Annotated in this window: 55 protein-coding genes and 2 tRNA genes (1 of these 57 only partly in view); 23 read left to right on the forward strand and 34 right to left on the reverse strand. The window is 36.6% G+C overall.

The features are described 5' to 3' along the window. The first annotated feature begins 102 nt into the window (after positions 1 to 102). From BUE24_RS15045 to BUE24_RS15060, 4 genes are all read left to right on the forward strand, one after another. Positions 103 to 507, forward strand: coding sequence for a curli production assembly/transport component CsgF (locus BUE24_RS15045; protein ID WP_073317235.1), 405 nt, complete (start codon positions 103 to 105; stop codon positions 505 to 507). A gap of 6 nt (positions 508 to 513) precedes the next feature. Next, entirely contained in the window at positions 514 to 1,986 is a 1,473-nt protein-coding gene (locus BUE24_RS15050) for a CsgG/HfaB family protein (protein ID WP_073317238.1), read from the forward strand. Between the two features lie 52 nt (positions 1,987 to 2,038). Continuing rightward, positions 2,039 to 3,529 (forward strand): carboxypeptidase regulatory-like domain-containing protein, encoded by a 1,491-nt coding sequence (locus BUE24_RS15055; RefSeq protein WP_073317241.1) that lies wholly within the window; start codon positions 2,039 to 2,041, stop codon positions 3,527 to 3,529. Between the two features lie 121 nt (positions 3,530 to 3,650). Then, positions 3,651 to 4,832, forward strand: coding sequence for an AIR synthase related protein (locus BUE24_RS15060; protein ID WP_073317244.1), 1,182 nt, complete (start codon positions 3,651 to 3,653; stop codon positions 4,830 to 4,832). On the opposite strand, the gene BUE24_RS15065 is transcribed toward BUE24_RS15060, so the two are convergent. The 3 genes from BUE24_RS15065 to BUE24_RS15070 form a co-directional block, all read right to left on the reverse strand. Further along, entirely contained in the window at positions 4,829 to 5,320 is a 492-nt protein-coding gene (locus tag BUE24_RS15065) for a peptide-methionine (S)-S-oxide reductase (protein WP_073317247.1), read from the reverse strand. The genes BUE24_RS15060 and BUE24_RS15065 overlap by 4 nt on opposite strands. Positions 5,321 to 5,408: 88 nt before the next feature. After that, complete coding sequence (locus tag BUE24_RS23730) at positions 5,409 to 5,612, reverse strand: hypothetical protein (protein ID WP_139242010.1); 204 nt, start codon at positions 5,610 to 5,612, stop codon at positions 5,409 to 5,411. A 96-nt stretch (positions 5,613 to 5,708) separates the two neighbouring features. Further along, positions 5,709 to 6,095 (reverse strand): hypothetical protein, encoded by a 387-nt coding sequence (locus BUE24_RS15070; protein WP_073317250.1) that lies wholly within the window; start codon positions 6,093 to 6,095, stop codon positions 5,709 to 5,711. 115 nt (positions 6,096 to 6,210) lie between these two features. Between BUE24_RS15070 and prfA the strand changes: the two genes are divergently transcribed. After that, positions 6,211 to 7,287 (forward strand): peptide chain release factor 1, encoded by a 1,077-nt coding sequence (prfA, locus tag BUE24_RS15075; RefSeq protein WP_073317649.1) that lies wholly within the window; start codon positions 6,211 to 6,213, stop codon positions 7,285 to 7,287. Positions 7,288 to 7,347: 60 nt separating this feature from the next. Here prfA and BUE24_RS15080 read toward each other — a convergent pair whose 3' ends face one another. Beyond that, positions 7,348 to 7,776, reverse strand: coding sequence for an Lrp/AsnC family transcriptional regulator (locus BUE24_RS15080; protein WP_073317253.1), 429 nt, complete (start codon positions 7,774 to 7,776; stop codon positions 7,348 to 7,350). A gap of 105 nt (positions 7,777 to 7,881) precedes the next feature. Here BUE24_RS15080 and BUE24_RS15085 point away from each other — a divergent pair, with 105 nt between their 5' ends. Then, positions 7,882 to 8,598, forward strand: a complete 717-nt coding sequence (locus BUE24_RS15085; protein ID WP_073317256.1) for a sulfite exporter TauE/SafE family protein — start codon at positions 7,882 to 7,884, stop codon at positions 8,596 to 8,598. 17 nt (positions 8,599 to 8,615) lie between these two features. Here BUE24_RS15085 and BUE24_RS15090 read toward each other — a convergent pair whose 3' ends face one another. The 5 genes from BUE24_RS15090 to folE form a co-directional block, all read right to left on the reverse strand. Further along, on the reverse strand, positions 8,616 to 9,653 hold the full coding sequence (locus BUE24_RS15090; protein WP_073317259.1) for a glycoside hydrolase family 5 protein: 1,038 nt from the start codon (positions 9,651 to 9,653) through the stop codon (positions 8,616 to 8,618). Between the two features lie 106 nt (positions 9,654 to 9,759). Next, positions 9,760 to 10,701, reverse strand: a complete 942-nt coding sequence (gene lgt / locus BUE24_RS15095; protein WP_073317262.1) for a prolipoprotein diacylglyceryl transferase — start codon at positions 10,699 to 10,701, stop codon at positions 9,760 to 9,762. Between the two features lie 124 nt (positions 10,702 to 10,825). Further along, positions 10,826 to 11,077 carry a membrane protein insertion efficiency factor YidD gene (gene yidD / locus BUE24_RS15100; RefSeq protein WP_139242017.1) on the reverse strand — a complete coding sequence of 84 codons (252 nt, stop codon included), beginning with the start codon at positions 11,075 to 11,077 and terminating at the stop codon, positions 10,826 to 10,828. Between the two features lie 20 nt (positions 11,078 to 11,097). After that, the gene (gene cysS, locus BUE24_RS15105) at positions 11,098 to 12,594 is read right to left on the reverse strand and encodes a cysteine--tRNA ligase (RefSeq protein ID WP_073317265.1); all 1,497 of its coding nucleotides are present in this window, start codon (positions 12,592 to 12,594) and stop codon (positions 11,098 to 11,100) included. A gap of 31 nt (positions 12,595 to 12,625) precedes the next feature. Further along, positions 12,626 to 13,303, reverse strand: coding sequence for a GTP cyclohydrolase I FolE (gene folE, locus BUE24_RS15110; RefSeq protein ID WP_073317267.1), 678 nt, complete (start codon positions 13,301 to 13,303; stop codon positions 12,626 to 12,628). A gap of 262 nt (positions 13,304 to 13,565) precedes the next feature. Between folE and BUE24_RS15115 the strand changes: the two genes are divergently transcribed. Further along, positions 13,566 to 15,071, forward strand: a complete 1,506-nt coding sequence (locus BUE24_RS15115) for a T9SS type B sorting domain-containing protein (RefSeq protein ID WP_170864607.1) — start codon at positions 13,566 to 13,568, stop codon at positions 15,069 to 15,071. A gap of 60 nt (positions 15,072 to 15,131) precedes the next feature. Here BUE24_RS15115 and BUE24_RS15120 read toward each other — a convergent pair whose 3' ends face one another. After that, positions 15,132 to 16,643 (reverse strand): OmpP1/FadL family transporter, encoded by a 1,512-nt coding sequence (locus tag BUE24_RS15120; RefSeq protein WP_073317273.1) that lies wholly within the window; start codon positions 16,641 to 16,643, stop codon positions 15,132 to 15,134. 79 nt (positions 16,644 to 16,722) lie between these two features. Beyond that, entirely contained in the window at positions 16,723 to 17,826 is a 1,104-nt protein-coding gene (locus BUE24_RS15125) for a hypothetical protein (protein ID WP_073317276.1), read from the reverse strand. A 99-nt stretch (positions 17,827 to 17,925) separates the two neighbouring features. Here BUE24_RS15125 and proS point away from each other — a divergent pair, with 99 nt between their 5' ends. The 4 genes from proS (at position 17,926) to rpsT (ending at position 19,986) form a co-directional block, all read left to right on the forward strand. Then, positions 17,926 to 19,404: a proline--tRNA ligase gene (gene proS, locus BUE24_RS15130; protein WP_073317278.1), complete on the forward strand. Its 1,479-nt coding sequence runs from the start codon at positions 17,926 to 17,928 to the stop codon at positions 19,402 to 19,404. An 80-nt stretch (positions 19,405 to 19,484) separates the two neighbouring features. Then, a tRNA-Glu gene (locus tag BUE24_RS15135) sits at positions 19,485 to 19,556 on the forward strand. 70 nt (positions 19,557 to 19,626) lie between these two features. Beyond that, positions 19,627 to 19,698, forward strand: a tRNA-Glu gene (locus tag BUE24_RS15140). 39 nt (positions 19,699 to 19,737) lie between these two features. Beyond that, the gene (gene rpsT / locus BUE24_RS15145; RefSeq protein WP_073317281.1) at positions 19,738 to 19,986 is read left to right on the forward strand and encodes a 30S ribosomal protein S20; all 249 of its coding nucleotides are present in this window, start codon (positions 19,738 to 19,740) and stop codon (positions 19,984 to 19,986) included. Between the two features lie 162 nt (positions 19,987 to 20,148). On the opposite strand, the gene BUE24_RS15150 is transcribed toward rpsT, so the two are convergent. The 3 genes from BUE24_RS15150 to BUE24_RS15160 form a co-directional block, all read right to left on the reverse strand. Next, positions 20,149 to 21,387 (reverse strand): glycosyltransferase, encoded by a 1,239-nt coding sequence (locus BUE24_RS15150; protein WP_073317284.1) that lies wholly within the window; start codon positions 21,385 to 21,387, stop codon positions 20,149 to 20,151. A 63-nt stretch (positions 21,388 to 21,450) separates the two neighbouring features. Next, entirely contained in the window at positions 21,451 to 22,227 is a 777-nt protein-coding gene (locus BUE24_RS15155) for a zinc ribbon domain-containing protein (protein WP_073317287.1), read from the reverse strand. A 3-nt stretch (positions 22,228 to 22,230) separates the two neighbouring features. Further along, a complete protein-coding gene (locus tag BUE24_RS15160) occupies positions 22,231 to 23,325 on the reverse strand; it encodes a Nif3-like dinuclear metal center hexameric protein (protein WP_073317290.1) in 1,095 nt (364 codons plus the stop codon). 169 nt (positions 23,326 to 23,494) lie between these two features. Here BUE24_RS15160 and lpxK point away from each other — a divergent pair, with 169 nt between their 5' ends. Next, on the forward strand, positions 23,495 to 24,505 hold the full coding sequence (gene lpxK, locus BUE24_RS15165; RefSeq protein WP_073317655.1) for a tetraacyldisaccharide 4'-kinase: 1,011 nt from the start codon (positions 23,495 to 23,497) through the stop codon (positions 24,503 to 24,505). Positions 24,506 to 24,598: 93 nt separating this feature from the next. Here lpxK and BUE24_RS15170 read toward each other — a convergent pair whose 3' ends face one another. Genes BUE24_RS15170 through lipA form a run of 3 tightly spaced genes read right to left on the reverse strand, consistent with a single transcriptional unit; the run spans position 24,599 to position 28,756 of the window. Next, positions 24,599 to 26,821 carry a response regulator gene (locus tag BUE24_RS15170; protein ID WP_073317292.1) on the reverse strand — a complete coding sequence of 741 codons (2,223 nt, stop codon included), beginning with the start codon at positions 26,819 to 26,821 and terminating at the stop codon, positions 24,599 to 24,601. 30 nt (positions 26,822 to 26,851) lie between these two features. Next, on the reverse strand, positions 26,852 to 27,856 hold the full coding sequence (gap, locus tag BUE24_RS15175) for a type I glyceraldehyde-3-phosphate dehydrogenase (RefSeq protein WP_073317295.1): 1,005 nt from the start codon (positions 27,854 to 27,856) through the stop codon (positions 26,852 to 26,854). Between the two features lie 27 nt (positions 27,857 to 27,883). Beyond that, positions 27,884 to 28,756: a lipoyl synthase gene (gene lipA / locus BUE24_RS15180; RefSeq protein WP_073317298.1), complete on the reverse strand. Its 873-nt coding sequence runs from the start codon at positions 28,754 to 28,756 to the stop codon at positions 27,884 to 27,886. 269 nt (positions 28,757 to 29,025) lie between these two features. Between lipA and BUE24_RS15185 the strand changes: the two genes are divergently transcribed. Continuing rightward, a complete protein-coding gene (locus tag BUE24_RS15185; protein WP_073317301.1) occupies positions 29,026 to 29,673 on the forward strand; it encodes a hypothetical protein in 648 nt (215 codons plus the stop codon). 150 nt (positions 29,674 to 29,823) lie between these two features. Further along, entirely contained in the window at positions 29,824 to 30,057 is a 234-nt protein-coding gene (locus BUE24_RS15190; RefSeq protein ID WP_073317304.1) for a hypothetical protein, read from the forward strand. A gap of 26 nt (positions 30,058 to 30,083) precedes the next feature. Here BUE24_RS15190 and BUE24_RS15195 read toward each other — a convergent pair whose 3' ends face one another. The 4 genes from BUE24_RS15195 to BUE24_RS15210 form a co-directional block, all read right to left on the reverse strand. Continuing rightward, positions 30,084 to 30,656, reverse strand: coding sequence for an RNA polymerase sigma factor (locus BUE24_RS15195; RefSeq protein WP_244548161.1), 573 nt, complete (start codon positions 30,654 to 30,656; stop codon positions 30,084 to 30,086). Positions 30,657 to 30,701: 45 nt separating this feature from the next. After that, complete coding sequence (locus tag BUE24_RS15200) at positions 30,702 to 30,908, reverse strand: membrane or secreted protein (protein ID WP_073317309.1); 207 nt, start codon at positions 30,906 to 30,908, stop codon at positions 30,702 to 30,704. 65 nt (positions 30,909 to 30,973) lie between these two features. Beyond that, the gene (gene murB / locus BUE24_RS15205) at positions 30,974 to 31,987 is read right to left on the reverse strand and encodes a UDP-N-acetylmuramate dehydrogenase (protein ID WP_073317311.1); all 1,014 of its coding nucleotides are present in this window, start codon (positions 31,985 to 31,987) and stop codon (positions 30,974 to 30,976) included. Then, complete coding sequence (locus BUE24_RS15210; RefSeq protein ID WP_073317314.1) at positions 31,987 to 33,177, reverse strand: pyridoxal phosphate-dependent aminotransferase; 1,191 nt, start codon at positions 33,175 to 33,177, stop codon at positions 31,987 to 31,989. Before BUE24_RS15210 ends, murB begins: the two co-directional genes overlap by 1 nt. A 104-nt stretch (positions 33,178 to 33,281) precedes the next feature. Here BUE24_RS15210 and BUE24_RS15215 point away from each other — a divergent pair, with 104 nt between their 5' ends. Then, the gene (locus BUE24_RS15215; RefSeq protein WP_073317317.1) at positions 33,282 to 34,631 is read left to right on the forward strand and encodes an aspartyl protease family protein; all 1,350 of its coding nucleotides are present in this window, start codon (positions 33,282 to 33,284) and stop codon (positions 34,629 to 34,631) included. Between the two features lie 53 nt (positions 34,632 to 34,684). Here BUE24_RS15215 and BUE24_RS15220 read toward each other — a convergent pair whose 3' ends face one another. Next, a complete protein-coding gene (locus BUE24_RS15220; protein ID WP_073317319.1) occupies positions 34,685 to 35,080 on the reverse strand; it encodes a DUF1573 domain-containing protein in 396 nt (131 codons plus the stop codon). 233 nt (positions 35,081 to 35,313) lie between these two features. Between BUE24_RS15220 and BUE24_RS15225 the strand changes: the two genes are divergently transcribed. Continuing rightward, positions 35,314 to 37,947, forward strand: coding sequence for a valine--tRNA ligase (locus BUE24_RS15225; RefSeq protein WP_073317322.1), 2,634 nt, complete (start codon positions 35,314 to 35,316; stop codon positions 37,945 to 37,947). A gap of 57 nt (positions 37,948 to 38,004) precedes the next feature. On the opposite strand, the gene BUE24_RS15230 is transcribed toward BUE24_RS15225, so the two are convergent. The 6 genes from BUE24_RS15230 to rsfS form a co-directional block, all read right to left on the reverse strand. After that, a complete protein-coding gene (locus BUE24_RS15230) occupies positions 38,005 to 38,271 on the reverse strand; it encodes an acyl-CoA-binding protein (RefSeq protein WP_073317325.1) in 267 nt (88 codons plus the stop codon). A 2-nt stretch (positions 38,272 to 38,273) separates the two neighbouring features. Then, positions 38,274 to 38,921, reverse strand: a complete 648-nt coding sequence (locus BUE24_RS15235) for a phosphatidylserine decarboxylase family protein (RefSeq protein WP_073317328.1) — start codon at positions 38,919 to 38,921, stop codon at positions 38,274 to 38,276. Then, positions 38,911 to 39,714: a phosphatidate cytidylyltransferase gene (locus tag BUE24_RS15240; protein WP_073317331.1), complete on the reverse strand. Its 804-nt coding sequence runs from the start codon at positions 39,712 to 39,714 to the stop codon at positions 38,911 to 38,913. The genes BUE24_RS15235 and BUE24_RS15240 overlap by 11 nt, the downstream gene beginning before the upstream one ends. 89 nt (positions 39,715 to 39,803) lie before the next feature. Continuing rightward, entirely contained in the window at positions 39,804 to 40,415 is a 612-nt protein-coding gene (locus BUE24_RS15245; protein WP_073317333.1) for an LUD domain-containing protein, read from the reverse strand. Between the two features lie 114 nt (positions 40,416 to 40,529). After that, on the reverse strand, positions 40,530 to 42,488 hold the full coding sequence (gene ftsH, locus BUE24_RS15250; RefSeq protein ID WP_073317336.1) for an ATP-dependent zinc metalloprotease FtsH: 1,959 nt from the start codon (positions 42,486 to 42,488) through the stop codon (positions 40,530 to 40,532). Positions 42,489 to 42,503: 15 nt separating this feature from the next. Further along, positions 42,504 to 42,875, reverse strand: a complete 372-nt coding sequence (gene rsfS / locus BUE24_RS15255) for a ribosome silencing factor (RefSeq protein WP_073317339.1) — start codon at positions 42,873 to 42,875, stop codon at positions 42,504 to 42,506. Positions 42,876 to 42,964: 89 nt separating this feature from the next. Here rsfS and BUE24_RS15260 point away from each other — a divergent pair, with 89 nt between their 5' ends. Continuing rightward, positions 42,965 to 43,696 carry a biotin--[acetyl-CoA-carboxylase] ligase gene (locus BUE24_RS15260; protein WP_073317342.1) on the forward strand — a complete coding sequence of 244 codons (732 nt, stop codon included), beginning with the start codon at positions 42,965 to 42,967 and terminating at the stop codon, positions 43,694 to 43,696. 10 nt (positions 43,697 to 43,706) lie between these two features. Here the strand turns inward: BUE24_RS15260 and BUE24_RS15265 are convergent, their stop codons facing one another. Beyond that, positions 43,707 to 44,099 carry an SRPBCC family protein gene (locus BUE24_RS15265; protein ID WP_073317344.1) on the reverse strand — a complete coding sequence of 131 codons (393 nt, stop codon included), beginning with the start codon at positions 44,097 to 44,099 and terminating at the stop codon, positions 43,707 to 43,709. Between the two features lie 14 nt (positions 44,100 to 44,113). Next, the gene (gene pyrE / locus BUE24_RS15270; RefSeq protein WP_073317347.1) at positions 44,114 to 44,755 is read right to left on the reverse strand and encodes an orotate phosphoribosyltransferase; all 642 of its coding nucleotides are present in this window, start codon (positions 44,753 to 44,755) and stop codon (positions 44,114 to 44,116) included. Positions 44,756 to 44,763: 8 nt separating this feature from the next. Between pyrE and BUE24_RS15275 the strand changes: the two genes are divergently transcribed. Next, the gene (locus tag BUE24_RS15275; protein ID WP_073317350.1) at positions 44,764 to 45,372 is read left to right on the forward strand and encodes an NUDIX hydrolase; all 609 of its coding nucleotides are present in this window, start codon (positions 44,764 to 44,766) and stop codon (positions 45,370 to 45,372) included. Here BUE24_RS15275 and BUE24_RS15280 read toward each other — a convergent pair. After that, positions 45,364 to 47,109, reverse strand: coding sequence for a M14 family metallopeptidase (locus tag BUE24_RS15280; protein ID WP_073317353.1), 1,746 nt, complete (start codon positions 47,107 to 47,109; stop codon positions 45,364 to 45,366). The two genes, BUE24_RS15275 and BUE24_RS15280, sit on opposite strands and share 9 nt — an antisense overlap. A gap of 149 nt (positions 47,110 to 47,258) precedes the next feature. On the opposite strand from BUE24_RS15280, the gene BUE24_RS15285 reads away from it, so the two are divergent. The 4 genes from BUE24_RS15285 to BUE24_RS15300 are packed head-to-tail and all read left to right on the forward strand — an operon-like array spanning position 47,259 to position 51,238. Continuing rightward, positions 47,259 to 48,857 (forward strand): SulP family inorganic anion transporter, encoded by a 1,599-nt coding sequence (locus BUE24_RS15285; RefSeq protein WP_073317357.1) that lies wholly within the window; start codon positions 47,259 to 47,261, stop codon positions 48,855 to 48,857. Between the two features lie 38 nt (positions 48,858 to 48,895). Next, positions 48,896 to 49,657, forward strand: coding sequence for a prolipoprotein diacylglyceryl transferase (locus BUE24_RS15290; RefSeq protein ID WP_073317360.1), 762 nt, complete (start codon positions 48,896 to 48,898; stop codon positions 49,655 to 49,657). Then, the gene (locus BUE24_RS15295; protein WP_073317363.1) at positions 49,629 to 51,023 is read left to right on the forward strand and encodes a radical SAM protein; all 1,395 of its coding nucleotides are present in this window, start codon (positions 49,629 to 49,631) and stop codon (positions 51,021 to 51,023) included. Before BUE24_RS15290 ends, BUE24_RS15295 begins: the two co-directional genes overlap by 29 nt. Beyond that, positions 51,020 to 51,238, forward strand: a complete 219-nt coding sequence (locus tag BUE24_RS15300; protein ID WP_244548162.1) for a hypothetical protein — start codon at positions 51,020 to 51,022, stop codon at positions 51,236 to 51,238. Before BUE24_RS15295 ends, BUE24_RS15300 begins: the two co-directional genes overlap by 4 nt. Here the strand turns inward: BUE24_RS15300 and BUE24_RS15305 are convergent. After that, positions 51,235 to 52,056: a class I SAM-dependent methyltransferase gene (locus tag BUE24_RS15305; RefSeq protein ID WP_073317367.1), complete on the reverse strand. Its 822-nt coding sequence runs from the start codon at positions 52,054 to 52,056 to the stop codon at positions 51,235 to 51,237. The two genes, BUE24_RS15300 and BUE24_RS15305, sit on opposite strands and share 4 nt — an antisense overlap. 334 nt (positions 52,057 to 52,390) lie before the next feature. On the opposite strand from BUE24_RS15305, the gene BUE24_RS15310 reads away from it, so the two are divergent. Next, a complete protein-coding gene (locus BUE24_RS15310; RefSeq protein WP_084549579.1) occupies positions 52,391 to 55,975 on the forward strand; it encodes an RICIN domain-containing protein in 3,585 nt (1,194 codons plus the stop codon). Positions 55,976 to 56,030: 55 nt separating this feature from the next. On the opposite strand, the gene BUE24_RS15315 is transcribed toward BUE24_RS15310, so the two are convergent. Together BUE24_RS15315 and BUE24_RS15320 are read right to left on the reverse strand one after the other, a co-directional pair. Then, positions 56,031 to 56,489, reverse strand: coding sequence for a GyrI-like domain-containing protein (locus BUE24_RS15315; RefSeq protein ID WP_073317375.1), 459 nt, complete (start codon positions 56,487 to 56,489; stop codon positions 56,031 to 56,033). An 88-nt stretch (positions 56,490 to 56,577) separates the two neighbouring features. After that, positions 56,578 to 57,671, reverse strand: the 3' portion of a protein-coding gene (locus BUE24_RS15320; protein ID WP_073317378.1) for a DUF1501 domain-containing protein. Its footprint extends 100 nt past the window's final position; only the last 1,094 of its 1,194 coding nucleotides appear in the window; its start codon lies off the right edge, out of view; its stop codon occupies positions 56,578 to 56,580.

A 57,671-nucleotide genomic window follows, 5' to 3' on the forward strand; every position in this document is an offset into this window, starting at 1 on the left:
AAATTGAATAAATTGTAGTGTCAAATACAATAGGTAATTAGTTTATACCTATTTTAGCAGTCAGAAGTTTTAGGGTAGCTGAAAAAATTACAAAACAAACACATGAAATCATTTACAATAACCCTGGTTCTTATATTTTCGGCCTGTAGTTTTTCTTTTGGTCAGGAATTAGTATATCGTCCAATAAATCCTGCTTTTGGAGGCGATACCTTTAATTACCAATGGTTACTCAGTTCTGCAGAAGCTCAGAATACCTTTACAGACGATGAAGCTTCGGGAGATGATAGATCAGACTTAGAACGATTTACCGAGAACCTAAATAGTCAATTACTCAATCAGATTTCTAGAACCCTGTTTAACCAACAGTTTGGTCAAGACGGGCTTACCGAAGGTACTTTTAGCTTTGGGACACTCTTTATAGAAATTTTTCCTTCGGCTGAAGGGTTGGTCATCAATATATTAGATACCAGTACAGGAGACCAATCCCAAGTTATAATTCCTAATTAATAATTAATGTACATTAGATTTAATAGAATACTCGCAATCGTTGCTTGCGTACTTTTACTATCGGGATGCGGAACTTATTTTAATCAGCCTATTACCGTAGAAAATGCCAGAATTGGAGAAGATTCGGATGTAAGTAAAACGCTAAGAGCACTTCCGTCTCCAAAAGAACCAGTAGTAGTTGGGGTGTATAAGTTTAGAGATCAAACAGGGCAGTACAAACCTACAGAAGCTGGGAGTACGTTTAGTACAGCAGTTACTCAAGGGGCAACTACAATTTTGATAAAAGCATTAGAAGATTCTAAGTGGTTTGTGCCTATCGAGCGCGAAAACCTTAGTAATCTACTCAACGAACGAAATATCATTCGTTCTACAAGAAAAGAATACCGAAAATCAAAAAATCCTAACGAGCCACAGTTACCTCCTTTGCTATATGCAGGAATTATTCTAGAAGGTGGAATTGTCTCTTACGATACCAATATCATTACAGGAGGTTTGGGAGCTAGATATTTCGGGGTGGGTGCATCTACCCAATATCGACAAGATCGAATCACTGTGTATCTTAGAGCCGTTTCTACTTCTAGCGGGAAGATTTTAAAAACAGTGTATGTATCCAAAACAATTTTATCTCAGGCCTTAGACGCCAATTTTTTCAGGTATGTGCGCTTTAGAAGATTGCTAGAAGCCGAAACCGGATTTACCAAAAATGAACCTGCACAGTTGGCGGTTTCTGAAGCCATAGAAAAAGCAGTTGAAGCCCTAATTATAGAAGGAATTGAAGATAAACTCTGGGCGGTAAATGCTAATCAAGAAACAGTTAATAATCTGGTTCAAGAGTATGAAGCAGAAAAAGATGAAGCTCAAAATACAGGGTTATACGACCGATACTTTAAAGAACGAAGAGGTAAGAAATCTGTGTATCTACAAGGAGGTGGAGCATTAATCCGTGGTGATTATAATAACGCAGAATTATCCTACTCTGTAAAAGCCGGAGGGCGATGGTATTTTAATCCCTATCTTAATATCCATGCCAATATCAGTAAGTTTGAGTTGAACAATCAAAATGCATTTTCAGAAGGATTTAATGCAGTTGATTTGAATACAGAGCTAACTTTACTACCCTTTGAAAAGCTATCACCATTTTTCTTCGGAGGGATAGGAAGTGTAAATAGCGATAGTTTTGATAGAACATTTTTCAAATTCCAATATGGAGGTGGGATCGAATATTTGGTTTCGGATAATATAGGACTCTTGGCTAATGCTACTCATAACATATTGTTAGGAGATGAATTAGATAATATAGCTCAAGGAAAAAGAGACGATCAATACTTTAATTTCTCTTTAGGATTAAACTGGTATTTCGATAATCCAATTAAAATGAATAAGGATGCACGAAGAGCCAAAAAAATCGAAGAAAAAGAGCTGTATAATTTAAGACAAAGAAATAGAAAAGTTAGAAAAGAACGATCTTCTACCAACTAGTGGATGTGTTTTATCAGTTATGCTGATTGCTTAGAATTAAAAAAAGAACAAAGTGAAAGGATTTATCTATAAAGTAATAGTAATCGTATTGGTTTTTTCTGCAGTTTCCTGTAGCGAAGATACTATTGATGTAGCAGGTTTAGGAACGGTAAGAGGAAGAGTAGTACGATCAGGTTCTAACGAACCTCTGGAAAATGTAAAAATCTCTACGAATCCAGGAACCAGTACTGTATTCACCAATGCAGAAGGGTTCTATGTTTTAGAAAATGTTCCGGCTGGTGATTACTCTCTAACAGCAGAACGAGAGGGCTTGTTAGCATCTTTTGAGGGGATTACTGTGATTGCGGATGCAGCCCTGGAAGTTGTTTTCGAAATGGATGCTGAAACGGCAGGAAATCGACCTCCTAATGCTCCAGTACTACTCACACCAACTGATAATGCTGAAGATGTGCCTGTAGAAATAGAATTGGTTTGGAGTATTAGTGATCCTGATGATGATGAACTTACCTTTAGTGTAACTCTGCGTAACGAAGATGATTCTAATGTAGAAGTGTTCGAAAATATTACAGATACTACCTTCACCCTTTCTAATTTGTCTTTCAGTACAAAATATTTTTGGCAAGTAACGGCAAGTGATGATATTAATGACCCTGTAAATAGCCCTACTTTCGCTTTTGAGACAGCAGGTCCTCCAAATAATAGAATTGTATATACCCGATTAGTCAATGGGAACAGTGTGATCTATTCTGCGGATGAGAATGGTGAAACCGAAATTGCGCTTACAACTACTTCAAAAAATAGTTTTAGACCAAGAAGAAATGTGGCCACAGGCAAAATTGCATTTTTACAGTCTGTAGGTTCGCAAACTCATTTGTTCATTATGAATGAAGATGGTTCAGATGTACAGCAGGTTACTTCGCAAATAGGAGTAGCAGGATTCAACCTCGAAGAAATAGATTTCTCTTGGGATGCTAATGGTTCTAAATTGTTGTTCCCGAATCAGGATAAGTTGTATTCTATTAATACTACAGGAAGTGGGTTGGTACTGGTGTATCAAACCACCAATGGTAATTTGATTACAGAAGTAGACAAAAACGAAAACACTGGGATCATAGCCTTGAAGACAAATAATCTTGATGGGTACGAAGTAGAAATCTTCACGATCAACACCGCTGGAGTAGTACAAGCAACGGTTCTAACTGGTGTAACGGGCGCTGCTGGTGGAATCAATTTGTCTGTTGATGGGTCTAGGTTGTTATATACTAGAGACGTTTCTGGTGTAGAAAACACCAATTATAGAAGACTTGATTCTAATATGTTTATTCATAGTTTTGGTGGAGATCCATTGATAAATCTCTCTACAGATAAACCTTCCGGAACCAATGATTTGGATGCAAGGTTCTCGCCAAATGAAGCTTCAGTAATATATGTGAATACTTCTAATGATGGTATTTCTGCTAATAATATTCAGACTTTATTGATTTCTGATCTGGATAATAGAAATACACTTATCGAGAATGCTGCTATGCCCGATTGGGAATAGTGAGTTGTCCTTGAATAAATAGAGGTTTGAAAGAAGCAGTTTTTCGTTTACAATAAATCACTACTTCCTATTCGTTATTAGTGATTAATTCAATTATCTTTGCGCTTTAATTTTAATGACTATGAGCCAAGAAGTAAGTAAGCGATATGCTCAACGAGGTGTTTCTGCAGCAAAAGAAGATGTACACAGCGCTATCAAAAATATAGACAAGGGACTTTTTCCTAAAGCGTTCTGTAAAATTGTACCTGATTATCTTACAAATGATGAGGAGTACTGCTTGATTATGCATGCCGACGGAGCTGGTACCAAATCTTCTTTGGCTTATATGTACTGGAAAGAAACAGGAGATCTTTCTGTTTGGAAAGGTATTGCGCAAGATGCACTAATCATGAATATCGACGACTTGCTATGTGTTGGTGCTACAGACAATATCATGTTGTCCTCTACCATCGGAAGAAATAAAAATTTGATCCCCGGAGAGGTGATTTCTGCAATTATTAATGGTACCGAAGAGTTGCTTGAAGAACTCAAGTCCTTTGGAGTGCAAATTCACTCTACTGGAGGTGAAACTGCCGATGTTGGAGATTTGGTAAGAACGATTATTGTGGATTCCACCGTTACTGCTCGAATGAAACGTAAAGATGTAATCGACAATGCTAACATTCAAGAAGGAGATGTTATTGTTGGTTTAGCTTCTTTTGGACAAGCTACTTACGAAAAAGAGTATAACGGAGGGATGGGAAGTAATGGTTTAACCTCCGCCAGACACGATGTGTTTTCGAAAATTCTGGCAGAAACATATCCAGAAAGTTTTGATCCATCAGTACCTTCAGACCTGGTATATTCTGGTAAGACCAAACTTACTGATTCGGTCGAAGGTTCTCCAATCGATGCAGGTAAATTAGTGCTCTCACCAACAAGAACTTATGCACCAATTATCAAAAAGATTTTAGAGAAATTTGATAGCACAAACATTCATGGTATGGTACATTGTAGTGGAGGTGCACAAACCAAAATCTTACATTTCGTAGATCATCTTCATATCATCAAAGACAATCTGTTCGATACACCACCCTTGTTTCGATTAATTCAGGAAAACTCGGGAACAGACTGGAAAGAAATGTACCAGGTGTTCAACATGGGGCATAGAATGGAATTATACGTATCTCCAGATATAGCCGAAGAAATTATTGCCATCTCAAAAAGCTTTAATGTAGATGCCCAAATTGTAGGTAGAGTAGAAGCATCGGAAGAGAAAAGACTTACGATCCAAAGCGAATATGGTACCTATAATTATAACTAATCCGATATCATCGAATTAGTATATTTTTTCCTTAACAATTCGAGTTTAGGATGAATATATCTTTTACAAAAGGGTTTTTCGGGATTCTTACTGTAGTATTGAACAAATTCTTCAGAAGAAGAAACAAAATTGTTAAATGGTAATACCAAGGTAATAATAGGTAGCTCGAAATCACTTTGCAGATCTTTTATAATATTCTGTATTTCTTCTTTTTTAGAGGCTTCAAAATAATAAACAGCACTTCTGTACTTTTTTCTAAAACTATGATTTGAAGTGCTTTTGTGCGTATGTAAATGAATTTCTATTAGATCTTGTAACCGTATGATTTCTGGATCATAATGGACAATAACAGCTTCAGAATATACTACGAATTCATCAAAACTACTGATGTAGCCTTGTTCTACAGTTGTAACACCACGCAGCGCATCAAAAACGGCTTCGGTACACCAATGGCATCCGCCACCTAGTCCTATCTTTTCTAATTTCATAGCATATAAAATTAATGCTTTTGTCGAAAATGTATAAAAACAGTTTTGATCAGATACGTTACGTGGTTGAGTGAGTTCAAATTTCAGATTAGGATTTCAATTCCTGATCCAGTTTTTTGGTTTGTTCCTCTTCTGAATCGTCCTGCTGCTTTTGTTCAACTAGTTCTATGATATCATCACTATTGAACTTTCCTTGTTTCTTTTGGAAGAAAATAGGTGCAGGAACCATTGCAGCCATTATGATTAATATAATTAATAGTATTCTTCTGAGTATTCTTTTTAATCTGCTCATTTTATGAATAGGTAATGACCCTTCGAAAACACAAAGGGTACTGGGTTTTAAAAAAATAAATGAATGTTCTAGGCTATGAGTGCTAGGGATACAATACTAGGCCGTGATACAATGAGCAGAATCTTCGTCAGGAAATACTTGTGGTGTACTAAAATTAATTTTCTTTCTAAGCGATAATGCTAGATGAGGTGTGTGCTTTTTAAGAAATTTGCGAGTAACAGATGCATGCATATCAGACAAATCAAGAAGTAATTGCTGTATATGAATTGTAGAACGCTGGATTTCTTTGGATTGTACAACCTTTTCAAAACGAATAGTTCTTTTCGTATCTGTTGCTGTAACAGTGAGTAATTCAATTTCTACCCTTTTGGTTTGAGGAGGAGTGTACTGCGAATACCCACCAAAACTAAAAATAGCAGCAAATAGAAAAAACCACTTGATTATCGGAAAGTTTTGATATGTACTTGTTCCGTTTTGTTTCATGACACCTTAAAAATACAACTTTTAGAAGAAAACCATGGTTAGAATGAAAGTAGAGTATAGGCTTTTCTTCAAAAAAGCTTACTTTTGTATATTCTACAGATTAGGACAATTTACGATGATTGATAAATTAAATATAGTTAAGCAGCGATTTGATGAAGTGAGTGATTTGATCATTCAGCCGGATATCATTGCGGATCAAAAGAGATATATTAAGTTAAACAAAGAATATAAGGATCTAAAAGCCTTGATGGATGAGAGAGATCGTTATATCGAATTAACAAATAACTTGAAGGAAGCCGAAGAAATTATTTCAGACGGTAGCGATGCCGAAATGGTAGAAATGGCCAAAATGCAGTTAGAAGAAGCAAAAGAAGAGCTTCCGTCTCTTGAGGAGAAAATTAGATTTATGTTGGTGCCCAAGGATCCCGAAGATGCCAAAAACTGTGTGGTTGAAATTCGCGCAGGAACAGGTGGAGACGAAGCAAGTATTTTTGCAGGAGATTTGTTTAGAATGTATACCAAGTATTGTGAAGGTAAAGGCTGGAGTACTAGTGTGGTAGATCTTAATGAAGGAACCAGTGGAGGATATAAAGAAATCATTTTTGAAGTAAATGGCGAAGATGCCTACGGTACCATGAAGTTTGAAGCTGGAGTACATCGTGTGCAACGTGTGCCTCAAACTGAAACTCAAGGACGTGTTCATACCAGTGCTGCTACGGTTATGGTGCTTCCTGAAGCTGAAGAGTTCGATGTAGAATTAGATATGACCGAAGTGCGAATCGAAAGAACCACTTCTACAGGCCCTGGAGGACAGTCGGTAAATACGACTTACTCTGCGATCAAACTACATCACGAACCTACAGGAATGATTGTAAGCTGTCAGGATCAAAAGTCCTCTCACAAAAACCTGGAAAAAGCATTGAAAGTATTACGTTCTCGATTATATGAGTTAGAGTTGGCTAAGAAACAAGCTGCAGACTCGGAGAAACGTAAGAGTATGGTGTCGTCTGGAGATCGATCTGCAAAGATTAGAACTTATAACTATCCACAAGGTAGAGTGACCGATCACCGAATCGGGCTTACTCTGTATGATCTAGGGAATATTATAGATGGAGATATCCAAAAAATTATAGACGAGTTACAGTTGGTAGAAAATACTGAAAAACTGAAGGAATCAAACGAAGTTTTCTAACTAGAGTTTCTTTTCTTATAACAATATAGGTGTTTCAAGTTTGAAGCACCTTTTTTATGCTTATTTATCAATAGTATTGGTAAGATCCGAAAGGATCAAATGTGTGGTTGGTTCTCCGTATGAAATCAATTGATCGATAAATTTCTGCAAATGAATTTGATCTACAAGTATGGCCTTTAGAAAAATGTTGTAATTACCTGTAACTCGATATATTTCCTTGATTTCGGATAAAGAATTCCATTCTTTGGTAAATGGATCCAGTTTACCACTATGCAGTTTTAGCATGATAAAAACTTCTAATCCGTATCCTAGTTTGGCATAGTCAAGGGTTATCCCATATTTTTTGATAATCGCTTCGTCCTCCATTTTTTTAATACGCTCTCGGACAGAAGAAGGTGATAACCCTATTGTATTCCCTAACTCTACGTAGCTAGCTTTGGAGTTTTTAATTAATGCATTGATTATTTTTAAATCTAATTGATCCGCCATTGAATTTTTGGTTTTTTGTAAAATTATAACTTTTTAAATGGTTAATATGTTTTAATTCAATTGATTCTTTTTCTTGGTGTCTGCCTCAAGAAGTACTTTTGATCCATGGATATTTTTGTACTTATTTTGGCTGTGGGCATCTTTGTAGGTTTTTTTGTTCAGACTATTCTTGGGTTTGGAGGAGCATTGGTCGCTTTGCCAATATTACTATTCGCAATGCCAGTGCCTGAGGCTATAGCGTATATATCAATTTTTTATGTGTTCTCAAGTTTATATTTAATGAGGAAAGAATGGGAGTATATAGATAAAAACCTGCTAAAGAAAATGACAGTGTCTTCATTGATAGGGGTCGCTATTGGTGTTATCCTGTTGAGTTTTGCGAAACCGTTACTATTAAAAAAAGCACTAGGGCTATTTATTATTCTTTATGTTGTTTATAAATTAAAGGCTAATACCTCATTTAGACTGTCTAATAGTTTCCAATTTGTGTTCAGCTTATTAGGTGGTTTTTTCTCTGGGCTGTTTTCTACAGGAGGGCCTTTGTACGTAGTCGTGGTAAATGCTTCTACACCTAGTGTTCATACTTTTAGAGCAACGATGTTTGGTATTTTGGCATTAGTAACCTTTGCAAGAATCCCTTTGCTGATAGCTGGAGGGATATTGCATATAGAGCAATTTAAATATACCTTAATGACACTTCCTTTCTTTGCGATGTCGCTATTTTTAGGAAAATGGGTATATAAGGTGATCAACAAGGAGTTTTTGAGCAAAATGATTATGCTCATTCTTTTGTTATCCGGTATTGTGTTGTTGATTAAATGAAAATCCTAGTTGGAATATTACGGATTTTTGTTTTTGATTTCACTTCTCACCAGCTTACCAGAAGCGGTTAATTCGTTTTCTGACCATCCTCCCGTTCCACTAGCTCCTGGTGTTAACGCAGCAGATGCTTCTTGTTTGTCGGCGATTGACCAATTACACCAGGATATCTTGTTTTGATCCAAAAAATCCCACCACGCCTGTGCTTCGGTTGTATCTATAAAGCCATCTCCAGAGGCCTCGGTAACTCCGTATTCGGTTACAAATAATGCAATCCCTGCGTCCAGTGCTTTCTGAGCTTTATCTCTTAAAAATTGTTTGTGAGTTGCTGCATAGTAATGCAAGGTGTAGGCCACGTTATTATCGTTTATGGTATTTCCGATAACTTCGTCTACATCTTGAGACCAGGAACGTGTCCCGCAAATGATCAAATTATCAGCATCGTGTTTTCTTATTTCTGCGATAACCTGTTCGTGATAAGGTTTTAGAATATCATTCCACGAAGCTCCAGGAAGGGGTTCATTGTAGATTTCATAAATCACATTAGGTTGATCTCCGTATTTTTGAGCAACTTCGGCAAAGAATGTTTTAGCTGCTTCTACATGATCTTCGGCGTGATGACTGTGCCAATCTACGATTACATAAATACCTTGTTCTATGGCGGCATCGATCACTGTAAAAATCTTTTGTTTTTCAATATCAGGTTTGCTTAAATACCCATCCGCATCTTCTACACCCATAGCAGCTCTTACGATTGTAGAATTCCAGTCTTCTTTTAACCATTGTACGGCTTCCTTTGTGTAGTATTGTCCCATCCACTGACTCCAAAATAAAGACATACCTCTCAACTGGACAGCTTCGTTTTGTTTTCCAACAATTTGATTTCCGGAAACTTTGAGTAATCCATGCTTTTCTACAATCGAAGAAGAATCATCTGGCTCTTCGGTACCATCCCCTCCAGTTGAATCGGTTTCTGGCATAGCATCTGAGCCTGATTCGCAAGCGATCATAAAAGAAGTGGCAAATATAAATAGGAGTAAGGTCTTCAGGATTCTCATAGTGTGAAAGTTCTATTTGGTTATGTTTGAAATAACGAATAGAAGTCTCTTTTAGTGTGAGATTTTGAAGTTAACTATTAATATTTATACAGAATTTATCTGTTATTTAATTTTGAGTTGCTTCCTCTTTCTTCTTGAATGAAACAATCACAAAATAAATTCCTGCGACAATAAAAGGAATACTAAGCCATTGACCAGTAGATAGTGAATCCCCAAGGGCTTCTTCGAAACCACCCTGACTCTTTTTTACGTATTCTACTACAAATCGTACAGTCCATAGAAGTATTAGGAATACCCCAAAGATAAACCCTTTGTAGTTGCGTTTGTCTGTTTTCCAATAGATCAACCAAAGGATGATGGCCACAAAAACATAACCAAAGGCTTCGTATAATTGAGCTGGATGTCTGTAAGGTACGCTGTCCAAAAGCGCCGAAAATTTCGGATTATCCACAATGGCAGCATAAGCTTTATTAACATCTTTGATGCCTGTTTCTTTTACGACTTCGAACTTGCTAATTCCATCCCGAATAAATTTTACGCCAAAAGGGGAGTCCCCGGATTCTTTTCCGATGATTTCGGAATTGAAAAAATTACCCAATCTCACAAAAATTCCTCCAAATGCTACAGGAATAACGATTCTGTCTAATACCCATAGGATATGTTTTTGTACTACTTTTTTAGAGTAGTAATACATGGCGGTAATGATCCCGATGGCAGCTCCATGGCTAGCTAAGCCTTGAAAACCAATAAATTCAAATTTCGGAGAGAATCTAAAAGGTAATATAATTTCTAGCAAATGATTCCTATAATAATCCCAATCGTAGAAAAATACATGACCCAATCTCGCTCCAATTAATGTGGCCACTACGGCATAAATAAAAATAGAATCGAGTTTTTCCATAGAGATGTTTTCTCTGATGTAGATTTTCTTCATCAAATACCAACCCAGCGAAAAGGCCACAACAAACATCAGGCTATAAAAACGAATGACAAAAAAACCAAGGTCGATGCCTTCTACGGGATTCCAGACAATTTTTGATAATATCATGGGTGGATTTATTTTTCGTGAGTAAATATAGGTATTTCTATCAGAAACTACTTAGCGGATTTTTATGGAAATAATGAATAGATAATGAAGATAAGTTCATGGTGTAAACAATAGATTTAGCTATTTATTCTGTATTCGACTTTTTCTTTACCTCAGGAACAGGGTCATACCCGCTTCCTCCCCATGGGTGGCAACTGAAAATTCGTTTTATAGCTAGTACACTTCCTTTGAATAATCCATGTTTCTGCAGCGCTTCAATAGTATAATGAGAGCATGTGGGGTGGTATCTGCAGGTAGCAGGAGTTAATGGTGAGATCAAATTTTGATACAATTTCACCAACACCACAAAAGGAAATATGAGTGCCTTTTTTATGATTTCCTTTGTCTTCAAAACATTTAATTCAAAGTGAATGTAGTTCCTTCTCGACTATCTTTAAGTTGAATTCCTATTTCTGCTAACTCATCTCTAATTTTGTCACTAGTTGCAAAATCCTTGTTAGCCCTAGCTTCTGCTCTTAGTTTAATCAGTAGTTCTACCGCTCCAGAAAGCTTGTCAGTAGCATCAGATGATACCTCGTTTGCATTTATCAGACCAAGAACATCAAAAACGAAATCATGCATGGTTTGATTCAGTAGCATTAGATCTTCTACAGAAATACTTGCCTTTTGTTCTTTAAGTGTATTGATAAATTTTACAGCATCAAATAGTTTAGCAATAAGTATTGGGCTATTGAAATCATCATTCATAGCTTCATAACATTCATTTCTCCAAGTAGCAACATCAAAACCTTGGGTTGCTTGAGTTGCTTCTAGATTAGATAGTGTTTGTAAAGCATCCATAAGTCTATGGAATCCTTTTTCGGAAGCCTCTAACGCGTCATTTGAAAAATCTAAGATGCTTCTGTAATGAGCTTGCATCATAAAAAAGCGCACAATAGAAGGGTCAAAAGCTTTGCTTAGGATGCTATTTTCTCCGGTAAACAATTCTGCGGGAGATATTGTATTTCCTGTCGATTTTGACATTTTTTTACCATTTAAGGTAAGCATATTAGCGTGCATCCAGTAATTAACAGGTGTCTGTCCACAGGCAGCTTCTCCCTGTGCAATTTCACATTCATGATGAGGGAATTTCAGATCCATTCCGCCTCCGTGAATATCAAACTGTTCGCCTAGGTACTTGGTACTCATTACAGTACACTCCAAATGCCATCCCGGAAAACCATCGCTCCAAGGAGCGGGCCATCTCATAATGTGTTCAGGTTCTGCTTTTTTCCAAAGTGCAAAATCCTGAGGGTTCTTTTTGTCTGTTTGTGCTGCCAATTCTCTGGTGTTCGCAATCATGTCTTCAAGATTACGCCCGCTTAGCTTACCGTATTGACTAGTTTCATTGAACTTTTGTACATCAAAATATACAGAACCATTAGATTCATAAGCAAAACCATTATCAATGATGGTTTTGATGATTTCTATTTGCTCTACAATATGCCCTGTGGCTGTTGGTTCAATACTAGGCGGGATAGTGTTGAATTTGGCCATGACATTATGGAAATCCAATGTGTATTGTTGTACAATTTCCATGGGTTCCAATTGCTCGATGCGAGCTTTTTTAGCTATTTTGTCTTCTCCTTCTTCAGCATCATTTTCCAAATGTCCAGCATCTGTAATATTACGTACATAACGCACTTTGTAGTCAAGATGTCTTAAATATCTAAAAACAAGATCAAAAGAAATAAAAGTTCTACAATTTCCCAGATGTACATTACTATATACTGTTGGACCACATACATACATACCAATGTTACCTTCAGTAATAGGGGTGAAGGTTTCTTTTTCGCTGGTTAAGGAGTTGTAAATTTTTAATTCTTGAGTTTTGTACAAAGGAGCTGTCGCCATAATTTGTTAAGTGCCGAAATTAATATTAAGATTAGAATGTTGTGTCTAGTTGAATGTAATCCAAAAATTCTCTTTTTGTAGCAGGATCTTTAAACTTTCCACCAAATTCACTGGTAACCGTACTACTTTCAATATCGCGTATTCCTCTGGAGTTTACGCACAAATGTTTTGCATCTATCACACAAGCTACATCTTCAGTTCCTAATACGACCTGTAGATCTTGAACAATTTGCATCGTTAAACGTTCTTGAACCTGTGGTCTTTTTGCATAGTAATCTACAATACGATTCATTTTGGATAGTCCTACTACAGTACCGTTGGAGATGTAGGCAACATGTGCTCGACCAACAATAGGTAATAAGTGATGTTCGCAAGTAGAATATACAGTAATGTTCTTTTCTACCAACATCTCACCGTATTTATAATGATTCTGAAACGTAGAGGCATCGGGTTTTCTTTGTGGATGTAATCCAGAAAAAATTTCATTCACAAACATTTTTGCAACGCGTTGTGGAGTACCTTGAAGGCTGTCGTCGGTAAGATCCAAGCCTAAGGTTTCCATAATATGCTTTACATCTTCTTTAATCAGAGCAATTTTTTCTTTATCACTAAGTTTAAAGGCATCTTCTCTAAGAGGGGTGGTTGCGCTAGTAGCTACATGATTATCACCTAGCGCTTCAATAGCTTCAAGGGCCTTGTCAATTTTCACACTTCAAATATTTAATATTCATAAAATCCTAGTAAGAATCACACTTCAAAATATATATTTGCACATAAACTTTTACAACAGTATGGTTTCCGTTTAGGATACTTTCATAACATAGTTTGCAAAGATACGATTTTGTTGATTTACTTAGTAAAAGCAATGTTAAACAATTACGTATTGTAGTTTTATTGTAGAAGTTCAGTATATTTAAATCCCAAATTTAACCGAAACACAAGAAAACTGTAGTTTCTAACGTTATATGACAATGGCAAAAAAAATATCTTTACCTCAAATTGCGTTGATCCTCTTTTTTATTGGAGTAACTCCTTTTTCTGGAGTTGCCCAGGTGGATTTTGATGTAGCGTGTCGATTTGCTCAACCGTTTTGTTCTGATGCTGCTCAGGAGCTGACTTTTCCTAATATAACAGGAGAGGATATTAGTTTTCAGGGATTAGGTTGTTTGGATAGTACACGTAATTCTTCTTGGTATTTTCTTAGAATAGATGAAGCAGGAGAGTTGATTTTTGATATTCAACAATGGGTTGATGGTAATGATAATAGCAGATTGGACCGTGGAGAACAGCAATTGGATGTGGATTTTATAGCTTGGGGACCATTTAATACTTCTTTTATCAATTGTGAAGATGATCTGGCTCGAGGTTGTGATACAGCTGGAGATGATACGCCAAGACCTGCAGAGTGTGTAAATAATGTAGACGATCCGGATTTTTATACCACAGGCCCATTGGGACTAGACAATACTAATATTGTAGATTGTAGTTTTGCCAGAAACCCCGAGGAAGGGATCTTTACGGAGACCTTTACTATTCCAAATGCACAAACAGGAGAATATTATTTCATTTTGATCACTAATTTCTCTGATGAGGCGGGGGTGATTCAATTACAACAAACCAATCTTGATGAAGATAATGCTGGTACTACAGATTGTACAATACTAGAACCAGGAGTAGGTCCTGATATTGCTACCTGTGGGGAGTTTCCTATTTCTATTGAAGGACGTTTTCCTGGAGCAATTGTATATCAATGGCAGTCTGCACCATTAGGATCTACAGCATTTACAAATGTGGGCGGATTAACAGATACTCCAGTGCTAAGTGTTACTGCTGAAGGAGCCTATCAATTAATTGGATATTCTGATACAGCGGGAACAACCGAGGTTGGACGTGATGATTTATCAGTAGTAGACGTGTCTACCAAAGAAATTACGGTAACGGGGAATATTGCTGAAGAATCTTTTGCGGGGAGTTATACAATAACGGCAGAGGTTACCACAGCTCCAATAGATATACAAGCATTAGGATTTACTGATTTTGAGTACCGATTAGATCGAGATATAGGTCAGGGGTTCCGCGAGTATCGCGAGTATCAGTCTTCTCCGGTGTTTGAGGATGTTCCTCCAGGGGATTATCGAATTTTGGCTCGATATGCAAATTGTCCTGCTACCGAGAGAGAGTCAGATATTATTATGATCTTGGGGTATCCTAAATATTTTACACCTAACGGAGATAGTTTTCATGATACCTGGCATATCATTAATATAGAAGATCAGCCTAATGCGCAGATTTATATTTTTGATCGCTACGGAAAGTTATTAAAACAATTACGACCAGGAGGTCTGGGGTGGGATGGAACCTATAACGGAAGAATCATGCCGTCCTCTGAATATTGGTTTAGAGTAGAGTTCAATGAACCACGAGATCCGAATATGCGAAGAAGAGTATTTGCTGGGAGTTTTTCCCTAATACGATAAAAGACAAAAAGAGCTTCCAAATAGGAAGCTCTTTTTGTTTATACTATTTATTTCAGTCTCTTAAAAATTCATTCCAAGAGTAAATGTGTAATTGTCCTTAAAGGTGTCTACCACTGCAAAATTGGTAAAGCCTGACCCTGGGAAAAATTGTTCTTGTCTTTGTTGATCGGTATAATCATAAGCGAAATCAAATTTGAATTGGCCAAAATTGTAACCGAAACCAACAGAATAACCGTTTTTATCACTTAGGATGCGATCATCTTTGTACGGACTTTCCTCGTAGCTGTATCCTGCTCTGATACTCCAGTTTCCATTTCTCCATTCAGTTCCTAAGCGAATAATGGCAACATCTTGTAATGCAGTGTCAATATCGCTATTCACTCCGGTAAAATTTACACCGTTGTCAGAACTTAATTCTATTGAAGTATAATCCTTATAAGAGTAATCCAAACTTATTAATCCTTGCTTGCCAAAAATTAAGGCGGCACTACCGGTATAGGTTTCGGGTGTTCTTAGTTTGTACTCTGGAAAAAGATTAATGATGTTGGGATTTACCACAGCGGTTCCATCCGTATCACTAAAAGTTTCCAAACGTTGAACAGTTTCCTCTTCAATATAATACCAAGTAGGGGATTCGTATGAGGCACCCAGACGTAATATATCAGATACCTTTGCAATCGCTCCGAACTGTGCTGAAAATCCAGCACCATTGGTGGATAATCTATTCGTAAAAATCACCTCATTTATATTGCTACCTGCATTGTTGTTTCCTTCAAAAAAATCAGTGACTCTATCGTAATTTATAAAATGAGTATTCAAGTTAACTCCTACATACAAATCGTCATTAATTTGCGCTCCTCCATTGATGGTAAATTTACCGTTAAGACCTGTGCTTTCTACAATGTATTCTTGATCAAAAACACCTGATGCGATATTAGAAACATATGCTGTATTATCTGGATCATCAGGATCTACGGCATCTATTACAAAAGCTTCATGTCCCAAAAAGGCCTGTTGTACACCAAAACCTTCGGTTTCTCCTAAAAAGGCGTATAGATCATTTACAGATTCGCCGGTTCTACGTGTGATTAAATCCAACGGTAATCCTTGGGCTTCTGCAAGAAAAAAGCTGTCAATAGAATTTGTACTGCGACCAAAGCTTACAAATTCATCCGCATTATCTGCCGTTTGCTCATATGCAAGACCAAGAGAAAAGCGTTTGATATTGGAAGAGGAGTGACTGTTGTCGTAAACCAATACTGTTCCTAATTGATTAAAATTGATATTAGTGTCACTTTCGCTGGCAAATCCATCAAAATAGCGAGCCTCATTTATGGTTCTGGTAGATCCAAGCGTTATAGATCCGTATGAGTTTAAGAAAACTGCCGATCCTGCCGGGTTAATCTGAATAGATGACAAATCTCCTCCCAAGGCTCCGAAGGCTCCACTCATTCCTCTAAATCGAGCCGTACCCAATACATTTTGTTGCGAGTATCGCAGTGCATCTGTAATATCCTGAGCGTTCAGAAAAGACATAGATAGGACACCTATGAACAAAAATAGTTTTTTCATTTTGTACAAATTTAGACTTACAGAATGTCTGTGTTATGATGACATTCTACAAATAGAATTGGTAAAGATCAAGGTGTTTTTATCCTCTTCCTCTACTTCTGCTACCACTACTTCTTGAAGAGGATCTGCTACCTCCTCCGCGGTAACCACTACTTCTTGAGCTTCCTCCTCTAGAATAACTACCACGACTTCTTGAAGATCCTGAAGAAGGAGTATATGATCTGCTTCTGTTAGAAGAACTACTGCTTCTTGCTCTAGATCCAGAACTAGAGTATGTTCTAGAGCCGTTTCTGTTTACGGATGATCTAGAACGTGTTCCGTAGCCGGATCCATTAGAGTAGCTAGAGCTACGCGATCTACTTGATGCATCTGCAGATATTCTTCTGCGATTCGTATATCCTTGTCGAGTTCGGCTATAATTAGCGCTTCGAGAACGATTTGCATAGGTTCTTGATCCTCTGTAACGACTTCTAGAGGTGTTGTATCTGCTATTGTATCTACTCCCATTATACGCAATATATCCGTTTCTTCTTCCTCGATTATATGCAATATATCTTCCTCCACGATAAAAAGGAGCTCCATAGAATCCTCTACCATAAAATCCTGGTCCATAGAATCCGGCTCCATAAGGAGGACACCAAAATCCTCCGCCAAACCCAAATCCAAATCCACCGTATCCAAATCCAAATCCCCAAGGGTCATAGAAACCGTTCCATCCCCATCCAGGGCCATAGAAACCGTTCCATCCCCATCCAAGACCCCATCTAGGACCCCAGCCATTCCATCCGGTATTGATTAGATTTACATTAACTTCTGTTGGGTTGCTTCCCCAAGAAGGATTTCCTACTTCATAATTTAGTGCAGTCGCTGTAGTGTCGGCCGCATCATATCCTTCGCTCGAGTAGGAGTCGATATCAGTAAAAACTTCATTCTGTTCGACAACATCATCAATTTGCGCCGACTTTTCAGAAAAGTAACTAGAATAATAATTGGATTGATTATTAGGTTGATTAGCTGTGTTATTTCTTGGGGTTTCTACATTTCTCTGGCTTCTGGCTTCTCCATATATTCCATCATCGTAAGGTACATATTCATATGAGCCACAAGACGTCAACAAAAATGCGCTAGCCAAAAGTAACACTCCAATGGCTCCATTTTTCTGAAAATAATTTTTAGGTCGCATATCTTCTTATTTTATTGTTGAACATTACAAATTTAGTTAGTTTTGCGCTAACAAAATTTTATTTAACAATGTCACAACATTTGTGCCAAATAATAGTTTATGGGTAAGAATTTAACAAAGCGTAGCGAAGATTATTCAAAATGGTATAACGAATTGGTCGTGAAGGCCGACTTAGCCGAGAATTCGGCGGTAAGAGGTTGTATGGTAATCAAGCCCTATGGATATGCTATTTGGGAAAAAATGCAAGCTGAGTTAGATAGAAAATTTAAAGAAACGGGCCATCAAAATGCGTATTTTCCATTATTTGTGCCTAAAAGTTTGTTTGAAGCTGAAGAGAAAAATGCAGAAGGATTTGCTAAAGAATGTGCAGTGGTAACTCACTATCGATTGAAAACAGATCCGGACGATGCTTCAAAATTGATTGTTGATCCAAAAGCTAAATTAGAGGAAGAGCTGATTGTTCGACCTACTTCAGAAGCAATCATCTGGAATACTTATAAAGGCTGGATACAATCTTATCGTGATTTGCCAATTTTAGTGAATCAATGGGCGAATGTAGTGCGATGGGAGATGAGAACGCGTTTGTTTTTGCGTACAGCAGAGTTTTTGTGGCAAGAAGGTCATACTGCGCATGAGACTAGAGAAGAGGCGATAGCAGAAACCGAACAGATGAATAACGTATATGCAGATTTTGTAGAGAGTTTTATGGCGATACCTGTAGTCAAAGGTAGAAAAACGGAAAGTGAGCGTTTTGCTGGAGCAGAAGATACCTATTGTATTGAAGCATTGATGCAGGATGGGAAAGCACTTCAGGCTGGAACTTCTCACTTTTTAGGACAAAATTTTGCAAAAGCCTTTGATGTGAAGTTTACTTCTAAAGAAGGAAAGCTGGATTACGTTTGGGCAACATCATGGGGTGTTTCTACCAGGCTTATGGGGGCTTTAATTATGACACATAGTGATGATAATGGACTTGTACTGCCTCCAAATCTAGCGCCAATACAAGTGGTAATCGTACCTATATATAAGGGGCAGGAGCAATTGGATCAAATTTCAGAAGTAGCTAATGAGTTGGTTGCGGATCTTAGATCAAAAGGAATCACTGTAAAATTTGATAATAGAGATACGCATAGACCAGGAGCTAAGTTTGCACAATACGAGTTGCAGGGTGTGCCATTAAGGATCGCAATTGGCCCTAAAGATCTGGAGAAAGGTACTGTAGAATTGGCAAGAAGAGATACATTGTCCAAGGAGTTTGTAAATAAAGATGAAGTTGTGGATAAGGTAGATGCTTTGCTTAAAGAGATTCAGGAGAGTTTACATCAAAAGGCTACTCAATATAGAGATGAACATATTACAGAAGTTAATTCTTTTGAAGAATTTAAAGAGGTTTTAGAGAATAAGGGAGGATTTATTTCTGCGCACTGGGATGGTACTGCAGAAACCGAACAAAAGATAAAAGAGCTTACAAAGGCTACAATTCGATGTATTCCTTTTGATGCTAAAGAAGAAAATGGTGCTTGTGTGTATACCGGTAAACTGTCTAAAGTGAGGGTTTTATTCGCAAAGGCATATTAAGTTTTAGAAAAAAATAAAATAACACTTGCGCCATTAAAAAATAGTTGTATTTTTGCATCCGCAATTAGGCAAACAACTATGGCCCGTTCGTCTATCGGCTAGGACGCCAGGTTTTCATCCTGGTAAGAGGGGTTCGATTCCCCTACGGGCTACGAAGATTAAAATTAATTGCAGATTAATAGTGAAAGCTGTAAATTTGCAATCTTTGAAAAAAGAAAAAATGGCCCGTTCGTCTATCGGCTAGGACGCCAGGTTTTCATCCTGGTAAGAGGGGTTCGATTCCCCTACGGGCTACAAATTTTTAGTAGTAAGAAATTTAATTAGCAAAAGAAGATGGCAAATCATAAGTCAGCGTTAAAAAGAATTAGAAATAGCGAGACAAAGCGTCTTAGAAATAGATATCAGCACAAAACTACACGTAATGCTATTAAGAAGTTACGTGAGGCTGATAAGAAGGAGGCAGAGACATTGTTCCCTACAGTTGTTTCTATGCTTGATAAATTAGCGAAGAACAACGTTATTCATAAGAATAAAGCCGCTAATTTAAAGTCTAAGCTTGCAAAGCACGTAGCTGCTCTTTAATCAAGAGTAAGCATTGTAAAAGTATATAAGCTCTTCCTGCAAAGGAAGGGCTTTTTTTGTTATAATCTCTCTATCCGTTTGTTGTTATTATACAATAGGGGTAACGTAAACATTGTAGAAAAGAGTAACTTCTTACATATATTTGTTTTTAGGTGGTAATCTCTATTTCTTATTTTTCTCTTCAATCCATCTAGACATATACTCTGTACTACGTAGGGTATGATGTTGTAGCATAGATCCAATAAAATTCTTCGAACGGTGCTTGGGTAGATTAGCAATTAGATCATCGATAGTGTTGTAAAAAGAATTTGCGAATTTTTCCTTTTGAAAGCGAGTATTAATAATTTCGATTCCATTTTGCTGAGACTGTCGCCATAAATTTTGATTGGTATATAAGTGTATAGCGGCTTTGGTAAAAGCGTATGGGTCTTCTTTTATAAAACCATTCCAGTCCTGATCGTCATCGAGCATACCTTCGCTACCTATTGATGTAGTTACGCTTGGAGTTCCACAACGCATAGCATCTGCTAATTTACCTTTTATTCCGGCACCAAAACGTAGAGGAGCCAGACAAACTCTAGCATTTTTGATCACTTCTTGTGCATTTTCAACCCATCCTTTAATCAAAAAGCCGTCCTTTGGATGGTGCAATTGCATGGCTTTTGGAGGAGGGTAGGCTCCGTAAATATGTAACTCAGCTTTTGGAAGTTCTTTTCGAATCAAAGGCCATATATCCTCTTTGAGATATAAAATACTATTCCAATTGGGTGCATGTCGAAAATTACCAATAGTTACAAAATGTGTCCTTTCTTCATATAAAGGCCATTTCTCTATAGTGGTAGAGGTGATACTTGGTAATAGAAAAGGGAGATAGTGCAATAGCTCATCATTAATATTGAATGAGCTTCTTAAAAGCTCCATCTCATAGTCTGAAATGATCAGTGAAAGATCCGACCGATAAATGCTAGCTATTTCTCTTTTGGTAATCTCTCCGTCCAAAAGATCTTGATGTTCGAACTTTTTACCTGTTTTCAAAAGAGCTTCCCTGGTTTTTCTAAGGGAATGTAGATCTTCTGTATTTAGAATTTTTAGAGCGTTAGGGCAAGTATTAGCTACTCTCCATCCAAATTGTTCTTCGATCATGAATCGATCAAATATAACGATGCTAGGATCTAAATTTTTTAGAATAGTATCAAAACTGGAGTTGTTGACTTCTATATTTATTTTTTGAATTCCGATACTTGCCAGATCATGCATATTTTCGGTAGGGTTTGCTGTGCTTGCAAAAGTAATTTTAAACCCTTTTTCTAGTAGTAGTTGTATGAGTTGAAGCATTCTGCTGCCCGCAGCAGACGATTTAGGCTCTGGCCAAACGGATCCTATGATAAGTACATGCTTCATGATTACTAGTATCAAAAAAGCCTCAGATAACTGAGGCTTACTTATATTTTTAAAATAATTTCTTTATAGCTTAGAGAAAAGTGCTTCCATTTTTTCCTTTTCTTCTTTGGCAAGCTCTTGATCTACCAAAATTCGACCACTGTGCTCGTCAGTGATGATTTTTTTGCGAGAAGCAATCTCCATTTGAACTTGGGGAGGAATAGTAAAGAAAGAACCTCCAGAAGCTCCACGTTCGATAGGAACTACTGCTAATCCATTTTTTACGTTACTTCTGATTCTTTTGTAAGCAACGATCAAGCGATCTTCGATTTCTTTCTGGAAATCTTCAGATTTTGCGATCAACGCTTGCTCTTCTTTCTCGGTTTCAGCTAGGATGGCATCAAGCTCACCTTTTTTGTGAGATAAGTGCTCATTACGTTCACCAAGTTTGTCTTTGGTTTGTGTGATGATTTCGTTTTTCTGAACGATTTGCGCTTTGTGCTCTTTGATGTGCTTTTCTGCTAATTGAATTTCTAACTCTTGAAATTCAATTTCCTTGCTTAGTGAGTTATATTCGCGGTTGTTTCGAACATTTTTTTGTTGCTCTCCGTATTTTTTAATCAAAGCTTTAGCTTCTTCGATCAAATTTTTCTTGTTCTTGATACTATCATCGATAGTTTCCAGATCGGTAGTAAGCTTTTCTAATCTTTTATTTAATCCGGCTACTTCATCTTCAAGATCTTCAACTTCTAAAGGTAGCTCTCCGCGTACGTTTCTGATCTCATCAACTCTAGAGTCAATTAATTGCAAGTCATATAATGCTCTTAATTTTTGCTCAACAGTAACTTCTTTCTTTGCCATATTTTACAGGTATTGAATTGGATTGGTGTTTTTATCCGATAAAATGATTGCAAAATTACTGATTTTTTTTCTAAGATAGCTAACAATTAGATTTTTTGTGTACTGTTCGCTTTCATAATGCCCAATATCGGCTAATATTAGCTTTTTTTCGGCCTCGTAAAATTGGTGATATTTAAGATCTGCCGTAATAAAAATATCAGCACCTGCTTTTTGCGCATTTTTTATAGCAAAGCTACCGCTTCCTCCTAGTACAGCTACTTTTTTAATGGGTTTTCCTAATAATTGAGAGTGTCTCACACATCCACTCTTAAAGGTTTTCTTGATATGCTTCAAGAAATCTAATTCATCCATGGTATCGGGAAGTTCGCCAATCATTCCCATCCCTATATTTTGATTGGTATTTTCAAGGGTGGTTACTTCATAGGCTACCTCTTCGTAAGAATGATTATTAAAAAGAGTTTTCAAAATGGTGCTTTCCAAATGTTTTGGAAAGGTAACCTCAATTTGACTTTCTTTTTCAGTGTGTGTTTTTCCAATTTCTCCGATAGAAGGATTTGCGGTTTCAGAAGCTTTAAATGTTCCCAAGCCTTCACTGGAGAAACTACAATTGGAATACTTGCCAATAGTTCCTGCACCAGCTTCAAATAGTTTAGACTTCAATTGATCGGCTTCGGCCACAGGAGCGTAAGTAACTAACTTCTTAATGGTTTTTTGCTGTGGAATTAATATTTGTCGGTTGATTAATCCTAACTGTTCACAGATCATGTCGTTTACTCCGTGTATGGCGTTGTCCAAAGCAGTGTGAATTGCAAATATGGCTATATCGTGTTTGATCGCTTTGGTCACTACACGATCAACATAAGTGTTACCATTGAACTTTTTAATTCCTTTAAAGACAATAGGGTGGAAGCTAACAATCAAATTACAGTTGTTCTCAATAGCTTCGTCAATTATAACTTCTAATGTGTCAAGAGTCACTAAAATACCCGTAACCTTTGTATCTGGTGTTCCTACCAATAATCCAACATTATCAAAATCCTCTGCATAAGATGTTGGTGCCAAAGCTTCTAAATGTTGAATGACCTCTTTAATTAACATTATGAATTGTTTTTATTAAAAAATGGAATGTAAAAAAACTTTTAGCAATAATCAAAGTTTCATCTGTTTATAATATTGTTTTAGAAGTCATATGGAACTCTCCAAATAATCATCTAGATGTGTGTCAAAATTTTTGTTATGGCTCGTTTCGTTTTATACTTTTGTGCGTATGAATGTGCTTCGAAAATTACTTTTGCCCATAGTTCCTATTTACTACTTGATTACATGGTTTAGAAATAAAATGTATGATCTTGGTATAAAAAAATCTACCAGCTATGAGTTCCCGGTTATTGTCGTGGGGAATCTAAGTGTTGGAGGGACAGGAAAAAGTCCGATGGTGGAGTATTTGATTCGATTGTTAAAAGATCATACTAGCATTGCGACTTTAAGTAGAGGATATAAGAGAAAAACAAAGGGATTTCAAATCGTGAAAACGTCTTCTGAAGCTATAGATGTTGGGGATGAGCCGCTGCAATTTAAAACTAAGTTTGAAGATGTTTTGGTAGGAGTAGATGCTGATCGACGAAATGGAATCCTTCAATTGCGATCTCAAGACCCACAACCCGAATTGCTAATTCTTGATGATGCGTATCAACACCGAAAGGTGAAAGCTGGATTTTATATTTTGCTGACTCCTTACTATGATTTATATAGCAAAGACATAGTTTTGCCAACTGGAAACCTGAGAGAGCCACGTAGTGGTGCCCAACGAGCAAACATTATTGTGGTAACCAAATGCCCATCTTCAATAACAGCGCAGGAGAGGGAAAGGATAAAGGAGAAACTCAATGTTTTGCCCAATCAATCCTTATTTTTCACTTCTATAGCTTATGAAAATACACTAGTGGGTACGCAAGGAGTGCAATCGATAGAAAAATTTCAACAATTACCTTTTACATTGGTAACAGGAATTGCTAACCCTGGGCCGTTAGTTAATTATTACCACGAATTGGGACTAAAGTTTGAGCACTTAAATTTTCCAGATCATCATAATTTTACTGATAAGGATCTGGAAAAATTAAAAAGATGTGAGCGTATTATTACCACAGAGAAAGACTATGTACGTTTATCCAAGCAGCTTGATGATACCACCGAGTTATGGTACCAGCCCATCTCAGTGAGTTTTATTGTAGCGCAAGAATTGTTTGATCAAAAGATATTGGAATGCATAAAAAAATGAGGTCAAAAAGACCTCATTCTAATTTTATCTAGGCTAATTCAAAAGCTTATTTTACTAAGCTTAATTAGTACTTATCAATTCTTATGCCATTTATTATGTGGTGGTTTGCTTTTCTTTTAGTGCCTTATGTAATTTCGTGAAAAATTCCTCAGTTTTATAGGGTTTTGGAATGATATCATTGAACCCATTATCATAAAATTCATCGAGATTATCATCTAGTGTTACTGCAGTTAGGGCGATAATCGGAATTTCGGTATTAAATTCTCTAATTTGCCTAGTGGCTTCTATACCACTAATTCCAGGCATGTGGATATCCATGAGAATAAGATCATAAGTATTTTCTTTTACTTTGTGTACTGCAATATCTCCATTGTCGGCTACGTCGCAAATGATCTTGTTCTTTTCAAGAATTTTTCTTGTAATCAGCTGATTGATCTTATTGTCTTCTACAATCAGAATGTTTTTATCGATCATTACTTTATAATCGATTTTCTTAGCTTCTTCAGAGTAATTCGTGCTTTTGTCTTCCACGACCTCAAATTTTAAATCAAAAAGAAACTTAGAGCCTTTGCCGAGTTCACTTTCTAATTTAATCTCGCTATCCATTAGATTAAGAAGATTCTTTACAATAGAAAGTCCTAATCCGGTACCTCCAAATTTTCTATTGATTTGAACCGAACCTTGGGTGAAGTTTTCGAATATGCTTTGTTGTTTCTTTTCAGAAATTCCCACACCATTATCCTCAATACTAAAGTTGAGGAAAACTTTGTTTTCAATCATGCTAATTAGCTTAACTCTTATCCAGATATCGCCGTTTTGCGTGAATTTTATAGAATTTCCGATTAAATTAATCAAGACCTGAGAAACCTTTAATGGGTCTCCTTTTAGTTTAGCAGGTACATTGTCATCGAATTCGTAGTGTAGTTTGTTATTTCTGTCTTTTGCAGATTTACCCAAAGCGATAAGTACATCGTTAATTCTTTTCTTGAGATTGAAAGAAGTATTTTCGATTTCTACTTTGTTGGCTTCTAATTTGTTTAGATCTAAAATGTTGTTGATAAGAGATAAAAGGTATTCTCCCGAGAACTTAAGGGAATTTAGATGTTCTTTTTGATTAGGTGTTGGGCTTTCTTCTAGTAGTAAATGGGTTAGTCCCGTTACCGCATACAAAGGTGTACGTAATTCGTGAGTAATGGTCGACAAGAACTGTACTTTTGCTTCACTTGCTCTTTCTGCATTTTCTTTTGCCAAGATGAGTTCTGTGTTTTTGTTTTGAAGCAGTTCGTTGGCTTTGGCTCGCAAATTATTGTTTTTATACAAAGAAAGTGTAAGTAAAGAGAGTATAGTAATGAGTGCGATACTCAAAATGGTAGTAAGTCTACCTAACTTTAAAGATTTTTGTTGTTGAATATTTTCTTCTGTCAACTCTTCGATCAATACATTGTTTTCGTTCAAATTCAATTTAGCTCCTGCTTCCTGAGCAATAATCTCTTTATTGATATTAAATAGAGAATCTTTTATTTTCTGATGGGTTTTTAAATGATCAAGAGAGGTAAGAAAGTTTTGTTGCTTTTCAAAAATCCTACTGTATAACTTGTAGCACTCTGATCGAATTTCGGGATATTTTTTTTCTTTACCGATTTGAAGGGCAAGTTCATTGGTTTGTTGAGCCTCATCCGGCATATCCAGCATCAATTGAGCTTTTGCTTTATTTACATAAAGTTTAGCCTTAAAATAATGCATGTCAAACGAATCAATCATGGGGAGCCCACTATTGAAATGTTGGATGGCCAGTTCTGGTTTTTTTTGAGCCAATGCCAATATACCAAGGTTGGTTTTGATAGGACCTTGATACCCTGAAATATCATTTTCTTGCGTTAGCGTAAGAGCAGAGTTTAAAGCTTCTTCAGCAACTTCATACTTTTCAAGTTTTGTGGCAATTGCTCCATAAATCATATAGGAATGTGCCAACATCTCCTCATTCTCTTCCTCTTCCTGAATTTTTATAGCATCCAGGATCTGATCTTCAGCTTGATTTAAATCACCGAGTTCTCTGTACAACTTGGCCAAGACCATATTCGTTTTAGAGGTATAGATACGATCCTGATTTTGTAAAGCAATTTCTTTTGCTTGAATAATGTTGGAAAGGGCAAGTTCTAGTTGAGCTTGATCAATCGAATTTGAAGCTCTTACTAAATAACTTTCAATAGAATCCTTGACCTGATTGTTTTTTGCAATTTCTGGAATTTGAGCAGACGCATAAAAACAACAGATACATAAAAATTTGAATATAAAAAATCTGATTTGGGTTGGCATTTTTCCTTTGAAATATGTCAACTAATATAGTTATTTCTTACAAATGTTAATAATTAAATCTATTATTCTATGACTATAGCCTATCTCATTGTCATACCATCCGATAATTTTTACCATTTTTCCGATAACAGATGTCATCAAGGAATCAAAAACACAGGAGTGCGGATTTCCAATAATATCGATAGAAACAATTGGATCTTCAGTATAGGCTAATATTCCGCTTAGATTGTTTTCTGCCGCTTGCTTAAAGGCATTATTTATCTCTTCTATAGTAGTCTCTTTTTTTACGTTAAAAGTAACATCGGTCAAAGATCCATCGGGTACAGGTACTCTTATTCCGCAACCTCCTATGACCGAACTTAGCTCAGGAAAAATTTTGGTCAGTGCCTTGGCAGCTCCTGTAGTGGTGGGAACAATAGATTGCCCAGCAGCCCTTGCTCTTCTCAAGTCACGATGAGGTTGGTCATGTAAACTTTGATCTGTGGTGTAACTATGCACCGTGGTAATATAAGCCTGTTCGATTCCGCAAAGATCATTAACCACCTTAATCATATGCGCTGCATTGTTTGTAGTACATGAAGCGTTGGATATGATAGTTTCTGATCCATCCAAAATATCATCGTTTACTCCCAAAACCACAGTTTTAATCTGGTCGTCCTGAGGTGGTACAGAGAGGATTACTCTTTTGGCTCCAGCATTCAGGTGTTTTTCTAATAATGCTCTGGTCTTAAATTTTCCGGTAGCTTCTACAACAATATCCACTTCATAAGAACTCCAATCACAATGTTCTGGATCCTTTTGGTTAAGAAGAGGAATCTTTTTTTCGTTAATAATGATATGGTCCTCATCGTAAGTTACCTCTAATGGTAAAACGCCATGGATACTATCATACTTGAGTAAATGACTAAGAGTTCTTGCATCTGCAAGATCGTTTATGGCTACAACTTCAATTTCAGAATGATCGATAAGTAATCTAAAAAGACTTCGTCCAATTCTTCCAAAACCGTTGATGGCAATTCTAATAGGGGTATTCATTACTTCCTAACTGATGCTTTTTTTATTTTAGGTCAAATGTTTTTGTGCTTTGTATGAAGATCTCACCAATGCCCCACTCTCAACATGTCTGAACCCCATTTCTAAACCTATTTTTTCGTATTTCTGAAATTGATCTGGTGTAATGAACTCTTTGACAGGTAGGTGTTTTTTACTGGGTTGAAGGTATTGGCCAATAGTCACGATATCCAAGTTCACTGCCCTAAGATCCTTAAGGGTTTGTATTACTTCTTCTTCGGTTTCGCCCAATCCAAGCATAATTCCACTTTTGGTACGATTAATACCATTGTCCTTAAGGTATTTTAAAACCTGAAGACTTTGTTCATACTTTGCCTGAATTCGCACTTCTCGGGTAAGTCGTTTTACCGTTTCCATGTTGTGTGAGACCACTTCTGGTTTTACTGCTATTATACGGTCAATGTTTTTGGTTTTTCCTTGAAAATCTGGAATTAAGGTTTCTAGCGTAGTTTCTGGGTTCATTCGGCGTATAGCCTGAATGGTTTCTGCCCAGATGATGGAACCTCCATCTGCCAAGTCGTCTCGATCCACTGAGGTAACTACAGCATGTTTGATGTTCATTATTTTGATAGAACGCGCGACTTTTTCGGGTTCTTCCCAATCTACAGTTTCTGGTCTACCGGTTTTTACCCCGCAAAAACCACAGGAACGGGTACAGATATTACCTAGGATCATGAAGGTAGCTGTTCCCTCACTCCAGCATTCTCCCATATTAGGACAACTACCAGAAGTACAGATAGTGTGTAAGTTGTATTTATCTACAAGTCCTCGTAGTTCGGTATATTTTTTCCCGGTTGGGAGTTTTACTCGTAACCACTTTGGTTTTGTCTTTGGAGGAGCTACGCTACTTACGTCATTGTTCATACAAGCAATATTTTTAGCAAAAATACGAAGAAAGGTTTGATTAGTATGTAGTTCTTATAAAAGTTATGTTTTCTATAAGAGTCTATCCTATTTCTGGTTTTTATCCAAAGGTTTTAGTCCCATTTTTGATCAGGTTTTTTCCTGTTTAGATTCAGTTGTATGATCCTAATATACTGTTAGTCATGTTGTTACATTTGTTTTAAATTTTTTAACAAAGGTGGTGTCCGAAAAACCTAAATAGAGTAGGAGAACTCTTAAAACCATTAATTATGAAAAAACTAACAGTAATGATCATGGGCGTAATGCTTTTGCTATCAGGAGCATGCGAGAAAGAAACAGATTACGAACCACAAAATTCGATTACCGATAGCCAAGTCGTAGTTGAAGAGGCTGTAGAAGGTAAATATGGCGGGCGATACTGCGTATATTTTATTGAATATGGTCGATGGGTTGCAAGTCCTTTCGGGTTTTATTGTAACAAAAACTTACCGGGAATTTGTAGTATCCAAAGATTTTGTTTCCCAGAGATTATTTTTGATCCATGTTGGTTAATTCCATGTTGGATAGAAATTTTTGACCCTTGGGACATTTATGAAAAAATTGACCCAAGAGAATTTGAATCCATTCGTGATAAATTGGAGCTAGAAATTGATCCAAGAATTGGGTCTGCTCCATTTGCGCTCAATGAACAAATTGCAGGATTACAGTTTTATGAGCAAAATGAGCTTATGGAAATTCGAGACAAAGAATCTGGTGTTTTTTATCTAGAAAACGATCTTAAACTAGATGCAGAAACAAGCAGATCATTAGGGTTGTACGGGAATACCGTTAAGGCTGGGAAGTATCCGGTGTTGGTGAATCCTGAAAATGAAACCTTTAATGTAATTTTATCTGTTGAAAAAGGATTCGAAAGGTAGTTTTTATCAAACAAGACGAAAAGCCGGTGTAGAATTGCTATACCGGTTTTTTTATTTATAATTCATAAAATTATTTTAACATGAGGTTAAAATTAAGTTAACATAAAATTTTTTTCGGATTTAAAAGTTATCAAAGCAAAACGAGGAAAAATGATGCAAGAGGAATTAGTCAGTCCTAAAAAAAGACAAAACGATCGTAAGCGTGTAGAAAAATGGTTGTTAAATAACCACAGATATATCAATATTACTGCGATAGAAAAAGAGATTTCGGCACCAAAAGGCTTAGTGCAAAAATTTGTGAAATACGATAAAAAGATTAACGACAAATGGATAGATCCACTATTCGTTGTCATTAAAAGGTTTACTACTTTTAATTTAAGGTAATTAGCATAACACCTTTATACCAAAAATTAAGTGTTGGGATTAGTAATAATCTCGGATAATAATTTTTTGGCTCTCAATAATTTTACTTTTACATTATTAATAGGCTCATCTAGAGACTCGGCGATTTCTTTATAACTTAATTCCTGAAAATACCTGAGATTAATTACCTGCTGGTAATTTGGTTTTAGTTGTTTTATGTATAGTAACAACTGTGCCAGGTTTTGTTCGGTAATTAATTTATCCTCTGGTGTAGGGGTGTCATCGATTATTTTATATACTCTATCATCTACCTGAGTTGTGGTTTGGGATTGTATAGAAGCATTCTTCTTTCTCAATAAATCAATATGAATATTTTTAGAGATCTGTATCAACCAGGTTTTAAAGGTGTATTCTTCTTTAAAAGTGCCTATTTTATCAAAAGCTCTTGAAAAACTCTGAATGGTAATGTCTTCTGCATCATATTCGTTTTGAGTTCTTTTCAGTTGAAAATTATATACGTCATTCCAAAAAGTATCTAGCAAATAATTAAATGACATTTGCTTACCTTCTTTAGCATTTTCGATATGCTCTTGTAATGAAATAGAGTCTTCTTTTTTCAACGATTTATCTTTGAATAGAATAGTTGCTGCCTAAGCCTAACTTATTTATTTGGCATGCTCAGTTTCGTTACAACTAGAGTATTGATCCGGAGTTTTACCACAAAGCGAACAAGATTCTCCTTCTTTATTAAGAAAAGGGCTTTGACTAGCACAGGTTCCAGCAAATTTACCATCCTTTTTTGCCCATAATTTTATGGCAATCCCTGCAAAAGCCAAAAGAAGTAAACCTACGGTAAGTAATAGAAGTTTCATAACAATTAAAAATGTACTTAAATAGGAGGCAAAGATACAAAGAAAGTGTGGTAATACAGAAAATGTTAAATGATATTAACTTCGGTCTCCAGGTTAATGTTAAACTTCTCTGTAATTTCCTTTTGTATCTCACGAGAAACATTTAGAATTTCTTGTCCTGTAGCATTGCCATAATTCACCAAAACCAAAGCTTGTTTATTGTGTACTCCCGCATCACCCCATCTTTTACCTTTAAAACCAGCTTGTTCAATTAACCATCCTGCAGGTATCTTTATATGGTCCTCATCTATGGTATATGATGGAATTTCCGGAAACCTATCCAATAAGTTGAGGTATTGACTTTTGGAGACTACAGGGTTTTTGAAGAAACTACCACTATTACCGATCTCTGATGGGTCTGGGAGTTTACTTTTTCGTATCTGGATAACGGCATCAGCAACATCTTTGATGGTCGGGTCCTGAATGTTTTGAGCAGAAAGTGCAGCTTCTATTGCTCCATAGCTAGTGTTTAAGACATGATTCTTTTTACGTAGTCTGAAAGAGACCTTTGAAATAACGTACTTGCCTTTGACCACATTTTTAAAAATAGAGTCTCGGTATCCAAATTTACAATCTTCATTAGAGAACGTATATTTCTCTCCAGTTGCTATTTCAAATGCCTCGCAGTTGATCATAGTGTCTTTTAATTCAACACCATAAGCTCCTATGTTTTGAATGGGAGCACTGCCTACGTTGCCAGGGATAAGCGATAGGTTTTCCAATCCACTGTATCCTTGTTGTATACAATATTGAACAAACTCATGCCAGTTTTCACCTGCATTAGCGGTTACGCATACATATTCATCCGATAATTCTTCAGTTTCAATTCCTTTCAGAGTAAGATGTAAAATAGTAGCTTCGATATCTTTGGTAAGTAGCATATTGCTACCCCCGCTAAGTATAAAAAGCGTTTTGTCTTTATAAACTTGAAGTGCTTCTTTAAGAATGGATTCAGAACTGATTTCAATATATTCACGGGCAAACACCTCAATGCCAAAAGTGTTGTATTTTTTTAAGGATTTGCGCTGCTCAATTTTCATTAACTGTTGTATTTTTCCAAGGCTACTCTTAATATTTCAATGGCTTTTTTTAAATCTCTTCGATTAAGTACATAAGCTATTCTTACCTGATTTAATCCCTCATTTGGGCTGGAGTAAAAACCAGATGCTGGCGCTAACATAACGGTTTCTTTGTTCAATTCAAATTTATCGAGTAACCATTGTGCAAAATGATCTGCATTATCGATAGGTAATTCGGCAATACAATAAAAAGCGCCCATAGGTTCGGCTACTTTTACCCCAGGAATTTCTCTTAGGCCTGCAACCAAAGTATCCCTACGATTTTTATATTTCGAAACGGTTTCCTGATAATAAGATTCTGGGGCTTCGAGAGCGGCTTCACTGGCAATTTGTGCAAAAGTAGGAGGGCTTAACCTAGCCTGAGCAAATTTCATAGCCGTTTCCATAACACTTTTGTTTTTGCTAACGATACATCCAATTCGTGCGCCGCACATGCTGTATCTTTTGGATACAGAATCTACTACAATAGCATGTTCATCCAGCTCTTTTTCCTGTAGCACCGAATAGTGTTCGATATCGTCGTATACGAATTCGCGATATACCTCGTCCGAAATCAAAAACAAATCATACTTGATCGCTAGCTTGGCCAATTGTTGTATTTCGTGTTTACTGTATAGATATCCTGTAGGATTACCAGGGTTACAGATCAATATGGCTTTGGTCTTTTTTGTAATCAGCTTTTCAAACTCTTCGATTGCGGGTAGTGCAAATCCCGTTTCGAGTTTTGATATCACAGGAACTACGGTAACTGTAGATTGCGTAGAAAAACTATAGTAATTAGCGTAGAAAGGTTCTGGTACTATGATTTCATCCCCTGGATCAGTAATGCTACCCATAGTAAAAATCAAAGCCTCACTACCTCCAGTAGTCACTAAAATATCATCAGAAGTTATTGTGATATCATGTTTGGCATAATACCCTGCCAATTTTTTTCGAAAACTTTCAAAACCCGCAGAATGACTATAGGCTAGTACATCCAACGAATGGTTTTTTACCGCTTCCATAGCTTCAATAGGCGTCTTAATATCCGGCTGACCAATGTTAAGGTGATAAATGCGCTTGCCTTCCTTTGCAGCTTTCTCTGCAAAAGGTACCAATTTTCGAATTGGTGATTCTGGCATTGCTTTACCTTTTTGAGATACAATAGGCATCTGATCTGATTTTAAAAATAAAATAGCGGTAAATTTCTTAAATTATTTAAGAATTAAATACATATTAACGACTATTTTTCAACTATTTTTCTATATTTAGAGGAATGAAGATTTTATCACAGAAATTTTATCATTTTCTTAAAAGCAAGACCCTTGTTTTCCTTCTGTTTTTTAATGTTGTAGCGTTTTCTCAATCTCACTTCAGTTTACCGGCCGGATCGTCTAGTGACAAAATAAAATTCGAATTTGCCAATAACTTAATGATTATTCCTGTGTATGTCAATGGAGTAGAGCTTTCTTTTATTTTGGACACTGGTGTAGGGTCTACAATTATCTTTAGCGTGGACAACAAAAACTCTTTAGAACTTAAAAATGCCACGAAAATATATCTTAGAGGGTTAGGAGATGAAGCTCCTGTAGAAGCTATTAAATCTGTTAGTAATGAAGTGAGAATAGGTAAAGCGCTTAGTGCATCACATACAATTTATTTGGTTTTGGACGAGTCGATTAATTTCTCTCCAAGAATGGGGTTTCCTATTCATGGAATCATAGGGTATGATTTTTTTAGAGACTTTATTATGGATATTAATTATTCTAATAACTATATAAAAATTAATAGACCAAGTACCTATAAGTACAAAAAATGTAAAAAGTGCTATCGAACAGATTTAGGGTTCCAAGATCAGCATAAAAGACCTTTCTTGACCGCAAAATACAAATCTAAGAAGGGATTGATAGATGTGAATTTGTTATTGGATTCAGGCTCTGGGTCTTCTCTTTGGTTGTTTGAAAATAAAGAAAAGGGGATAGAAGTTTCAGAAAATTCATTCAGAGATTTTTTGGGTAAAGGTTTTAACGGAGATATCTATGGTGAGCGCACCAAAATTGATGAATTGCATATTGGTGATTTTATGCTTAAAGATGTTACTACTTCATTTCCAGATTCTGTATACATCAAAGGAATTTCGGTGAATAATAGGCAAGGTTCCCTGGGAGGTGGAGTATTGCGAAGATTTAATGTGATCATGGATTATCCAAATAAAAGAATATCACTTAGGAAAAATAATTATTTCGAAAAACCTTTTCACTATAATATGAGTGGATTAACGATCCAGCATGTTGGTTTTGCATTTGCAAAAGATTATAACGAAAAAGACCGATTTTATATAGGATTGAATAAAATTATTAATCAAAAAACGGTACAGTTTACCAATGATTTTGTGCTAAAACCTAAATACGAAATTTCGGATGTTCGACCAGGTTCTCCCGCAGAGGAAGCAGGGCTTAAAAAAGGAGATATTTTGATCGAAATTAATGGGCGAAAAGCCTATACCTATAAATTGTCAGAACTTAATGATTTGTTTTATCTGGAAGAAGGAAAGAAAATAAGGCTTAAGATAAATCGATTAGGCGTTGAGATGCGTTTTGATTTTAATCTTAGAAAAGTAATATAAATGAAAAAGGATTGTCATCAGACAATCCTTTTTTATAGTAAGTATTAAAACTTTTAATTTTCTAGAACGCTTTTGCTAAGGACAGTTCCTTTAATTTTTATAGCCATTGTAGGGCTACTTGCTGCGTTAGAAGTAACGGTAATTGTTTTACGAATTGGTCCAACTCTTTTGGTATCGTACTTTACCTCGATTACACCGGTTTCTCCCGGTCCGATAGGAGCCTCAGGCTTTTTTGGAATGGTACATCCACAGCTTGAATATACTCTAGAAATCACTAAAGGAGCATCTCCAGTGTTCTTGAATTCAAATTGACGAACGCCATCACTTCCTTTGGCAATCTCACCATAATCGATAACTTCAGTTTTAAATTCTATTTCGGCTTTACCATCCTGCGCTTTCACAGCAAAACTGACAAGACCTATAAATAAAATCATCATCACTTTTTTCATAATGTAGGTTTTTGTTACGTGTAAAAGTAATCACTTTTTAATCAACATCAAAATTGATGTTGCCTAGTACTAACGTTAAAGTGAGGATAATATTCTGTCTTTTTTTACCATGTTATGCGTTTTGGGTAACAAATTTTTCGCAGCAATGGCCATAATTTCTGATATCACACTTTATACTTCGTACTATAATAATTACTTTTGCACTTCAAAATTTCCAAAAATCGGACCAAAGTATGGCATTAGCAGCAAAATATGATGCAAAATCGGTAGAAGAGAAGTGGTATAACTACTGGATGAAAAACAACTATTTTCATTCTGAAGTAGATGAAAGAGAGGCGTATACTATAGTAATTCCCCCTCCAAATGTGACAGGGGTCTTGCACATGGGGCATATGCTTAATAATACCATTCAGGATGTGCTGATAAGAAGAGCTAGACTGAAGGGATACAACGCCTGCTGGGTTCCCGGGACGGATCATGCCTCTATTGCTACTGAAGCCAAAGTAGTAGCAAAATTAAGGGAAGAAGGTATTAGCAAGAACGATCTTACACGAGAAGAGTTTTTGAAGCATGCATGGGATTGGACTCATAAGCATGGTGGGATCATTTTGGAACAGCTTAAAAAATTAGGAGCATCTTGTGATTGGGAACGCACGGCGTTTACCATGGATGACAACCTGTCAGCTTCGGTAATCAAAGTTTTTGTGGATTTATACAACAAAGGCTTGATTTATCGTGGATATCGTATGGTAAATTGGGATCCAGAAGCCAAAACTACCCTTTCTGATGAAGAGGTGATATATGAAGAAAAGCAAGGGAATCTATACTACCTAAATTATAAGATTGAAGGAAGCGATGATTTCTTAACTATAGCTACTACAAGACCCGAAACCATCTTAGGTGATACTGCTATTTGTATCAATCCTAATGATGAGCGTTTTACGCACCTTAAAGGTAAAAAAGCTATTGTTCCTATTGCTGATCGTGCAATTCCGATCATTGAGGATGACTACGTGGATATGGAGTTTGGAACAGGATGTCTAAAAGTTACTCCGGCGCATGATCAGAATGATAAGGAGCTTGGTGATAGACATGGGTTAGAAGTACTAGATATTTTTAATGATGATGCGACTTTAAACGCGCTTGGTTTACACTATGAAGGCAAAGATCGTTTTGTAGTTCGCAAAGAAATCGTAAAAGAGCTGGAGAGTATTGGTGCTTTGAATAAAATCGAAACACACCTCAATAAGGTAGGAACCAGTGAGCGTACAAAGGCAGTTATCGAGCCTAAACTAAGTGATCAGTGGTTCTTAAAAATGGAAGATTTGGCAAAACCTGCTCTAGATGCGGTTTTGAATAAAGAGGTAAATCTTGTTCCCGAAAAGTTCATAAACACCTACCGTCATTGGATGGAAAACGTACGAGATTGGAATATTTCTCGACAGTTGTGGTGGGGACATCAAATACCTGCCTACTATTATGGTAAAGGGAAAGAAGATTTTGTAGTAGCGGAGAGTAGAGAACAAGCTTTGGCTTTGGCACAGGAAAAAACAAATAACTCTGCACTTACCGACGCGGATTTGACTCAAGATCCTGATGCCCTGGATACCTGGTTTTCTTCATGGTTATGGCCAATGAGTGTGTTTAATGGTATTTTGGAACCAGAGAATGAAGAGATCAATTATTATTATCCGACTCGAGACCTGGTTACGGCACCCGAGATTTTGTTCTTTTGGGTGGCAAGGATGATTATTGCTGGATACGAATACAAAGGAGAGAAACCATTTACCAATGTCTATCTAACAGGTATTGTAAGAGATAAACAAAGGCGAAAGATGTCAAAATCTTTGGGGAATTCTCCGGATCCTTTGGATTTGATCGATAAATACGGTGCAGATGGAATAAGAGTAGGGATGTTGTTGAGCTCTCCTGCTGGTAATGATCTGATGTTTGATGAAGATTTATGTAAGCAGGGTAGTGCATTTGTGAACAAGATATTCAATGCGTCTAGATTAATCTTAGGTTGGGAAGTTGATCACAATATTGAACAGCCTGAAGCTTCTGCTATTGCTGTGAATTGGTACAAATCAAGGTTTCAGAAAGCCTTGTCAGAACTAGAAGATAGCTACTCAAAATATAGAATTAGTGATGCGTTAATGACAACCTATAAATTGGTTTGGGATGATTTCTGTAGTTGGTTACTAGAAATGATCAAACCTGCATATGGTAGCCCAATAGATGGTAAAACGTATAATGAGGTTATTGCAATGCTTGAAGAAAATTTAAAAATACTACATCCTTTTGTGCCATTTATATCCGAGGAGATTTGGCAACAGCTTGCAGAACGAAATGATGATGAGGCTTTGATTATTGCCAGCTGGCCAGAGGTGAATGAAGTTGATGAGAACTTGATTCAAGGATTTGAAATGGCTTCGGAGGTGATTTCTGGGATACGCACCATCCGAAAAGAAAAGAATATAGCGTTCAAAGAATCTATCGAGATGATGGTGTTGAATGTCCAAAATAATAGCGCTGAGTTTGATTCGGTAATTGCTAAAATGGGTAATCTATCCACATTAGCTTATGTAGACGAGAAAGTAGATGGTGCGCTTTCGTTCCGGGTAAAATCGAATGAATATTTTATTCCTATTTCCGGAGCTATTAATGTAGAAGAAGAAATTAAAAAGTTAACTGAGGAGTTGACTTACACCGAAGGTTTCTTGAAATCAGTACAGAAAAAATTGCAGAATGAGCGTTTTGTAAATAATGCGCCAGAGCAAGTTATTGCCAACGAGCGAAAGAAAGAAGCAGATGCTGAAGCAAAAATTCAAACGCTAAAATCAAGCCTTGAGAGTTTGCAAAACTAAACAAAAGAGCTATAAATAATAAAAAAAGCACCTTGAAGAAATTCAAGGTGCTTTTTTTTAATCCTTTATATACTTATTTACGTATTCTATATACTTTAGTTTGGCCTCTTCTGGTGTTAAGTCTTTAACCTGAAACAAGGCATTTAACTTAAAAGCATTCCTGAGTTGGCTATTCCCAGAAGGAGTGTAGAACCCATCAGCATGTGTAGCCTGCTTATAATAGGCATAGAAATGAAGCATAACGTCCGGCGGAAATTGCATTTTTGTGTTGCAAGCCTTCTCATATGCTTTTTCAAAAGCAATATTTAATTCCTCATTGGTCATGACTAAAGATTAGCTATAACACTTTCTCCTCCTCTTACTTTTTGATTTAAAGTAACATTAAGTTCGGTACCTATTGGTAAATAAACATCTACTCTCGATCCAAATTTGATAAAACCGCTATCCGATCCCTGAGTAACTTTTTCACCTTCTTTTGCGTAGTTCACAATTCTTTTGGCCAAAGCACCTGCAATTTGCCTGTAAAGTACTTCAACAAGATTATTTTTTACCACTACGGTAGTTCTTTCATTTTCTTCTGATGCCTTTGGATGCCAGGCAACCAAATATTTCCCCGGATGATATTTGCTAAAGATTACTTCTCCATTTATGGGATGGCGGGTGACATGCACATTTATTGGAGACATAAAAATAGAAACCTGTAACCTTTTGTCATCAAAGTGTTCTTTTTCATGTACCTCTTCGATAACAACCACTTTACCGTCTACCGGTGCCACTACTGTGTTGTCACTTACTGAGGTTTTTCTTTTAGGGTTTCTAAAAAACTGTAGTATTAAAAATAGTAGGACTAGACTCAAAGCCAATATGGCAAATTGCCATTCGTCATTCTGGATGGCTACATATGAAGCAACATTGATACCTATAAATAATACCAAAGTTATCGAGATGATTTTGTATCCTTCTTTATGAAACATATTTCAAAATTTGTAAAAATGCATATAGAAATGGGCTTGCAAAAATAACACTATCCAATCGATCATAAATACCACCATGTCCAGGCATTATAGATCCACTATCTTTTACTCCAGCTTGTCTTTTGAACTTCGATTGTATTAGATCTCCCAATGTCCCAAAAATACTCATAATTATGCTTATAATCAACCAAATTGTAAGTGTAAGTGTATGAGATATGGTGGCTATAAGGTATCCGGCAAGGATGGAAAAAACAAATCCACCTACGAATCCTTCGATTGTTTTTTTAGGAGATATGCGCTCAAGTAACTTATGTTTTCCAAAATTCTTACCTACCAAATACGCAAAACTATCGTTGGTCCATGTGATTAAAAAGGCTCCTGCAATGATTAGCGGTTGATAGTCGCCAGAGTAATTAGGAGTTAACGTTAAAAAGGTAATCGAAGTGATGAGATAGAAAATACTCGTCCCATATTTTCTTTTTTCGAACATCGGTATGATCCTGATGGTAAGAAGATCTTTGATCAAAAATAACTCTGTAATTAAGGTAAGCACCAAAATAGGAATGATGAGGTATAACTGATGCTGAAAAAAATTCATCAGGGCAAAAAAGAAAATGAAAAGGATGTACAGTCTTTTATTTTGTAAATTAATTAGTTTTTGAAACTCGTATACGGATATCATACCGAAAATAAAAAATACACCTATGAATGTATATTTGGATACGAATATGCATACCAGTAGGATTACGACGTATAAAAAACCTGATAAAGACCTAGTGAGCAGTTCTTTCATCTACTTGTAATTGTTGTTTTGTTGATGTGGAAGTGTACGTCAAGGATCATGTTGGTTAGTGCCAAATTAATGATTCGGCTGATTTTGAATCATAAATCTTCCAGCAGGAGCAAATATAAATTTTTTGAACTACTTCCATAGCTTAAGAAATCCTTTTCTTTTTGTGGTTCAAAATCTTTAATGGTAGTAATGTTTGAAGGAATGGCGTTTTTGTTTTTGTCTTTAATTCCTTTTAATCCTTCTCCGATGCTCTTAACTAATTGACTTGTAGAGGCTAAAATCACAAAATTATCCGGTAGTTCAGTGAGTTTTTTTTCTCGTAATTGATTTGAAGAAACTAATATGGCACCGCTATCTGCGATTAAATATTCGCAGGTAGCGAAAAAGAAAGAAGCATTCGAATTTTTGACGTAATTTAAATTGTATCCAGAAAATTTGTGTTCCAGACCAATGTCAAAACAGCAAACATCTTTTTCGTACCAATCATTTTCCAATAGGATCTTGTCAAAAGAATCCAGGACCTCTTCATCTTTGTCACAGTATAAAAACTTACCACCGTTTCTTTTGAAATTCATCATGAAACTTTCATCGACAGGTAGGTCGATTTCTGGCATGTATTTACTGCGATCATCAATGTGACGCTCCTTACTCTTTTGGTCTGATTTAGATTTTGATGAAAATAATCTTCTAAATAGACTCATCTTTGGATTATGATTCGGGAATTACAATTTTAACCTATCTTCAAAGATAAAAAAAATCTTAACCAAAATTCTGTTCGGTTAAGATTTTTCATTTTACAAGTAAAAATATCTTTATTAAGAAGGCTCAGGAATGATTTCTTCTTCTTTTTTACCAAATGGGCGCTCCCCGAATATCTTCTCAAGATTGTCTTTGAAAATCACTTCTTTTTCTAGTAATACTTCGGCGAGCTCAGTTAATTTATCTTTATGTTTCTCTAATAAATCAATTGCTCTTTGGTATTGTGTCTCAATAATATTTGAAATCTCTTTGTCGATTAACTCACTAGTTTGTTCACTATATGGTTTTGCAAAACTGTACTCACTTTGTCCAGACGAATCATAGTAAGTAAGATTACCAATTTTATCGTTAAGCCCATAAATGGTAACCATAGCTCTGGCTTGTTTAGTTACTTTTTCAAGGTCGCTTAGTGCACCGGTAGAGATTTCATTAAAAATTACTTGCTCTGCAGCACGGCCTCCCAACGCTGCACACATTTCGTCCAACATTTGATTTGGGCGAACGATTAATCGTTCTTCAGGAAGATACCACGCAGCTCCCAAGGATTGTCCTCTAGGAACGATGGTTACTTTTACTAAGGGTGCAGCGTGCTCTAACATCCAACTTACTGTTGCATGACCAGCTTCGTGGAAAGCAATAGCACGTTTTTCTCCTGGTGTAATGATTTTGTTTTTCTTTTCTAATCCACCAACAATTCTATCTACAGCATCAAGGAAATCTTGTTTCCCTACTGCTTTATTACCTTTTCTGGCAGCAATTAAAGCAGCCTCATTACATACATTGGCGATATCTGCTCCAGAGAATCCTGGCGTTTGCTTAGCAAGGAAATCTGTGTCAAGTTCGTTATCTAATTTTTTGAGAGGTCTTAGGTGTACCTCAAAAATTTCTTTACGTTCTCTTACGTCTGGTAGATCCACATAGATCTGACGATCGAATCGCCCAGCACGCATTAATGCTTTATCCAATACATCTGCACGGTTAGTAGCAGCAATAACAATTACATTGGTATTGGTTCCAAAACCGTCCATTTCGGTAAGTAATTGGTTCAATGTGTTTTCTCTCTCATCGTTAGATCCAGAGAAATTACTCTTACCACGTGCTCGACCTATAGCATCAATCTCATCGATAAAAATGATCGCTGGAGATTTTTCTTTAGCTTGTTTAAATAAGTCTCTTACCCTTGAAGCTCCAACTCCTACAAACATCTCAACAAAATCAGATCCTGATAGTGAGAAAAAAGGCACTTTAGCTTCACCGGCAACAGCTTTAGCCAAAAGGGTTTTACCTGTTCCCGGAGGTCCTACTAATAAGGCACCTTTAGGGATTTTACCTCCTAGAGACGTATATTTTTCTGGATTTTTAAGGAAATCTACAATCTCTTGTATTTCTTCTTTGGCCCCTTCAAGACCAGCAACGTTTTCAAAAGATACTTTTACATCTGTATTTTGGTCAAAAAGTCGTGCTTTGGATTTTCCAATATTAAAGATTTGCCCGCCAGCACCTCCACCAGCGCCTCCACTCATTCTTCTCATAATAAAAATCCATACTCCAATGATCAGCGCAAATGGTAATAAAGTGATGAAAATCTCTCCCCAGAAACTACTTTCTGTATCATAACTAACTGTAGTGCTCAGGTTATTTTCTTTCTTTATCGTGGCAATCTTATTTTCAAAATTCTGAAGATCTCCAAATTCAAATTGGTAATCGGGATCACTAGGGCTTTTAGGAAGGATGGATTTGCTTCTTCCTTCTTTGTGTTTATCCAAAGCTCTAGCTTCGGGAGTTAGAAAAACTTTAGCTTGTCTGCGATTAGTAACAACAACAACTTTTTCTACTTCACCTTTTTCTAAAAAGTCCTGGAATTCTGAAGGAGAGGTGTTAGGAGCAGATCCAAGGCCACTGCTACCACCCATAAAATTTAATACTAAAAAACCAACAATAATAATAGCGTATATCCAATATGCGCTAAATTTTGGTTTTTTATTTGGTTCTGGTTTTTTATTTTCTTTCGCCATTTAACGGTGTGCTTTTTAATAATTAGTTTCGATAACGGTTGTCTTTGCATCTCCCCAAAGTCCTTCTATATCGTAAAACTCTCGAATATGCTTTTGAAATACATGAACAACAACATCTACATAATCAATTAAAACCCATTCTGCATTTTCGCTCCCTTCAACGTGCCAAGGTTTGTCCTTAAGCTCTTTACTAACTGTTTTTTGGATGGAATTTACTATTGCGTTTACCTGAGTATTAGAAGTACCATTGCAGATTACAAAATAATTACAAACCGTATTTTCGATTTCTCTAAGATCCAAAATATTGATGTCATTACCCTTAACTTCTTCAATACCTTTTATAATTTGAGTAATTAATTGATCGTTACCGATTTCTTTTTTAATCATGCATTTTTTTTATTTGTGTAAAGTTATTACTTTTTATTGTTTATACGTCCGTATTATGGGACATTTATGAAACTTTTACACCTTTTTGTATGCATATAATCAAAGTTGATGCCATTGACTCTACGAATACTTTTCTTCGCAACCTAAATCGAGAAAAAAAGTTGGAGAAACCTGTTTGTGTTTTGGCTTTTGAACAACTGGCTGGTAAAGGGCAAATGGGAACCGTTTGGCAAAGCAATCCTGGCGAAAACCTTACCTGTAGTGTGTTTATGCCTATAGAGAAGGTTGCATTAAAAGATCAGTTTTATATTTCGATTGCAACTTCTTTGGCCGTTTATGATGCACTACAAAATATGATGATTCCTAAATTATCTATAAAATGGCCAAACGACATTCTGTCAGATAGATTAAAAATTTGTGGTATCCTAATCGAAAATATCGTTAAAAATGGCAGTCTGGAAGGAGTTATTATCGGTGTAGGCTTAAATGTCAATCAATCGGTGTTTATCGATTTGCCTCAAGCAGGATCTATCAGACAAATTTTGGGACAACCAGTGGATATAGAAGAAGTGTTACATGGGTTTTTAAATGCCCTGGAACATCGTTTTTCGTTGTTGAGTCCTTTGTATTTTGAAAAGTTGAAAGAAGAATACGAAACATTGCTCTTCAGAAAAGACAAACCCTCTACATTTGTGGATGCAAAGGGTGATTCTTTTGTGGGTATCATACAGGCAATAACCAATCAAGGAAAATTGCAAGTGATGTTAGAAGATGCAATCATTTCTACTTTTGATTTAAAGGAGATTCGATTGCTCTATTAGCCATTTATTATTAAAGCTTTCCGATATTCTCGGTAAGTGTATTGATAAAGTTTTGAATTGGGTTTTTGATCATCATGGCCATCATAGCGTTAAACTGACCTTCAAAAACCAACTGTGTAGTACTTTTTCCGTCTCCGGTGTCTACGATATCTGCAGTCAAAGTAAATGGTAATTTGTCGCTAGCGGCACCCAATACTACTTTAACCGGGCTTTCGCTTGATTTTTGTTCCAAAACCAATTCCGGCATACCTTTTAATTGAAAAAGAAATCTGGAATCACTCAGTTTTTCAAACTTTTGCTTGCTCTCTGGCATCAACTGCTCAAAGTTTTCCACCTTTGTTAAAAATTCAAATACCTCTTCTGCGGTTTTATTTACGGTTACCGTAGGGCTTTCTAAGTTCATAAATTATTAATTTGTTAAATATTCCATTCAGCTGGATTCGTTCTCCAGCCTTGGAGGGTTTTTAATTGCTCCTGATTGATATAGTTTGTGTCCAAAGCTTGTTCCAGGAGATTTTCATAATTACTGAGTGTGTGCAAGGATAATGCCGCATTTTTGAAGTTGTCATCTGCTATTTGGAAACCGTAGTTAAAAATAGCAACCATTCCCAGCACTTCAGCATTCACTTCATTAAGCGCTTTGACTGCATTTAGGCTACTTTTCCCAGTGCTGATCAAATCCTCTACAACTACGACCTTTTTGCCTTCAGGAACAATTCCTTCGATTTGATTTTTACGACCATGTTTTTTGGCTTCTGGTCGTACGTAAATGAATGGCAAGTCAAGGTGCTGTGCCACTAGCATTCCGATACCGATTGCTCCGGTAGCAACACCAGCGATCACATCAGGGTTTCCATAGGTCTCTTTGATAAAGTGAGCTAAGTTTTCCTTAAGGAAATTTCGTATTTCCGGATACGACAAGGTAACTCTATTGTCACAGTAGATAGGAGATTTCCATCCCGATGCCCAAGTAAAAGGTTCTTGTGGTTGTAATTTAATTGCGTTAATTTGCAGTAATAACTCAGCAGTTTTTTTTGCTGTATTTTTGTCAAAAATCATAGTTGCAAATGTATAAAGTTTTTGTGAATAATACGCCTATTATTCTTTCTACAAAAAAGACAATAGAGGGGTATAAAACAATCTCGATTAAAGATGTAGATTTTCCTCCGATCATTAGAGATATCCTAAAACAAGAAGGAGAAGGAAAGGAAGCCAAATATCATTTTTATCACAAGAGTGAGGACAAGCTCATGGATCATTTGTACGAAAAACTTCCGGTGGTGGTTGCAGGAGGAGGAAAAGTCTATAATAAAGAGATGGAAATTCTCTTTATACGTCGTAATGGAAAATGGGATTTACCCAAAGGAAAGATCGAGAAAAAAGAACATATTGAAACGGCGGCCATACGAGAGGTAGAAGAGGAAACTGGGGTTTCTGGACTTGAGATCACAAAGTTTTTATACAAAACCTATCACATATTTAAGCGAAACGGAGAGTTTCGACTCAAAGTCACCTACTGGTTTGAAATGAAAACCGAATACGAAGGAGAACTGGTACCTCAAACAAGCGAGGGCATCACCAAAGTAAAATGGAAAAACAAGAAAAAAGCAATGAAGGCGCTAACTAATTCTTACGCCAACATCAAAAAGCTTTTTTCTCATGATTATTTACCGTAAAATTCGATATACTGGATACCTAAGGTGTGAAGTTTCGTAATTGCTCGATTGTTTGTGCAACCAATCCAATTGTGCGTACCAGTTATTGGCAAAAGCAGTATCTTTTTTCTTTTCTTCAAACTTTTCTTTCAAGGCAGGAGTATTCATCAACAATTCTTTGGCTTTGTCCTCCCAAACATAAGGCGAAAATCCTTCTTTTTGCTGTAGTATGGTGTCGAAATAGTTCCAGTTAAAAAAGGAATCAGTAGCCTCTGGTTCCAGAGTTTCCAATAGATATCTAAATCCTTTTTGAGCTACAGGAACGATAATATCCCCTTGTCTAAAATGAATAGTCTCTTCACTTGTAGTCACCGAGGTTTCAAAATGTAAATAGTGCCCTTCATAAGGTGTTTTTCGGGATTTGTAATCCTTGATATGATAGGTTTCAACCGTAATAGAAGAATCCTTGGATAAGAACGTAAATTCAATTTTATTTTGTTTCAAACGATTGATTACATTCCACCATCCTTGAGGTATTACATAGGCTTTAGGAACGACAACCTCAGTTTTAGGAATAAAGAAATCTTGATAGGTAACCTCTTTGGTGTAGGGTTGATTTTGGTCGTATTTCAATCTTTTTACTCCCGTAAGATCACTGTCGATAAATTTCCCTTCATATCCTTTAAAATCAAATTTGGTGCTCCTGGTAGTATCAATCGCCCAGTTTACAGGATAATTTTTTTGAGTTGGCCAGTTAGAGAATGCTTGTTCTCTTAATGAGCGTATAGTTGCTCCGTCTTTTTCGGTGATATCAATCATGGATCTCATTAATTCATAAGTCCCCTCAACTCTTTTTTTGTAGGGTTTAAGCATATGTGTTTCTACCATCATCCCTAGGGTATTCCATAGTGTTGTATATCCCGTAGAGTACCGCGGAGAGTCCATAAACTGCTGCCATCCCTTATCAGGGGTAGTTCCCCATACGTTTACATATGGGGTAATATCCCACTCTTTTTGAGCCAACGATTTTTCCAATTGAGGCTGCATTTGGGTATGTAAATATTCACCGAGCTCTTTCCCAAGTTTGTTATGTTGCGTAAAGAGATGGGTCAAAGTGTACTGATAATCTGCTCCGTTGCTTACATGATTGTCGATAAAAACATCAGGTTGTACCAAATGAAAGATTTGTGAAAAGGCATTGGCGTTTTTAGTATCACTTTTGATAAAATCGCGATTCAAATCAAAATTCCTTGCATTTCCTCTGAAACCGTATTCTTTTGGACCATTTTGATTGGTTCTACTACCAGAGTTACGTTGTAAAGCTCCACCTATGTTATATACAGGAATGGTTGTCAAAACTGTGTTTTTAGGCATCTTTACTTTGCCTTGTACAAGATCTCTAAAAAGCATCATCGTAGCATCTATACCGTCGCTCTCTCCAGGATGAATCCCATTATTGATTAACAAAACTCTTTTTGAAGATCTGATATTTTCAAAATCAAAGGTTTTATCTGGATTAAGAGTTACTAAATGCAATGGGAAACCACTGTCTGTTGTACCAATTTCCTGAATAGCAATTTCTACATATGTTTTAGCAAGATCTTCATAATAACGGATAACGTCTTGATATGTTGGAGTTTCGGTACCATTACTTTTTTCAAAAAGTGTTATAAAATCAGGTTGTTCTTCTGTTTTGTTTTCTGAAGTAGAACATGAAATAATATATAGTAAGCCGAAAGCGAGTAAAATTTTGCGCATGATTGATGAATATGAAAGCCAAATATACTAAGTTTTCGAAATTCATGATTTCTAAAACGTTATAGTCCTTTGTTACTTACAGATACGCTTCGATTTTGCTTGTTTACCTACAAAATAAGCGTATTTTTGCACCCTCAAATACCATAGCTATGACAGAGTTTGTAAGAAAGAGAGTGGCGAACGCCAAAAATGATATCCTATCCGGATTAACAGTTGCACTGGCATTGGTGCCAGAGGCTGTTGCTTTTGCCTTTGTGGCTGGTGTAGATCCTTTGGTAGGTTTGTACGCAGCATTTATGATCGGTTTGATCACCTCAGTCTTTGGGGGTAGACCGGGAATGATTTCTGGTGCGACAGGAGCATTAGCCGTTGTAATGGTGCATCTGGTAGCAGAAGGAAATGCCATGGGAGCAGAAGGAGAAGAACTAGGGCTATATTATCTGTTTGCTACGGTGATTTTGATGGGGATTATACAAATGCTTGCTGGTGTTTTGAAGCTAGGTAAATTTGTACGCTTGATACCGCATCCTGTAATGATGGGATTTGTAAATGGTTTAGCTATTGTAATTTTTCTTTCTCAATTGGCGATGTTCAAGGAGTTTGTTGATGGGGATAAAGTATGGATGCAAGGAGGTGATTTGTTTTTGATGTTAGGCTTGGTCTTGCTAACTATGGGAATCATGTGGGGACTACCAAAAATAAAAGCTACTGCTAAGTTGCCGGAAGCACTTATTGGGATTATTGTCGTTTCTGCAATTGTTATTTTAGGAAACCTTGACGTGGCTACTGTTGGTAGTTTTATTAGAGATGGTGGGGGAGAAGGACTAAAAGGCGGACTCCCACAATTTCAATTTGATATATTCAATAAAGTACCAATGACTTGGGAAACATTAAAATTTATTGGTCCATATGCAGTAATACTTGCTGCTATTGGTTTGATAGAATCATTAATGACCTTAAACTTAATCGATGAACTTACCGAAACCAGAGGAAATTCGAACCGAGAATGTTTGGCTCAGGGAGGTGCAAATATCGTAACAGGTCTGTTTGGAGGTATGGGTGGTTGTGCAATGATTGGGCAATCGATTATCAATATAAAAGGAGGAGGACGCACCCGACTATCCGGTATTGTTGCTGCAATTACGCTTTTGATGTTTATCTTATTTGCTTCAGGACTTATTGAGCAGGTGCCTATTGCAGCCTTAGTTGGAGTAATGTTTATGGTAGTGATCGGTACGTTTGCATGGTCTAGTTTCAGAATTTTGAATAAGATTCCTCTTACCGATGCCATAGTATTGATAGCTGTTTCATCGCTAACCGTATTCTTTGATTTGGCGGTGGCGGTTATAGCAGGAGTGATTATGTCTGCGTTGGCTTTTTCTTGGGAGAGTGCAAAACGAATTCGAGCAAGAAAGCATGTTCGAGAAGATGGTACCAAAGTGTATGAAATTTGGGGACCTCTTTTCTTCGGAAGTATACAGGCTTTTAACAACAAGTTTGATGTAAATAATGATCCCGACCAGGTGGAAATTGATTTTATGGAGTCTCGGGTAAGTGATCATTCAGCATTAGAAGCTATCTGGGCATTGGTAGGAAAATATGAAGAAGCAGGAAAAAAGGTGAAAGTAAAGCACCTGAGTGAAGAATGCCAGGCATTAATGATTAAAGCATCGCCACGATTGGCTAGCGTAATTGAACATAATGTAGATGATCCTCGCTATCACGTGATGGCCAAAGTAATGAAATAAAAACGTATATTTCGATTTTAAACGAAGTATACAAATAGATGGACATTCCTTTTGAACCTGTAGTTTTTGGTGTAAAAGTGAATGTCCATTTAATTTTGGAATATGCCGCTTTTTTTGTTGGTTTTCGATATTACCTAAACCTACGCAAAAGAAGCTTAGATCCTATCTCCTCAACCAATCGATTGTCTATCATTATCGGCGCCGTTTTCGGAGCTTTTTTTGGTTCCAGGATTGTTGGATTTTTAGAACACCCTATTTTCTCTTTTGACTTAGAACATTTGATTGCCATACTCAGTGCCAAAACCATCATGGGAGGACTTTTTGGAGGACTCTTGGGAGTAGAGTTAGCAAAAAAGATCATTGGAGAAAAAGAATCTTCGGGGGACCTGTTTACATTTCCTATTATTTTAGGAATTATTATAGGTAGAGTGGGGTGCTTTCTGGCAGGGATCAAAGAATTTACCTACGGGAAAGAAACTGCTTTTTTTACAGGGATGGATTTGGGAGATGGACTTGCTAGACACCCAATTGCACTCTACGAAGTGGTTTTTCTACTCCTTTTATGGATAGCATTGTCTTATGCTAAAAATAAACAAACCTTAGAAAAAGGATTGGTTTTCAAGTATTTTATGATTTGCTATTTCTTGTTTAGGTTCCTTGTAGAATTTTTAAAACCTAATATCTTTTTGATCTTGGGACTAAGTAGTATTCAGTATTTGTGTATCTTATGCTTTGTTTATTATCACAAAACTATCAAACACAAATTGTTTTATGCCAACAAGATCATACACCTATTATGATTACACACTAAGCCTTTGCCCAGAATGCCTTAAGAGAGTTGATGCCAAAATTGTTTTTGAAAACGATAAGGTGTATATGCTCAAGAATTGTAGAGAACATGGAAGATCAAAGGTGCTTATCGCAGACGATGTAGAATACTATAAGAACATTAGAAATTATAATAAACCTTCAGAGTTTCCTTATAAATTTAATACCAAAACCGATTATGGCTGTCCCTATGATTGTGGGTTATGTCCCGATCATGAGCAACATTCATGTTTAACAATTATAGAAGTAACAGATCGATGTAATCTTACTTGCCCGACATGTTACGCTTCTTCTTCTCCACATTATGGACGTCATCGTACACTGGAAGAAATTAAAAAAATGTTGGATACGATCGTTGCCAACGAAAAAGAACCTGATGTGGTACAGATAAGTGGGGGAGAACCGACAGTGCATCCACAATTTTTTGAAATTTTGGATTATGCGAAGCAATTGCCAATTCGCCACTTGATGCTCAATACCAATGGCATTCGGATTGCCAAGGACGCCAACTTTACCAAGAAATTGGCTAGCTATATGCCAGATTTTGAGATATACCTACAGTTTGATTCTTTACAGGCAGAAGTATTACAAAAACTAAGAGGAGAGGACTTAACCAAAGTTCGAAAACAAGCAATTGCCAATTTAAATGCAGAAAATTTATCAACGACATTGGTGGTCACTCTAGAAAAGGGACTAAATGACGACGAAATAGGAGATATTCTGTCATTCGCCACTCAACAAAAATGTATTAGAGGAGTTACCTTTCAACCAACGCAAATCGCTGGACGGTTAGAAGACTTTGATACCCAATTGAACCGAATAACACTTACCGAAGTAAGGAGAAAAATTCTGGAACAGTTTCCTATTTTTGAATCTGATGATCTGATTCCCGTACCCTGTAACCCAGATGCTTTGGTGATGGGGTATGCGTTAAAAAATGAGGACGGAATACTGCCGCTAACTAGATATATCAATCCGGCAGATTTGTTAGATAATGGAAAAAATACGATCGTTTATGAACAAGATCAAGAGCTACATGGTAAAGTCTTGGAGTTGTTTAGCACGGGTAATTCGGTAGAAACAGCTTCAGAAAATTTGAAATCGATAATGTGTTGCCTGCCAGAAATCGATGCACCTAATTTGGGGTATGATAACCTTTTCAGAGTGATTATTATGCAATTTATTGATGCTTATAATTTTGATGTAAGAGCCATTAAAAAATCATGTGTGCATATCGTAGATAAAGATTATAAAATCATCCCTTTTGAAACGATGAATCTGTTTTACAGGGATGATAAAAAAGAACGTTTAGAACAACTAAGAAAAGAAGTGATATGATGTATAACCTAACCATACTAGAACCGGGGAACCTGGACGGGTTGATTTACCTAATCCTTTTTATTCTTTTTAGCCCTCCGATATTTCTCGCTTTGATAGGTCTTTTTTTGTTTAGATCGAAACACAAAAAAGCCGGTAAAGTATTTTTCATTCTGGCTGGGATCTATCTTGTAGTAGGGCTTGGGATTTGTGGAGCGCTACTGGCAGGATTTTAAGTTCTCTTTAAAAGAAATAAGGTCTCATTAAGAACTTCTGTAGCATGGTTTATACGACTATTAGAAGCATATTTTTTTGAGAGTTCAAACTCATCAGTAGTTTCAAAAATGGTATACTCTTCAAGATCTTGAAAATAGGAATACGGTATAGTTTGGTGCGAAAACGGATCGTTGGCATCGTTATGACTATCAAAATAATGGAGTAAGCGTTTGTACACCGAAGTGTTTTCTACTTCAGGTAAGTAGGTAACACAACCTACTTCGTCCTGTGGTTCTTGCAGCGAGTTAAAAACTTGAAATAATTTATCTGTAGTTGTCCTGTCTAAGAAAAAAAATACGCCTTCAATTAATATAAAAGTGGGTGTTTTTTTGACCAGAGGCCTGATAGCTTCTACAATTTCTTGAGTGGAACGCTGATTGAAATCTACAGCCAAATATTCAATTTCTCTTTTAGGTAATTTCCCTTGGGTTGTCCAGTTGTCAATTTTTTCTTTTTTGTATTGAATAATATCTTCCTTATCAATCTCTATTGTTTTGACACTCTCGGGTAACGAAAATTGATACATACTAAATCCAGAACCGAAGTTAATCAAAGTACCTCCATTTTCGGTGTCAAAAAAGGATTGCATTTTGTCATAAAAGAAGCGGTTTCTTAAGCTATGTAATATAGCTTCGTGTTCAGAAACACTATCCAATATTTCAGGGATCAAAGCATCTGTGGCAGCGTTGTTCCATAACTTGGCATAGACATCTTTACTGATGTCTTCATGAAAAGAGCGATAGGTAGATACTACAAAAGCGGTTTCGTGGATTTGCATGGTTGTGTTTTTTGTTAATTTCTAAAATATTGAGCAAAGAATTTGATCTCTTTTAAAAAGTTTAACACTTGGTAGAAAAATCCTTTTTTTATTTTTGGTTGACCAAATTTTATCAAATACTCAAGGAGAATGAACGAATTCTACCTCAAAAACTGCGAATTCTATTTTATCTCATTTTCATTGTCTATAAATCGTCATTTTGCTGCTTTTGAAATTATATAATTATCTCATTATTAGAAATATAGATTAAAAACACGCAATTGGTACAAGGTGTTATTAATTTGTAATTATTCGATTATATAATTGTTAAACCCAATCAAACTAAACTAACTCAATGATGAAAAAAAACAGTATTCTTAAAACCTTATTGAAAAAAACAGTACTGCTGATGATGGTCATTACCTCTTCATTAAGTGCAAAAGACATTCATGTTTCAAAAACCGGAAACGATGCTAACCCCGGAACAGCATCACAACCTTACAAAACCATCTCAAAAGCATCGGCGGTAGCACAAGCTGGTGATGTCATTATTATTGGAGAAGGTACCTACGAAGAAGTGATTCGACCAGCAAGATCTGGTGTAGCTGGTAGGCCTATTACTTACGTTGCAAAAGATGGTGAAAAAGTAATCATCTCTGCTATGCAAGCGCTAAGTGGTTGGCAAAAGGAATCAGGTGTGATTTACAAAGTAAAAGTGAACTGGGATCTGGGTCAGGAAAATTTTGTAATGAATGGAAGTACCGCCATGGATCTGGCCCGTTGGCCGAATAATGTAGACGGGAAACCATTTACATTAAATTCGCTACGTAATGATGGTGGTAGTGGTTCTAACGTAGTTAACGGAGCTTATCTTACTTCGTCCAAAATCCCAAACATTAACTGGAAAGGCGGATCAGTATTCTTTTATGGGGATAAACCAGGATCGGGATGGATCGCCTGGAAAGCATTTATAAATAGTAGTACCTCTGGAAGAGTAAACTTCACTTTGGATAAAAACCCAAACTGGATAAGAACGTTCCATGCCCCAGCCGACAAAGGAGATTTTTACCTAGAAGGGGTAAAAGGAGCATTAGATTATCAAAACGAATGGTGGTTTAATAGCAATACAAAAGAACTATTTGTACAAATGCCAGGTGGAACAGCACCAGTAGACGGTAAAGTGCAAATGAGAAGAAGAGAGATTGCTATCGACTTAAACGGAAGAAGTTATATAGAAATTAAAAACTTAGCTGTTTTTGGTGGTTCCATATTACTAAAAACAAACTCAAACAATAATAAATTATACGGTGTTTCTTCATTTTATGGAAACCATACCCAAGGAGTATTTAGAGGATTTAACGCTGGTAAACCAAGTGTTGAAGTCAATGGAACCAATAATATTGTTGAAAAATGTGAAATCGCATTTAGTGCTGCCACCGGAGTACGCTTGGGAGGTAAGTTCAATAAACTAACCAACAACTATATTCATGACTTTAATTATTTAGGTTCTTATGATGCACCTTTGGTAGCAAGAGGAGGGACCGATAATAAAATTACCGGGAATACGATTTTTAATGGAGGTAGAGATGGTATCAACTTTAATGGTAATCGCTGCGAAATTGCATATAACGATGTTTATAAAAGTAATTTGATAGCAGACGATTGTGCTACTTTCTATACCGTAGGAGGGCCACAAAATACGGAGATTCATCACAATTGGTTTCACGATTCTGCTTCGAGAGGCTCCAAAAGAAAAGCCGCAGGAATCTATCTGGATAATGATGCTGAAGCATTTTCGGTACACCATAACGTCGTTTGGAATGTAGAGTGGACAGGAGTTCAAATCAACTGGAACGGTAAAGACATCGACATCTTTAACAATACCCTTGTAAAAACCGAGGGAGGTGCCATGGGAGCTTGGCATAAAGAAGGGACAGCATTTTCTAATGTTAAAGTATGGAATAATATAGCGGATGTTGAAACGGTGGATGATCCTTCTACCCAAGAAGACGAAGGTACTTTTGAAAGAGATGCAGATAAGCAAAATAATGTCATCACAAAATCCGGATTTTTGAACTACAACGGAAACAAGTTCAATTTAACAGCTGGCTCTCCTGCGGTTAATGCAGGTAGACAAATATCTGGAATCACCAATGGATATGTAGGATCAGCTCCAGATGCAGGAGCCTACGAATATGGAGGAGAAAATTGGGTGCCTGGTATCGATTGGAACCCAGCACTTGGACCTACAGGGCAAGGATGCTATGGGTTGCCAGGAGAGAACTGTTCCGATGCCAATACTGCACCCGCTATATCTTTTGCTACACCAGCAAATGGAGGACAATTGAATCCTGGTAGCTCGGTAGCAGTAGAGGCTAATGCCACAGATGCTGATGGATCTGTAGCGTATGTAGAACTTTTTATTAATAATACATTGGTAAGAAGAGAAAATTTGGCACCATATCAGTGGGGGCAGGCCAATCAAAATGATCCATTACTTCAAAATCTTACCACAGGAACTTACGAGTTAAAAGCCGTAGCCTATGATAATGATGGTGATAGTAACCAAGCCACCATTACCATTACTGTGGGAAATCCGTTACCAAGTGTAGATACTATAGCATTTGTAAATGCTCCTACTACCATTGCTCCGGCAACTTCGTACACTTTTAGTTTAGATTATGAAGCTTCTGCCGATAGAGAACTTGTTGTGGAATTTTGGTCTTCTACCAGCTGGATAGCTCAACAGAATGAAATAGTCGCTGCAGGTTCAGGAACTAAATCCATAACAGTAACGCTACCAAATGCACCACAACCTGGAACAGGATATGTTTACAAAGCACACATCCGCCCACTAAATAGCTCTTGGCAAAATGCATTGAATAGAGATCAAGTGAATAATGTCACTGTACAACAACCATATGGCGATAAGGTGAGTTTTAAAAATGCACCTCTAGCAATTACTCAAGCTAGCTCATATACCTTTGATATTGATTACGAAGCCTCAACCAATAGAGAGATTATCGTAGAGTTTTGGTCGGCAACTAATTGGATTGCACAAGAGAATGTAACTGTAAGTGCAGGAAAAGGAATTCAATCAGTTACCGTTACTCTTCCTAGTTTACCTAATCCAGGAAGCGGTTATGTATACAAAACGCATATCAGACCACTCAATACCACCTGGAGAGATTGGTTGGATAGAGATCAGGTTACTGGAGTTGCTATTAATGCCTTGAATACGCAAATCATTCCTGATGGTGCATATTTGATTGCTTCGCCAGTAAATGATCAAAGATTATTATCAAGGACTTTAGAGAATCACAGTGCCAGGATGGTCAACCCTGGTAATTTTGATGATCAAAAATGGGAGTTTACTCACTTGTCTGATGATGTGTATACAATTCAAAACAAAGGAACCGGAAGATATTTGGAAGTTCCTTACGGAGCATGTAATGATGGTTCTAATGTGGCAACTTGGACCAATGCTGTAGATGCGCATAAACAATGGAAAGTTGTTCAAAATGGAAATGGAATTTATGGTATTAAGCCGAAGCATTGCTTAGGGCGTGGATTGGATAGAGCGGCCGGAAAATCGAATGCTTACGTACAAATCTGGGGGTATAGTACTACAAATACAAATCAGAAATGGAAGATCATAGCAGCTAATACCTCGAGCAAAAACAATGTTACCAGAGAAGTAGCAGATATTGATGCAGAGGGGTTTATCGTTTCTCCTAACCCAGTTAAGGAAGTATTGAATTTGCATAATATCAAAGAAAATACTTCAGTGAAAATACTAGACATCACTGGGAAACTGATTTTGTCCCAGAATTTGAATCAAAAGGATCAAAATACTCAAATCGATGTCTCGCAACTCATGAATGGGATTTACTTTATTTCTGTAGGCAATTTATCGCCTATAAAGTTCATGAAAGAGTAATAAGAATTAAATAATATGTTTAAATAAGAAAAGGAGCCTTAAAAAGGCTCCTTTTTTATTCTACAGCCACAAAAATATCAACTTCGGCATTGGTGGGATCCATGGCTCTATTATCATAGACTTCAAAATCTGTAGTGTACTTTCTGTCTAAATCTGATTTCCAAATGTTAGCCCAGGTATTAGGAATGGCATCTTTCGTTACGTCTCCTTTTGCTATAAATTTTGAGTAGTTTCCGTCTTTGATTGTGGTACCTACCAAACCTTCAGGAATGTTATCTAGAGTACTTACTTTGTATCCTACGATTGCCGTATAATACCCTGCAGGACCATTTTCGTAATCTGTATAGATTCCATACATAGTATCTTCAATTCGGTTTGGGATAGTATGTACCGTTCCTTGATCTATGAATTTTTTCCAAAGATTCTGAATATCCTGAGTGATATGTTGATCTTCGTTTCGAGTTCTTACAGATAGTCCGATAACATGAAATTCGTTAAATGATGTAGTTGTCATAATTTTGTTGTTTTAAGATGAATACTTCACCAAAGTTATATTGGGGTTATGACAACCTTATGTCAGCAGGATATTTTTGTTTTTGAAATTATACAAAATTTAGCTTGGTAAAGGCTTTATTAAGCACTTTATGATCATTTACTTCTAACCAATTGTCTAGAATAGTAGCATAAACACTTCTGAAATCAATAGTGTATTTGATATCTCCATTGTTATCTAAATCAGACAAGTTAGGAAGCTCATTATAGACTCCAGGTTTTTTTAAGCTACCACCTATGAGTAGAACGTTATTGGCAGCACCATGATCTGTTCCGCGACTACCGTTTTGTTGTACGCGTCTTCCAAATTCAGAAAAAGTAAGAATCAAAGTGTCTTTAAATCGATCATTCTTTTTTAAATCCTTTACTAGTGCGTGGATGCCATCGGCATAAACTTTTAATAATCGATCCTGGCTGTTCAATTGATTTACATGACTATCAAAACCGCTAAGAGAACTATAATACACGCGGGTTTTTAAACCTGAAACGATAAAGTCTGCAATCGTTTTCAAGTTTCGTGCAAAGGGAGTTTGTGGATATTGGTTTTGTGTTGTATAAATTTTAGATGTGTTATGAATATAAGATGCTGAAGAATACGTTTCTAACATCGTTTTATATAAGTAGCCTTGATTATCTTCATTCAACATATTTTGATCTACATGGGTGATTACATTTTTAAAAAACGGTTCTCTGGTAGTTCTATGTAATTGTTTAGGGTCGGAAACTGCAATTCCATTTTTGTCGTTGCCTTTTAGAGCTAGTGAGAGCGCACTATCTACTTCAATAGCCTCATACGGATGTTGGCAATTGGCATCCAGGTATCTGCCTACCCAACCTGTTGATAGATACTGATTCGTATCACTTGCCGTTTGCCAAATATCCGTACTTCTAAAATGAGAGCGGTTAGGATTTGGGTACCCAACATTATTAATAATAGATACCTCTCCAAGATCATATAATTCTTTAATAGGTTTTAAGCTGCTATTGAAAGCCAAATCATTGGTGATTGATAGCGTTTCATTAGCTTTTTTCGCAATAGATGGACGTAAGCGATGGTAAATGTCATTGCTTACAGGTATAATTGTATTTAACCCATCGTTTCCTCCTGATAGTTGAATGATAATCACATTTTTGTATCCAGATA

The organism is Aquimarina spongiae (genome assembly GCF_900141785.1).
Lineage (GTDB): Bacteria > Bacteroidota > Bacteroidia > Flavobacteriales > Flavobacteriaceae > Aquimarina > Aquimarina spongiae.

Bases quoted from the DNA above. Each gene is read 5' to 3' on its own strand.
- BUE24_RS15120 (WP_073317273.1), bottom strand. From the start codon at position 16,643: ATGAAAAAACTATTTTTGTTCATAGGTGTCCTATCTATGTCTTTTCTG.
- lpxK (WP_073317655.1), top strand. From the start codon at position 23,495: ATGAATGTGCTTCGAAAATTACTTTTGCCCATAGTTCCTATTTACTAC.
- prfA (WP_073317649.1), top strand. From the start codon at position 6,211: ATGATTGATAAATTAAATATAGTTAAGCAGCGATTTGATGAAGTGAGT.
- BUE24_RS15160 (WP_073317290.1), bottom strand. From the start codon at position 23,325: ATGTTAATTAAAGAGGTCATTCAACATTTAGAAGCTTTGGCACCAACA.
- BUE24_RS15115 (WP_170864607.1), top strand. From the start codon at position 13,566: ATGGCAAAAAAAATATCTTTACCTCAAATTGCGTTGATCCTCTTTTTT.
- BUE24_RS15170 (WP_073317292.1), bottom strand. From the start codon at position 26,821: ATGCCAACCCAAATCAGATTTTTTATATTCAAATTTTTATGTATCTGT.
- BUE24_RS15230 (WP_073317325.1), bottom strand. From the start codon at position 38,271: ATGACCAATGAGGAATTAAATATTGCTTTTGAAAAAGCATATGAGAAG.
- BUE24_RS15225 (WP_073317322.1), top strand. From the start codon at position 35,314: ATGGCATTAGCAGCAAAATATGATGCAAAATCGGTAGAAGAGAAGTGG.
- lipA (WP_073317298.1), bottom strand. From the start codon at position 28,756: ATGAACAATGACGTAAGTAGCGTAGCTCCTCCAAAGACAAAACCAAAG.
- BUE24_RS15275 (WP_073317350.1), top strand. From the start codon at position 44,764: ATGTATAAAGTTTTTGTGAATAATACGCCTATTATTCTTTCTACAAAA.
- BUE24_RS15125 (WP_073317276.1), bottom strand. From the start codon at position 17,826: ATGCGACCTAAAAATTATTTTCAGAAAAATGGAGCCATTGGAGTGTTA.
- BUE24_RS15220 (WP_073317319.1), bottom strand. From the start codon at position 35,080: ATGAAAAAAGTGATGATGATTTTATTTATAGGTCTTGTCAGTTTTGCT.
- BUE24_RS15285 (WP_073317357.1), top strand. From the start codon at position 47,259: ATGACAGAGTTTGTAAGAAAGAGAGTGGCGAACGCCAAAAATGATATC.
- BUE24_RS15290 (WP_073317360.1), top strand. From the start codon at position 48,896: ATGGACATTCCTTTTGAACCTGTAGTTTTTGGTGTAAAAGTGAATGTC.
- lgt (WP_073317262.1), bottom strand. From the start codon at position 10,701: ATGATATTATCAAAAATTGTCTGGAATCCCGTAGAAGGCATCGACCTT.
- BUE24_RS15260 (WP_073317342.1), top strand. From the start codon at position 42,965: ATGCATATAATCAAAGTTGATGCCATTGACTCTACGAATACTTTTCTT.
- BUE24_RS15090 (WP_073317259.1), bottom strand. From the start codon at position 9,653: ATGAGAATCCTGAAGACCTTACTCCTATTTATATTTGCCACTTCTTTT.
- BUE24_RS23730 (WP_139242010.1), bottom strand. From the start codon at position 5,612: ATGAGCAGATTAAAAAGAATACTCAGAAGAATACTATTAATTATATTA.
- BUE24_RS15080 (WP_073317253.1), bottom strand. From the start codon at position 7,776: ATGGCGGATCAATTAGATTTAAAAATAATCAATGCATTAATTAAAAAC.
- BUE24_RS15280 (WP_073317353.1), bottom strand. From the start codon at position 47,109: ATGCGCAAAATTTTACTCGCTTTCGGCTTACTATATATTATTTCATGT.
- BUE24_RS15295 (WP_073317363.1), top strand. From the start codon at position 49,629: ATGCCAACAAGATCATACACCTATTATGATTACACACTAAGCCTTTGC.
- ftsH (WP_073317336.1), bottom strand. From the start codon at position 42,488: ATGGCGAAAGAAAATAAAAAACCAGAACCAAATAAAAAACCAAAATTT.
- rsfS (WP_073317339.1), bottom strand. From the start codon at position 42,875: ATGATTAAAAAAGAAATCGGTAACGATCAATTAATTACTCAAATTATA.
- BUE24_RS15060 (WP_073317244.1), top strand. From the start codon at position 3,651: ATGAGCCAAGAAGTAAGTAAGCGATATGCTCAACGAGGTGTTTCTGCA.
- BUE24_RS15265 (WP_073317344.1), bottom strand. From the start codon at position 44,099: ATGAACTTAGAAAGCCCTACGGTAACCGTAAATAAAACCGCAGAAGAG.
- BUE24_RS15215 (WP_073317317.1), top strand. From the start codon at position 33,282: ATGAAGATTTTATCACAGAAATTTTATCATTTTCTTAAAAGCAAGACC.
- murB (WP_073317311.1), bottom strand. From the start codon at position 31,987: ATGAAAATTGAGCAGCGCAAATCCTTAAAAAAATACAACACTTTTGGC.
- BUE24_RS15045 (WP_073317235.1), top strand. From the start codon at position 103: ATGAAATCATTTACAATAACCCTGGTTCTTATATTTTCGGCCTGTAGT.
- BUE24_RS15245 (WP_073317333.1), bottom strand. From the start codon at position 40,415: ATGAGTCTATTTAGAAGATTATTTTCATCAAAATCTAAATCAGACCAA.
- BUE24_RS15200 (WP_073317309.1), bottom strand. From the start codon at position 30,908: ATGAAACTTCTATTACTTACCGTAGGTTTACTTCTTTTGGCTTTTGCA.
- gap (WP_073317295.1), bottom strand. From the start codon at position 27,856: ATGAATACCCCTATTAGAATTGCCATCAACGGTTTTGGAAGAATTGGA.
- BUE24_RS15300 (WP_244548162.1), top strand. From the start codon at position 51,020: ATGATGTATAACCTAACCATACTAGAACCGGGGAACCTGGACGGGTTG.
- BUE24_RS15150 (WP_073317284.1), bottom strand. From the start codon at position 21,387: ATGAAGCATGTACTTATCATAGGATCCGTTTGGCCAGAGCCTAAATCG.
- pyrE (WP_073317347.1), bottom strand. From the start codon at position 44,755: ATGATTTTTGACAAAAATACAGCAAAAAAAACTGCTGAGTTATTACTG.
- BUE24_RS15085 (WP_073317256.1), top strand. From the start codon at position 7,882: ATGGATATTTTTGTACTTATTTTGGCTGTGGGCATCTTTGTAGGTTTT.
- BUE24_RS15190 (WP_073317304.1), top strand. From the start codon at position 29,824: ATGATGCAAGAGGAATTAGTCAGTCCTAAAAAAAGACAAAACGATCGT.
- BUE24_RS15240 (WP_073317331.1), bottom strand. From the start codon at position 39,714: ATGAAAGAACTGCTCACTAGGTCTTTATCAGGTTTTTTATACGTCGTA.
- BUE24_RS15070 (WP_073317250.1), bottom strand. From the start codon at position 6,095: ATGAAACAAAACGGAACAAGTACATATCAAAACTTTCCGATAATCAAG.
- proS (WP_073317278.1), top strand. From the start codon at position 17,926: ATGGGTAAGAATTTAACAAAGCGTAGCGAAGATTATTCAAAATGGTAT.
- BUE24_RS15305 (WP_073317367.1), bottom strand. From the start codon at position 52,056: ATGCAAATCCACGAAACCGCTTTTGTAGTATCTACCTATCGCTCTTTT.
- BUE24_RS15315 (WP_073317375.1), bottom strand. From the start codon at position 56,489: ATGACAACTACATCATTTAACGAATTTCATGTTATCGGACTATCTGTA.
- BUE24_RS15235 (WP_073317328.1), bottom strand. From the start codon at position 38,921: ATGTTTCATAAAGAAGGATACAAAATCATCTCGATAACTTTGGTATTA.
- BUE24_RS15155 (WP_073317287.1), bottom strand. From the start codon at position 22,227: ATGGCAAAGAAAGAAGTTACTGTTGAGCAAAAATTAAGAGCATTATAT.
- BUE24_RS15185 (WP_073317301.1), top strand. From the start codon at position 29,026: ATGAAAAAACTAACAGTAATGATCATGGGCGTAATGCTTTTGCTATCA.
- BUE24_RS15065 (WP_073317247.1), bottom strand. From the start codon at position 5,320: ATGAAATTAGAAAAGATAGGACTAGGTGGCGGATGCCATTGGTGTACC.
- BUE24_RS15210 (WP_073317314.1), bottom strand. From the start codon at position 33,177: ATGCCTATTGTATCTCAAAAAGGTAAAGCAATGCCAGAATCACCAATT.
- BUE24_RS15310 (WP_084549579.1), top strand. From the start codon at position 52,391: ATGATGAAAAAAAACAGTATTCTTAAAACCTTATTGAAAAAAACAGTA.
- rpsT (WP_073317281.1), top strand. From the start codon at position 19,738: ATGGCAAATCATAAGTCAGCGTTAAAAAGAATTAGAAATAGCGAGACA.
- BUE24_RS15050 (WP_073317238.1), top strand. From the start codon at position 514: ATGTACATTAGATTTAATAGAATACTCGCAATCGTTGCTTGCGTACTT.
- cysS (WP_073317265.1), bottom strand. From the start codon at position 12,594: ATGGCGACAGCTCCTTTGTACAAAACTCAAGAATTAAAAATTTACAAC.